Origin of the sequence: Paenibacillus ottowii, from assembly GCF_006874425.1 — a bacterium.
In the GTDB taxonomy this organism is placed as follows: domain Bacteria; phylum Bacillota; class Bacilli; order Paenibacillales; family Paenibacillaceae; genus Paenibacillus; species Paenibacillus ottowii.
In genome coordinates this window covers 1-57,671 of record NZ_VIJZ01000012.1, presented here as the reverse complement: position 1 = coordinate 57,671, position 57,671 = coordinate 1, and the positions used below count along the sequence as shown (strand labels likewise).

Annotated in this window: 41 protein-coding genes and 1 pseudogene (1 of these 42 running past the window's edge); 15 read left to right on the top strand and 27 right to left on the bottom strand. The window is 45.6% G+C overall.

Features of this window, described 5'->3' with window-relative positions:
• Both FKV70_RS22530 and FKV70_RS22525 read right to left on the bottom strand, forming a co-directional pair.
• Positions 1-1,272: the 5' portion of a HAMP domain-containing sensor histidine kinase gene (locus FKV70_RS22530; RefSeq protein WP_142614606.1), read on the bottom strand. Its footprint begins 135 nt before the window's first position; 1,272 of the gene's 1,407 nt are visible here — the first part of the coding sequence; it begins with the start codon at positions 1,270-1,272; its stop codon lies off the left edge, out of view.
• Positions 1,272-1,940, bottom strand: coding sequence for a response regulator transcription factor (locus FKV70_RS22525; RefSeq protein ID WP_063210727.1), 669 nt, complete (start codon positions 1,938-1,940; stop codon positions 1,272-1,274). Before FKV70_RS22525 ends, FKV70_RS22530 begins: the two co-directional genes overlap by 1 nt.
• A gap of 201 nt (positions 1,941-2,141) precedes the next feature.
• Between FKV70_RS22525 and FKV70_RS22520 the strand changes: the two genes are divergently transcribed.
• Both FKV70_RS22520 and FKV70_RS22515 read left to right on the top strand, forming a co-directional pair.
• The gene (locus FKV70_RS22520; protein ID WP_244310819.1) at positions 2,142-3,065 is read left to right on the top strand and encodes an alkaline phosphatase family protein; all 924 of its coding nucleotides are present in this window, start codon (positions 2,142-2,144) and stop codon (positions 3,063-3,065) included.
• A 27-nt stretch (positions 3,066-3,092) separates the two neighbouring features.
• A complete protein-coding gene (locus tag FKV70_RS22515; RefSeq protein ID WP_142614604.1) occupies positions 3,093-3,857 on the top strand; it encodes a spermidine synthase in 765 nt (254 codons plus the stop codon).
• Here FKV70_RS22515 and FKV70_RS22510 read toward each other — a convergent pair.
• The 4 genes from FKV70_RS22510 to FKV70_RS22495 form a co-directional block, all read right to left on the bottom strand.
• A complete protein-coding gene (locus tag FKV70_RS22510) occupies positions 3,854-5,599 on the bottom strand; it encodes a proline--tRNA ligase (protein WP_142614603.1) in 1,746 nt (581 codons plus the stop codon). The two genes, FKV70_RS22515 and FKV70_RS22510, sit on opposite strands and share 4 nt — an antisense overlap.
• A gap of 334 nt (positions 5,600-5,933) precedes the next feature.
• Entirely contained in the window at positions 5,934-6,620 is a 687-nt protein-coding gene (locus tag FKV70_RS22505) for a P-loop NTPase family protein (RefSeq protein WP_142614602.1), read from the bottom strand.
• Positions 6,621-6,717: 97 nt separating this feature from the next.
• Positions 6,718-7,761, bottom strand: coding sequence for a carbohydrate kinase family protein (locus FKV70_RS22500; RefSeq protein WP_142614601.1), 1,044 nt, complete (start codon positions 7,759-7,761; stop codon positions 6,718-6,720).
• Between the two features lie 231 nt (positions 7,762-7,992).
• Positions 7,993-9,282 (bottom strand): glycoside hydrolase family 27 protein, encoded by a 1,290-nt coding sequence (locus tag FKV70_RS22495; protein WP_142614600.1) that lies wholly within the window; start codon positions 9,280-9,282, stop codon positions 7,993-7,995.
• Between the two features lie 208 nt (positions 9,283-9,490).
• Here FKV70_RS22495 and trhO point away from each other — a divergent pair, with 208 nt between their 5' ends.
• Both trhO and FKV70_RS22485 read left to right on the top strand, forming a co-directional pair.
• The gene (gene trhO / locus FKV70_RS22490; RefSeq protein WP_142614599.1) at positions 9,491-10,384 is read left to right on the top strand and encodes an oxygen-dependent tRNA uridine(34) hydroxylase TrhO; all 894 of its coding nucleotides are present in this window, start codon (positions 9,491-9,493) and stop codon (positions 10,382-10,384) included.
• Positions 10,385-10,591: 207 nt separating this feature from the next.
• Positions 10,592-11,518, top strand: a complete 927-nt coding sequence (locus tag FKV70_RS22485; protein ID WP_142614598.1) for an AEC family transporter — start codon at positions 10,592-10,594, stop codon at positions 11,516-11,518.
• 73 nt (positions 11,519-11,591) lie between these two features.
• Here the strand turns inward: FKV70_RS22485 and FKV70_RS22480 are convergent, their stop codons facing one another.
• The 3 genes from FKV70_RS22480 to FKV70_RS22470 are packed head-to-tail and all read right to left on the bottom strand — an operon-like array spanning position 11,592 to position 16,795.
• Positions 11,592-11,816 (bottom strand): hypothetical protein, encoded by a 225-nt coding sequence (locus FKV70_RS22480; protein WP_142614597.1) that lies wholly within the window; start codon positions 11,814-11,816, stop codon positions 11,592-11,594.
• A 13-nt stretch (positions 11,817-11,829) separates the two neighbouring features.
• Positions 11,830-12,090, bottom strand: a complete 261-nt coding sequence (locus FKV70_RS22475; protein ID WP_231116862.1) for a DUF5132 domain-containing protein — start codon at positions 12,088-12,090, stop codon at positions 11,830-11,832.
• A 40-nt stretch (positions 12,091-12,130) separates the two neighbouring features.
• Positions 12,131-16,795: a cation-translocating P-type ATPase gene (locus FKV70_RS22470; RefSeq protein ID WP_425280378.1), complete on the bottom strand. Its 4,665-nt coding sequence runs from the start codon at positions 16,793-16,795 to the stop codon at positions 12,131-12,133.
• A gap of 157 nt (positions 16,796-16,952) precedes the next feature.
• Between FKV70_RS22470 and FKV70_RS22465 the strand changes: the two genes are divergently transcribed.
• From FKV70_RS22465 to ppk1, 3 genes are all read left to right on the top strand, one after another.
• Positions 16,953-17,168 (top strand): hypothetical protein, encoded by a 216-nt coding sequence (locus FKV70_RS22465; RefSeq protein ID WP_063210707.1) that lies wholly within the window; start codon positions 16,953-16,955, stop codon positions 17,166-17,168.
• 89 nt (positions 17,169-17,257) lie between these two features.
• Entirely contained in the window at positions 17,258-17,653 is a 396-nt protein-coding gene (locus tag FKV70_RS22460) for a hypothetical protein (protein ID WP_142614595.1), read from the top strand.
• Between the two features lie 199 nt (positions 17,654-17,852).
• A complete protein-coding gene (ppk1, locus tag FKV70_RS22455) occupies positions 17,853-19,976 on the top strand; it encodes a polyphosphate kinase 1 (protein ID WP_142614594.1) in 2,124 nt (707 codons plus the stop codon).
• Here the strand turns inward: ppk1 and ytfJ are convergent.
• From ytfJ to FKV70_RS22430, 5 genes are all read right to left on the bottom strand, one after another.
• Positions 19,970-20,374, bottom strand: coding sequence for a GerW family sporulation protein (gene ytfJ, locus FKV70_RS22450; RefSeq protein WP_142614593.1), 405 nt, complete (start codon positions 20,372-20,374; stop codon positions 19,970-19,972). The genes ppk1 and ytfJ overlap by 7 nt on opposite strands.
• Before the next feature lie 75 nt (positions 20,375-20,449).
• Positions 20,450-21,229 (bottom strand): ABC transporter ATP-binding protein, encoded by a 780-nt coding sequence (locus FKV70_RS22445; RefSeq protein WP_142614592.1) that lies wholly within the window; start codon positions 21,227-21,229, stop codon positions 20,450-20,452.
• Positions 21,230-21,483: 254 nt separating this feature from the next.
• Positions 21,484-22,509, bottom strand: coding sequence for a cupin domain-containing protein (locus tag FKV70_RS22440; protein WP_142614591.1), 1,026 nt, complete (start codon positions 22,507-22,509; stop codon positions 21,484-21,486).
• 89 nt (positions 22,510-22,598) lie between these two features.
• The gene (locus FKV70_RS22435; RefSeq protein ID WP_063210697.1) at positions 22,599-23,306 is read right to left on the bottom strand and encodes a YetF domain-containing protein; all 708 of its coding nucleotides are present in this window, start codon (positions 23,304-23,306) and stop codon (positions 22,599-22,601) included.
• A 191-nt stretch (positions 23,307-23,497) separates the two neighbouring features.
• Complete coding sequence (locus tag FKV70_RS22430; protein WP_064797058.1) at positions 23,498-24,388, bottom strand: YheC/YheD family protein; 891 nt, start codon at positions 24,386-24,388, stop codon at positions 23,498-23,500.
• 208 nt (positions 24,389-24,596) lie between these two features.
• Here FKV70_RS22430 and FKV70_RS22425 point away from each other — a divergent pair, with 208 nt between their 5' ends.
• Together FKV70_RS22425 and FKV70_RS22420 are read left to right on the top strand one after the other, a co-directional pair.
• Positions 24,597-25,418: a DUF6492 family protein gene (locus FKV70_RS22425; RefSeq protein ID WP_142614590.1), complete on the top strand. Its 822-nt coding sequence runs from the start codon at positions 24,597-24,599 to the stop codon at positions 25,416-25,418.
• Between the two features lie 86 nt (positions 25,419-25,504).
• Positions 25,505-26,848: a sugar phosphate nucleotidyltransferase gene (locus FKV70_RS22420; protein ID WP_142614589.1), complete on the top strand. Its 1,344-nt coding sequence runs from the start codon at positions 25,505-25,507 to the stop codon at positions 26,846-26,848.
• A gap of 113 nt (positions 26,849-26,961) precedes the next feature.
• Here FKV70_RS22420 and FKV70_RS22415 read toward each other — a convergent pair.
• Positions 26,962-27,686: pseudogene (locus tag FKV70_RS22415) on the bottom strand (succinylglutamate desuccinylase/aspartoacylase family protein).
• A 5-nt stretch (positions 27,687-27,691) separates the two neighbouring features.
• Positions 27,692-28,726, bottom strand: coding sequence for a glycosyltransferase family 4 protein (locus tag FKV70_RS22410; RefSeq protein ID WP_063210687.1), 1,035 nt, complete (start codon positions 28,724-28,726; stop codon positions 27,692-27,694).
• Between the two features lie 351 nt (positions 28,727-29,077).
• Between FKV70_RS22410 and FKV70_RS22405 the strand changes: the two genes are divergently transcribed.
• The gene (locus tag FKV70_RS22405) at positions 29,078-29,551 is read left to right on the top strand and encodes a C40 family peptidase (RefSeq protein ID WP_064797060.1); all 474 of its coding nucleotides are present in this window, start codon (positions 29,078-29,080) and stop codon (positions 29,549-29,551) included.
• Positions 29,552-29,628: 77 nt separating this feature from the next.
• Here the strand turns inward: FKV70_RS22405 and FKV70_RS22400 are convergent, their stop codons facing one another.
• Both FKV70_RS22400 and FKV70_RS22395 read right to left on the bottom strand, forming a co-directional pair.
• Complete coding sequence (locus tag FKV70_RS22400) at positions 29,629-31,005, bottom strand: sensor histidine kinase (RefSeq protein WP_142614587.1); 1,377 nt, start codon at positions 31,003-31,005, stop codon at positions 29,629-29,631.
• A complete protein-coding gene (locus tag FKV70_RS22395) occupies positions 31,002-31,715 on the bottom strand; it encodes a response regulator transcription factor (protein ID WP_142614585.1) in 714 nt (237 codons plus the stop codon). Before FKV70_RS22395 ends, FKV70_RS22400 begins: the two co-directional genes overlap by 4 nt.
• A gap of 147 nt (positions 31,716-31,862) precedes the next feature.
• On the opposite strand from FKV70_RS22395, the gene FKV70_RS22390 reads away from it, so the two are divergent.
• Positions 31,863-32,513, top strand: coding sequence for an undecaprenyl-diphosphatase (locus FKV70_RS22390; RefSeq protein ID WP_063210678.1), 651 nt, complete (start codon positions 31,863-31,865; stop codon positions 32,511-32,513).
• A gap of 37 nt (positions 32,514-32,550) precedes the next feature.
• On the opposite strand, the gene FKV70_RS22385 is transcribed toward FKV70_RS22390, so the two are convergent.
• The 3 genes from FKV70_RS22385 to FKV70_RS22375 form a co-directional block, all read right to left on the bottom strand.
• Positions 32,551-33,222, bottom strand: coding sequence for a phosphatase PAP2 family protein (locus FKV70_RS22385; RefSeq protein ID WP_142614583.1), 672 nt, complete (start codon positions 33,220-33,222; stop codon positions 32,551-32,553).
• A gap of 257 nt (positions 33,223-33,479) precedes the next feature.
• Complete coding sequence (gene yidC, locus FKV70_RS22380) at positions 33,480-34,313, bottom strand: membrane protein insertase YidC (RefSeq protein WP_142614582.1); 834 nt, start codon at positions 34,311-34,313, stop codon at positions 33,480-33,482.
• On the bottom strand, positions 34,279-34,608 hold the full coding sequence (locus FKV70_RS22375; protein WP_231887424.1) for a hypothetical protein: 330 nt from the start codon (positions 34,606-34,608) through the stop codon (positions 34,279-34,281). The genes yidC and FKV70_RS22375 overlap by 35 nt, the downstream gene beginning before the upstream one ends.
• Before the next feature lie 175 nt (positions 34,609-34,783).
• Here FKV70_RS22375 and FKV70_RS22370 point away from each other — a divergent pair, with 175 nt between their 5' ends.
• The gene (locus tag FKV70_RS22370) at positions 34,784-36,142 is read left to right on the top strand and encodes a PQQ-binding-like beta-propeller repeat protein (protein ID WP_142614580.1); all 1,359 of its coding nucleotides are present in this window, start codon (positions 34,784-34,786) and stop codon (positions 36,140-36,142) included.
• 42 nt (positions 36,143-36,184) lie between these two features.
• Here the strand turns inward: FKV70_RS22370 and nadA are convergent, their stop codons facing one another.
• Positions 36,185-37,291 (bottom strand): quinolinate synthase NadA, encoded by a 1,107-nt coding sequence (nadA, locus tag FKV70_RS22365; RefSeq protein WP_142614578.1) that lies wholly within the window; start codon positions 37,289-37,291, stop codon positions 36,185-36,187.
• Between the two features lie 155 nt (positions 37,292-37,446).
• On the opposite strand from nadA, the gene FKV70_RS22360 reads away from it, so the two are divergent.
• Entirely contained in the window at positions 37,447-38,601 is a 1,155-nt protein-coding gene (locus FKV70_RS22360; RefSeq protein WP_142614576.1) for an IscS subfamily cysteine desulfurase, read from the top strand.
• On the top strand, positions 38,598-39,137 hold the full coding sequence (locus tag FKV70_RS22355; RefSeq protein WP_142614574.1) for a transcription repressor NadR: 540 nt from the start codon (positions 38,598-38,600) through the stop codon (positions 39,135-39,137). The genes FKV70_RS22360 and FKV70_RS22355 overlap by 4 nt, the downstream gene beginning before the upstream one ends.
• A gap of 137 nt (positions 39,138-39,274) precedes the next feature.
• On the opposite strand, the gene greA is transcribed toward FKV70_RS22355, so the two are convergent.
• Positions 39,275-39,754, bottom strand: coding sequence for a transcription elongation factor GreA (gene greA / locus FKV70_RS22350; protein WP_142614572.1), 480 nt, complete (start codon positions 39,752-39,754; stop codon positions 39,275-39,277).
• Positions 39,755-40,126: 372 nt separating this feature from the next.
• Between greA and FKV70_RS22345 the strand changes: the two genes are divergently transcribed.
• Positions 40,127-40,477, top strand: coding sequence for a hypothetical protein (locus FKV70_RS22345; RefSeq protein WP_063210660.1), 351 nt, complete (start codon positions 40,127-40,129; stop codon positions 40,475-40,477).
• A 224-nt stretch (positions 40,478-40,701) separates the two neighbouring features.
• Here the strand turns inward: FKV70_RS22345 and FKV70_RS22340 are convergent, their stop codons facing one another.
• The 4 genes from FKV70_RS22340 to FKV70_RS22325 form a co-directional block, all read right to left on the bottom strand.
• Positions 40,702-43,746: a chitinase N-terminal domain-containing protein gene (locus FKV70_RS22340; RefSeq protein WP_142614569.1), complete on the bottom strand. Its 3,045-nt coding sequence runs from the start codon at positions 43,744-43,746 to the stop codon at positions 40,702-40,704.
• 101 nt (positions 43,747-43,847) lie between these two features.
• A complete protein-coding gene (locus FKV70_RS22335; protein WP_142614567.1) occupies positions 43,848-45,749 on the bottom strand; it encodes a serine hydrolase domain-containing protein in 1,902 nt (633 codons plus the stop codon).
• Between the two features lie 265 nt (positions 45,750-46,014).
• Positions 46,015-57,246, bottom strand: a complete 11,232-nt coding sequence (locus tag FKV70_RS22330) for a non-ribosomal peptide synthetase (protein WP_244310814.1) — start codon at positions 57,244-57,246, stop codon at positions 46,015-46,017.
• Between the two features lie 173 nt (positions 57,247-57,419).
• Positions 57,420-57,671 (bottom strand): condensation domain-containing protein (locus tag FKV70_RS22325; RefSeq protein WP_244310813.1); only part of this gene is annotated, 252 nt, incomplete at its 5' end.

Genomic DNA, 57,671 nt, shown 5'->3' with positions numbered 1-57,671 from the left:
GCGACTTCTTGCCTTATCCACTCGATAAAACCGGTCGAATAAATAAGGCAGGTCCTCTGCAGGAATCCCGATCCCGTAATCCGTGATATGAATAAGAACCTCGTTTTGTTCCAGCGTTCCGGTTACAAGGAATTCTTTTGAGGATCCAGAATATTTAACGGCGTTATCCAGCACGATCAGCAATAACTGTTCCAGATGCTGCGGCGTGATACGAACCTGTACTTGTTCGAGGAGCGTTGATTCCCACCGAAATATCATATCAGGATGCAGCATATTAAAATTGGTGAGCGTATATTGAATGGTATGACTGATATCTATCGCTGGCACATCCTGTTCCAAATTTGGGGACTCAGCTCGCGTCAACTCCAGAAGATCGTTTACAATACCCTTCAATCGCTCAAGCTCCTGTACAGAAACACGAAGCGACTCGTCCAATATGGCCGGATCGTGCTTGCCCCAACGGTTCAATAAGGAGATATGACCTTCAATAATCGAAATGGGGGTGCGCAATTCATGGGAAGCATCCTCAACAAACTGTTTTTGTTGAAGGAAAGAACGCTCCAACTGATCGATCAACTCATTAAATACTTTCCCCAGATTCGACAGCTCGTCATTATTATCAGATACTTGCACACGTTCCTCATGCAACCCTTTTTTGCGAATTCTGATCATCGTATCCGTCATGGACTGAATGGGCCGCATCAATTGGCGTGAAAGAAAAATCCCTCCCAAAGCGCTTAATATAATCGCTCCTATACCGCCTGCAATCATGACACCTTTTATTTTGTTACTAATCTTGTCTATATTCTCCATGTTGTTTATAATTTCAATGGTTCCAGTAAAGTGATCTGAATTCAACGGACTTCGCATAATCAAGACCTGATCCTCCAGATGCCAGGCAGTCATAATCTGGGTGCTACGTACTGTTTGCGGCAAGAACCAATCCTCAGGCAGCTCGTTGCTAACGCTGAGCAGTGGAACTCCTTGCTGATTCAAAATACGGATCATTTGATGCCGATCATTCAAATTCTCAACAAAACGTCGACTGTTCACGATTTCTTGAGCAGACAAGTGTTTTTCCTGCAAAAGGGTTTGGAGTTCGTTCATGCTTTTGCGGATACTCACTTTTCCCTCACTGACCATCCACTGGTTAATCGTAAAATATTGGACACCATTGTACAAAACAAACAAAATACATAACAGCAACGAAGACCATACTGCCAATTTCCAACGGATGGGTAATCGGGAAAATAGGGATCTTAACGTTGCCATTATCGAATCACATACCCTAATCCGCGTAATGTCTGTATAAAGCTTGGTTCTCCAGGCTTGTCTATTTTGCTACGCAAGTAACGAATATACACATCGACGACATTCGTTTCAACCTCCGAATCATAGCCCCATATAAGCTCCAGCAATCTCTCCCGAGTCATGACACGTCCGATGTTATGCATCAATATGGATAGCAGATCAAATTCACGCTTTGTCAATTCAATAATCTGTTGGTCTTTGGTCAAAATACGCGCCTCGCTATCCAGCACCAGTCCGTTGTAAGTAATTTGCCTGGAATCTTCAACGAATCCACTGCGCCGGAGCAAAGAACGCATTCGGGCCAGAAGTTCCTCAATAGCAAAAGGCTTTGGGATATAATCATCGGCTCCACTGTCCAGTCCCATCACTTTATCCATCACACCGTCCCTTGCGGTTAGCATTATGATCGGGGTTTGTTTTGTTTTGCGAATCCGACGACACACTTCAATTCCATTGATGCCTGGTAACATTAAATCCAGCAGAATGATGTCCCATTCCTCGCTTAACGCAGACTCCAGACCTTTCCTCCCATCATACTCGACAGTCACCTCGTAAGATTCATGTTTTAGTTCAAGCTCAATGAAACGAGCCAAGTTTTTCTCGTCCTCAATCAGAAGTATCCTTTTCATAGCTTTCCTTTCCAGGCGCAGGAGCGTCTTTTTCTAACGCTTGATATAGAAATCAGTTTACTAGATGTACATTAAAAAATAATGATCTTTTCAATTTATTTTTCTCACGATATTTTAATGTGTCCTGTGTAAGCTAGATCATGACTCTATGAACATGGGTCTGTTAGCCATTCAGCATGAAAGAAGGTTGTATTCTTGAAAATGAAATCACTGATAACCGCACTCACTCTATCGGCAGCTTTCTGTATATTGTCTCACGTCGGCTGGTTTACTGTCCGCTCTGATGCTAAGGCCGTTCAATCCACAGCCTGGGCTGGCTCCTCTGTAAAAGTTAAAGCATCTCAGCCCGGTGCTGTTAAATCCCCGCAACGTATTGACCATATCGTCATTGTGGTAGAAGAAAATCACTCGTCGAAAAAAATCTCAGGCAATCCCTCTGCCCCATTTATAAACAACTTGATGAAAAAAGGTGTCAATCTGATGAATCATTATGCAATTGAGCATCCAAGTCAACCGAACTACCTGGATCTATTTTCAGGTTCTAATCAGGGCGTCCACAATGATTTGACTCCAAATAAAATGAACACCAGCAATCTGGCTTTGCAACTTATACAGCATGGATATACGTTTGGGGGTTATTCGGAGGGGCTGCCTCGAACCGGATTTACCGGTCCATATGATTTGAAAACCCTGTATGCGCGTAAACATAACCCGTGGGTGAATTTCAACAATCTGCCTGCTTCAATCAATATGCCTATGACCAGCTTTCCACAAAACTTCAATCAGTTGCCGACGGTCTCTTTTGTCATTCCCAATCTGAACCACGATATGCACGACGGCACGATTCGAGAAGCAGATCAATGGCTGCAGGCCCACTTATCCTCTTATGCTCGTTGGGCACCGCAGCATAACAGCCTTTTGGTTTTAACATGGGATGAAGATGATATGAGCAGCAAAAACAAAATTCCGACTGTAATCATAGGCGCTCGTTTGAAAAATGGCCCCTATAATGAGAAAAGCAATCATTTTTCTATGCTGCGCATGGTTGAACAATTATACGGATTGGATTTGCTCGGCAAGAGCAGAACGGCCCCGCCGCTTAATATATGGACATCAGGCTCCTAAATGTCTAATATGAGGGTGAAGTCTGACTTGAAGGAGCTTAATCACTTGGATGTCTTACATAAAAAGTTGAGCAATAACCATGAAATCACGGTGTATGAAACCACGGAGCTGTATGGTGAAAAGGGATTGTTTCGCGTGATGCAATTTTCAAATGCAGCTATCCAAGGTGCGATGGATTTGAATCATCCGCAACGTATTCTGTTCGAATATCCCAGAGCAATCATCCATCTCATGGAGCTGAACGACCCGTCATTTGAAGACGTGTTTGTTATCGGGCATGGTATAGGTACAATTGCCAGTCATTTTGCAGATAAACGCTTTAAGATTGCCGAGCTGGATGCACAAGTAGTAGAATTCAGCCGAACATTCTTTGGATACGAACAGGACAATGTAGTTATTGGTGATGGACGCTGCATTCTGGAGAAGGAGGGTCCGGATGCTTATGACTCTATTATTTTGGACGCCTTCACAGAGCAGGGGACGCCTTTGCATTTAGTATCCCTGGAATTTTTCAAGATGGCTAAAGAAAAGCTGGATTCCGAAGGATCGCTAATTATGAATTTAATGGGCAAAAGTGAACACGATCATCTGATCCATGCCATTCACACAACGTTGCGTGAAGAATTCACCTATGTCACAGCGTTCTCCCTACCCTCGGAAGGCATTGCCGACATCCAAAATATCATTATGATAGGTCGAGACAAGCCTATTCGTTTTCAGACACGTCAGATGGCTGACTTCCATCAGATTACACTTGAAGAAGGTCATATTCTGCGAGATGCAGACGCCTAGTGTTGAATGAGACTCATTAATCGTCTCTCTATATCATGGATATGGATCAACTCTTTGTGGCTGCTTCTTCGCTCTACAAACTCTACTTTACCGTGTTGTGCATCTTTACCCACGACGATCCGTACGGGAATACCTACTAAATCCGAATCTTTAAATTTAACTCCTGGGCGTTCCTCACGTTCATCTAGCAGTACCTCTACACCGCGATCCTGCAGTTGGCTATACAATTCCTCAGCTATGTTCATTTGAAGCTCGTCTTTCACAGAAATCGGAATGATGTGAACCTGAAACGGCGCCAACGCATGCGGCCATATGATTCCGTTCTGGTCATGATTTTGCTCTACAATGGCGGATAGGATTCGGGAAACACCAATACCATAACAGCCCATAATCATCGTTTGATCAGTTCCGGACACATCCAGAAAAGTCGCCCCCAGCTTCTCACTGTACTTGGTGCCCAGTTTAAATACGTGTCCAATTTCAATTCCTTGGTGAAATTCCAAATTTCCTTCGTCACATCGAGGACACTTATCCCCTTCTATGACATTGCGCAAGTCAGCCACATGCCGAAGGTCCAGATCGCGCCTTGGATTCACATGCTGATAATGGTAATCCTGCTCGTTCGCGCCTGCGAGGCCGCTAGACATGTGGACAACGGCGTAATCCACCCACACTGGGATTGTCAATCCGTATGGACCTATGAACCCGGGTGGGGTTCCAGTCACCTTTGTGACGGTATCTGCACTTGCTATTTCGAATTTTTCACTACCTAAAATTTGTTTAACTTTTAGTTCGTTGACCTCATGATCTCCCCTGACAACTACCGCAATCGGCTGATCGTCAGCCATATAAATCAGTGTTTTGATGATTTCCTTCGGCTCTACGTGAAGCGTTTCAACCAGTTGATCTATGGTGCGCAGACCTGGAGTATACAGTTTTTCCATTTTATCCGTAGTGATAGAAGGATGGCTATCAAGTTCATTTTCATTGGAGACAGAAGATGTGCCTATGCTTCCCGTTGACCTTGGTTCCGCCTTTTCAAGATTGGCAGCATAATCACAGCAGGTACATGCCACAATCGTATCCTCTCCAATATCAGCCAGCGCCATAAATTCATGGGTTTCACCCTCACCACCAATAGCACCTGCATCTGCTTCGACTGCGCGGAAATTCAGACTGCAACGACCAAAAATACGTTGATAGGCCTGAAACATCGTCCAATAAGTGTGATCTAGTCCTTCCCAATTGGCATCAAACGAATAGGCATCCTTCATCAAAAATTCTCTGCTGCGAAGCAGTCCAAACCGCGGACGTCGTTCATCCCGAAATTTGGTTTGAATTTGGTACAGCATTACAGGCAATTTTCGATAGGAATTCACTTCATTGCGTATTAAAGACGTTATGACCTCTTCATGTGTGGGCCCCAATGCGAACTCCCGACCATGTCGATCTTGCAGACGCATCAGCTCAGGACCGTACACATCGTATCTGCCAGATTCTTGCCATAGCTCCGTTGGTTGCAACACAGGCATCAGTAGCTCGCTAGCCCCCGCACGATCCATCTCATCTCGTACAATTTGTTCCACTTTTCTGAGCACCCGTCTGCCCAGTGGCATATAGGTGTACATTCCGGCCGCCAATTGGCGGATAAATCCTGCCCGCAGCATAAGCTGATGGCTAATCACTTCGGCCTCTGCAGGTGCTTCACGCAAGGTTGTCAGTAATAATTGGCTTTGGCGCATGTGTGGCTTCCTCCTTGTAAGAACGATATTTTTGTATGCAAAAAAGACACATCCGTCAGGGACGAATGTGTCGTGGTACCACCCTTCATTTGACCGTAACCATACATGGGACGGTCCTTCTTGAGATAACGGCGTCTAGCCGGTAACGGTTTATCTTACACACCCGCTACAGCTCGCAAGGCAGGGAAACGTTCATTCGCGTCGAGAAACCTTTCAGCCCATGGGTTTCTTCTCTGTACAGCGGGTCATTGAACCTTTGATCCTTGGTCTACACTATTCCTATATATTACAATTTTCACCACTTTACACGAAACGCAGCTTCGAGTCAAGGAGATCATTGTCTATCCGAACTCGTCCAGGGACATGAACGATATTTAGATTTTAGGATAATCAAATTCCGTTTCTCACCATATTGCAAAATAAGCGGCCAGATTTTAGGGCGGACACGTCTGCGAAAACGCAGAACAAAACGGATAAACCGAGGAGAAATGTCCCAAATACGAACGGATTCCTGCCCAACTCCTATGGGTAGTTCTTTAGAAAATAAAAAACGATTAAGCGAACGTATGATAACACCTGATATCGCCTCAATCGTGCTGACATCCATCACGATGATTGTATCGGAACGCTGAAGTCGCTCGGCAAAATAACGCTCATGATAATTCCCTTCGATAATCCATTCTTCCCTTTGCAGGACTTCACCCAGTTGTTTATGAAAATGTTCATCTGTGCTCCGCTTCCACTCCGGTCCCCAATACAAATCATCTAACGAAATATACGGCAAATGAGTCCACATCGATAGGCGTCTGGCCAAACAAGTCTTGCCGCTCCCCGGTGAACCGATTACAATAATCCGCTTAGCATGCTGCACAGCTAGAAGCTTGTCACTTGGTCCCGCACGTAAGGTCCATATGAGATGGATCAGCCGGTATAGTAACCCTACTGCCAAAGCCCCTCCCTTTAAAAGCATATAAAGAAGGAGCAGCGGCAAAAAAACAATAGCGTATTTCACACTGTCCATCAGACACCCTGCTCCTTTTATAAATTCAATAACTGAAACCACCGCGTCTATGAAGCTCCAAATCCACGCTGTTGTGGGTTAGTGTTCTCTTCTTTATTTATGTATTTTTCTTTTTAAAATACACGCCCTTAAAAAACACAAAATTTTGCGAATGTGTGCCATACAGCTCCTGGAATCTAGAATGAAGTTTATTTATAGAAATGGTGTCTGAGACTGTCCGGTCTGTTTGTATGGTTAAGTCGACACAACTGATTCCAAACTGGCACACTTGCTCCATAGGATAACCTTGGGTAATCCCGTAAATCATCCCGGCAATAAAGGCGTCGTCCGCGCCTGTGACATCAATGACCTGTTGAACTGAAGGAATCGGGACTTGTCCATGAGTTCCATTCTGAGAAGCAAATAATACATGCCTAGTGCCGCAGATGAAAATGACATTTTGAATCCCTAGCTTGTGAAAAATTCGGGCTGCATCCAATATATGCTGGTCATCTTTAAGCTCAAGTCCCAAATAAGCTTCCGCCTCATCTGGTTTACATACCAGCCATTCCACCCCATGCAAGTTTCGGGGAAGCTTTCTCATCTTGGAAGCTGACACCGAAGAAACGACAAGCGGAACCTGATGCTCCAGACAGACCTGTATGGTGGCCGCTATTACGTTCATAGAAAAATTAGTGTCCAGCAGAACGAGTCGGGATGAGGCGATTAAAGGAATATTTTCAAAAATTACTGAAGGACGAATCTGGTCATAAATTTCCATTTCTGCTGTCGCTACAATCATTTCACCATGCTCGTTCATCAAGGCTGTATAGACTCCGGTTGATGATTCGTCTTGAACTTGAAGAGGTAACACCTGCATATAACGGCTGGACTGTTCAATGATAAATTCGCCTTCAGCATCGTCCCCAACGGCGGTCAGCAAGCTGACCCGTCGGCTCAATCTCCCTAAATTTTCAGCCACATTCCGTGCAACCCCACCACAAGATTGTAGACTAGTGCTGCTCGGGTTAGAAGTGTAAAGCTGAAATGTACCTTTAATCATGATCTTACGATCCAGATTGGCCCCTCCGATACACAGTATCTGTTCACTAGAGGGCCAAGGCTCGTCCTGTTCATTTTTGTGAATTTTTTTTAGTTTCATCATTCGACTCCTTTCTCGAGTCATTTCGCTAAAATGATTTAAATTTGTGCAGAAATAGGTACTCTATAAACCTAACATGTTTTATATGTCAAATTCCCGAGAATCATGTCGAGTCCGTTAAAATATCATAAAGTTACACATACAAAAAATCACCTTATCGTAAAAATACCCTCCACTTTACGATAAGGTGACTGAATCTAAACATGCAGCTTTGATCGTTCCTAGCATCTGTTATTTTATAATAAATAGAGCAGCTCCATGGGGGGGTAAATCTGCAGACAGTTCCTGCGCTAATACACCTAGATCCACCTGATTCCATAGGTCTCTGGCACTTACCTGTCCTTCCATTCCAAGATCCTTTAAGGATACACGAACGGTGGAAGCTTCATCGCCAGCATTAAATAAAGCCGCATATACGTGACCTTCCTCGTTGTGAGAAGTCCAAACGATATGTTCATCCTTTCTATAGACCTGACGTGCATCCACACCGTTGCGATGAACATCGAGCACTTCTGTGTTCGACAGCAATGAAAGTGTCCATGCATCATTATCCCGCAGTTCTCCCCCGAACATCAGTGGAGACCGGAAAATGCTCCATAAGGTCATCATCGTCAACTGCTCATCCTTCGTAAAGCGTGCCCACCGATCATGGCTGCCGGAATCTACTGAATCTACCGAACGGATACCCAGATGACCGAGCGGCAACATGTCGCAATCCGGCCAGTGACCTGGGCCCACATGCTCCGCCCATTTCTCACAACGTTCAAACATACCGTGCAGTAAAGGCCATACATCCCAAAAATCATCAGTCATGCGCCACATATTAGCATTTGCCATTAAATCAGCCGCATGTTCCAACGGTGCAGGTCCAGGTGATAGGCTTAACACCATCGGGCGCCCACATTGGTCGATGGCTCGTCTAATCAACTCAATTTCTGCCAAATGAATACCATAGAGACGTGATGCAGCAATGTCATCTACTTTGACAAAATCGACACCCCATTCCGCATACAGGTTAAACAATGAATTATAATATTCCTGTGCGCCTTCTTTGGTTGCATCTACCCCATACATATCTGTGTTCCAAGGACAGATAGAGTTAGGATGTGCAATTTGTCTGGCCGTCGCTGTAGTTCCTAAAATTGGAGTATCCTGATGAACCGCCTGTCTAGCAATACCTCTCATAATATGTATCCCAAATTTCAATCCCAAGCTATGAACATATTCTGCAAGAGCATGGAATCCACGCCCATCTGCAGCCGAAGGGAACCGATTCACCGCTGGAATCAGTCGTGAAAATGAATCCATTTCTAATGGAACAAATGGTCGATACTGTGAAGATACAGCTCCCGGTTCATACCACTGAATATCTACCACGACATATTCCCACCCATACTCCTTGAGGTGCTCCGCCATGTATTGGGCATTTCCCCTTACTTCCTCTTCCTTTACCGCTGCGCCGTAGCAATCCCAGCTATTCCACCCCATAGGTGGTGTATGCGCTGTCAAATGATGTTTCATTGAATCCATCCTTTCATCTGCTAAACCTCCAACCTGTTACTGCAAACTCATCCTCACCACAACATTATTATAATGTAAACCCTTACTTTTGTCCGTATCATCTTTTCTATTTCCACTTTTTATACATTTATGTTGACTAACTTAAAGAATGTGGTACATTTAAACATGCTGTTAAAAAACTTTGACTTGAATCAGAGGGTGATTTTACATGTGTGAACATGCTTATCGAATTTTGTTATTTTACAAATATGTCAATATTGAAGATCCGGCTACCTTTACGGCAGAGCATCTGGCTTACTGCAAGGAGTTGGGCGTCAAGGGAAGAATCTTGATTGCTGGGGAAGGTATCAATGGAACACTGTCCGGCACAGTAGAGCAAACGGAGCAATATATCCGTGATTTGCGCGCCAATCCGAAATTCCACGATATCGTTATTAAAATAGATGAGTCTGACGGTCATGCGTTCAAGAAAATATTTGTACGCCATCGTCAAGAGCTGGTTACGCTGCGTCATGAGGACGAGCTGGACCCTAATGTAATTAGCGGCAAGCGTCTGTCACCAAAAGAGTTTTATGAACAGCTTCAAGATGAAGATGTGGTAGTTTTGGACGGACGTAACGATTACGAATATGACATCGGTCATTTCCGCGGAGCTATTCGTCCCGAAGTTGAATCGTTCCGTGAATTCCCACAATGGATTCGTGATCATATGACTGAGTTCAAGGATAAAAAAATCCTGACCTACTGTACCGGAGGTATTCGTTGCGAGAAGCTGTCTGGTCTGCTGATTAAAGAAGGCTTTAACGATGTAGCTCAGTTGGATGGCGGCATCGTCACCTACAGCAAAGACCCGGAAGTACAAGGACGTTTGTTTGACGGTAAATGCTATGTGTTTGACGAGCGGATTTCGGTCCGGATCAACCATACAGATGAAGACGTTATTGTTGGTCAATGCTACCACTGTGAAACACCAAACGATCATTATATTAACTGCCCGGTATGCAATCTCCAGCATATTGTGTGTCCAGATTGCGAAGAACAACATCAACATTATTGCTCTGACGATTGTCGTACCAAAGCGAAAACCATGGCTTCTGCATAAACCCACAGCATACTCGGGTTCATATGAAAGGGATGTCCTTACTCGCCGTTTAACATGGCAGTGGACATCCCTTTTATTATCCTGGGAATAAGGGGCTCAAGATTTATAGTTTATACCTATAACCTTGATTGTTTATCCGTCTTGGACGGGCTTGAAAGCAGCATCTTATAATGAACCATGTTATTACAGAAAGGATGGATGGAATTCATGGTTCAGATCGTACTTTCAACTCTATTATCCGTTATCGTTCCGCTGTCCATTCCGGTGATTGCTGGATTTTTACTCGGCAAATTCATGAGATTGGAAACAAAGCCACTCTCGACTTTGTACTTATATTTTTTAAGTCCTGCGATGATTTTGGACACGCTGCTCAAGGCTCAGCTTTCCTGGCATGACGTGGCACAGACAGCCGCTTTTTCATTGCTAAACCTGCTGCTGTTGTGGGGTATTGCACAGCTAGCGGGGAAAATCTTCAGGCTGAGCGCCCCGGAAACGGCTGGACTTACTTTAGTCTCCACTCTGACCAATAGTGCAAACTATGGTTTGCCGCTTATTTTACTTGCTTTTGGACAGCTTGGCCTGGATAAAGCCTCCGTATATGTCGTCACCCAGATAATTATGGTCAATACCATAGGTGTTTACTTTGCAGCTCGCTCTGAATTTTCCGTTCAAAGTGCCGTAAAGTCTGTATTTTCTCTCCCTGCGATCTATGCAGCTCTTCTCGCACTGGGACTTCGAGCACTAGATTGGCATCTGCCCTCTGGCATTCAATCAGGCGTCTCGATGATTGCAGCCGCCTATTCTCCAGTCGTGCTGGCGATTCTTGGTACCCAGATGGCTTATGTAAAAATATTCAGGCTGGAGCCATCTATTAAAAAAGCCAGCTACGTAGGACTGACAATCCGGCTTTTGCTTTCTCCGCTTGCCGCTTGTCTTGCCATGCTCATATTGGGAATTTCAGGTTTATTGTTCTCCGTTCTCTTTATTCTGGCTTCGATGCCAGTGGCTGTGAATGCTGTCATTTTAGCCGAAAAATTCAATGCATCGCCTAAATTGGTCTCCACCTGCATCTTGTGGAGTACGCTTGCCTCATTCTTACTTTTGCCCATTCTGATTATGCTGGTAGCAGGTTAGTTAAAAAGAATCTCTACCGTGTAGGGAATCTTCAGTATGCAGCCTGTTGTCGACTACAGGCCGCATACAATTGTCAGCGTATTCGCGGAAAACTGATCCAGCTCAGTAGATTTAGCCTTGATTTTTTTCCCTTTTCCCGGATTTGTCCCATAAATTCCCCAAGAAATCGTTCCCACTTTAAACCTATTTCTTTTTTTGCGCCATCATTCTCCAGCACACATCTCACGCTTTGGTTTAGGGCCAATTCCAAGTGTGCTAAAGCTTCACGCAAGTGATTATCTATATTTTGCTCGCTCATCTATCCATTCTCCTCATTCCTGGGTATCGTCTAGCAAGGCAATTTCTTGGTCCAATTGCTTTTTCATTCTTTCAAATTTGGCTTCGGCAATGATATCTTCCACTTCCTCACGCGCTAATTGAAGGTATGATTTACCTCGATTGAGCAAGCTGGTTCCGCCCTGCATCCCAGCTTCAGCTATGGGGCGGAATGTGGTTTTAGCAATGGGAAGCAATGCGGAGGCCGCAATGGCAAGCGCAGTACCGATAACAATTTTTTCAAAGTTAGTTTGCACGATCGTAATCCTCCTGGTAATAAAGTATTACTGCGGCTGATTAAGCCGCAGCATTGATGTGGTTTGCAGTAAAGTCTACACTTGTCTGCTTGTTTGAAATCAAAGCCAAAATCGGTTTGGATAAAAGAGATACCGAGCCGGCAACACCAAGGATGGGAAGCCAATAGTGGAGTGGCAGACGTGCGGTATGGAAGAACCCTGTTAATGGCGGTATATATATGGCTCCTAGTAGAGCCAGCCAGGAAACGCAAAGAGCCCCGATTAAAAAGCGATCTTTTGTCCAATCGCGTACCGTTTCTTCAGACCCCTCCTGCCGCCACGAGAAAGTTTGTATTAATTGCCCCGCAACCAAAGTTGCAAAAGCAACGCTTTGAGCCACAGGCACAGGCGCACCAACTGCAAGGCTTGCAGCAAATAATCCAAGGGAACCTAATCCCAGCAAAACTCCTCTCGTAATCACTTTCTGGTACAGGTCTTTGTCGATGATATCCGTTCGTTTCTGCTGTTTTGTTTTCTGACCTGGATTTACAGCGAGTACCATTGCTGGCAAAGCATCGGTCAGCAAATTCATCAGCAGAATTTGAATCGGAACCAAAGGTATCGGCAATCCGACCATCACGGCGACGCTGGTGACAATAATCTCTGCCAGATTTCCGGTTAATAGACAGCCGAGTGCTTTACGGATGTTGCCGATGATCGTTCGGCCTTCTTTAACCCCTTCCAGAATTGTGCCGAAATGATCTTCCGTCAATACCATATCCGCCGTTTCCTTCGTTACTTCTGTTCCTGTTCTCCCCATTGCAATTCCCACATTGGCTTGCTTAATAGCAGGCGTATCATTGACGCCATCCCCAGTCATAGCGACAATTTGTCCGCTTTTTTGCAGAGCTGTTACAATACGAAGCTTGTGTTCTGGAGTAACTCTGGCAAATATGGATATTCGATCCACAATTTGGAGTAACTCTTCGTCCGACAAACGGTCCAGCTCATGCCCTGTTACAACACTCTGCGCATCACTGTTAATTCCAAGTTGCTTCGCGATGGCAATGGCGGTAATCGGGTGATCGCCTGTAATCATCACAGGTTTTAGCCCAAGCGCAAAAGCCTCCTGAATATTTTGCTCTACTTCAGCTTTGGGTGGGTCCATCATGCCGGTCATACCGACGTAAATTAAATCGTGCTCATCGTCAATGGAGTCGTTGTCGATGTTCTCATCCAGAGGCCGATATGCAAAAGCGAGCACACGAAGTGCTGCTTCTGAAAACTTTTCATTTTGCTGTATAATGTGCAGCTTCTGTTCTTCGGATAGAGGCAATACTTCGCCATTCTTTTGATATCGATTGCAATGACGGAGAATGGTTTCCACGGCTCCTTTGGAAAAGAGATAACACTCCTGTTCCGTTTGTTCATCCTTGCAAACCACGCTCATTTTTGCGGTCTTAGAATCAAATGGAATTTCATACCCGCGATGCCAATGGGCCATGTCGTTAAGCCACAGTCCATTTTTGCCTGCGAGCGTCAATAGCGCGCCCTCAGTTGGGTCCCCTTTGGTTATCCATTGCCCCTCCTGCTGCTCAAGCTTGCTGTTATTGCATAACAAACAGATTTGCAGCAAACGGGTCAAATCAGGATGGGCTGATGGGGGTTCACAACTTTTCACATTTTTGAGTTCTGCTGCTGCAGCAGCGTCGATCGCAAGCTCCTCCAATGCTCCTGTCGGTTCGTATCCATCTCCTGTTACATTCCATGCGCGATCCGCGGTAGAAAGCACTTTTACCGTCATTTCATTTTTGGTTAACGTGCCTGTCTTGTCTGTGCAAATCACCGTAGTCCTTCCTAATGTTTCTAATGAGGAAAGTTTTCGGATCAGCGCGTTTTTCTTCGCCATGCGAAAGATGCCTGCACTGAGAGCAATCGTGATGGTAACCGGAAGCCCTTCAGGGATGGCCGAAGCCGCCAGTGTAATCGAAGTCGAAATCATTTGTGGAAAAGGAATGCCCCGAAGCATACCAATTGCGAAGACAATTCCTCCCACAATGAGAGCGCCTTTCACAAATTTCTTACTAATTGACGTTACTTTTTCCTGTAAAGGGGTTACTTCTTTTTCCTGATCCTTTAAAAGCGACATTAAATGCCCCATCTCGGTATTCATACCGGTTTGCACAACAATACCCGTTCCCTTGCCCCCGCACACATCGGTTCCCATAAAGAGCATGTTCGTTCTTTCGGCTAAAGCACAATCTTCGGAGAGAGAGGCTTCATCCTTTTCAACGGGAACTGACTCCCCTGTCAGGGTTGACTCATTGACTCGCATGTTCCACGAGTTGATCAACCGGATATCAGCTGGAACGCGGTCCCCTGCTTCCAGGGAAACGATATCGCCGGGCACCAATTCGACAGCGTTAAGCTCTACATACTGGCCTTGTCTAAGGACTTTGCATACTGGGGGTTGAAACTGATTCAGCTTGTCCACAACCTTTTCCGCTTTGCGTTCCTGAATCGTGCCAATTGCAGCATTCGCGAGCAGGATTGTCCCCATTGCAAGTCCATCAAACAATCCACCTGTAAGAAAGGCAAGTGCACTTGTGCCGAGAAGGATTAGCGTTGTGAACTCCTTGAATTGACCCAAATATGCAATAAGCCAGGGAGTAGGTTGTTTACTCTCAAGCTGATTTGGACCATATTGGCTTCGTGTAGAAAGAACCTGATCTGAGGTTAATCCACTTTGCAGATTTGTTCGAAACTTCGTGATGATCTGTTCGTTAGGTAGTTGATGCCAGGTCAAAGCTTCAGAAGTGACCGCAGCCTCGTCCTTATACGTAACTTCGGTTGAAGATAGAAAGGCTTCGCTCCTATTTTTGGTTCTGGATATAAACACGAGCGACAAAGCATCTCCGATCAAACTGACCACCGGGGCACTGATCATGCCTAATGTTGCAAATGCAGATCCTACTACATTCCATTTTTTGGCGATCGAAGCATGCTCATTTATAATTTGCTCTGTTTTCTCGGCATACAGGGCACTTTCCTCAATATGTTGCAGCTCATCAATGGAAATCGTCTGGACTCCGGCTTCTTTATAAAACTCATTAAGCGGATTTTGCTCGAGACCTGAGACAAATAAAGTCTCTTCACCCTGCTGCTTTAGCGCAGCGATCCGTTCAATCACTTCGCCATGTTCAAAAGCTAACCAGCTTGTATCCATACGGTATTGGGAAAGCTCGTCAGCACTAAAGTCAAGGCTGTTATGCAACAGTCCAAGCCTCCAGCCTTTTTCACTTAATGGAAAGGCCATAGAACCGTATGCGTTGACCTTTGCTTGCCGATGTCTGGCAATTAACCCAAGGCATTCGCCTTTTCCATTCCCTTGGCTTCCAACCAAAAGGACGTCGCATTCATTTCTTGCCAGCCTCTTGCATTTAAGCTCATAAGGGCTGCAATCTATGCCGTGTTCTTCCATATATTTATAGCTACCCAGGATAACCTGTCTATCATTGACTTTTCCCTTTATTCCCTCAGGCTCTTCTTCCACATGGAAGGCAGTACGGATCGTTCGGTGAGTTCGCTGTGCCTTGATGAACACCTCGTCTTTCCATGGATGCTCTGTTTTTTCCATTAATGAGGCTGCCAAACATAACACTTTATCCTCATTTTCCTCCTTCTCCGCCATGCATTGAATTTCTTCACTATCTGAACGGTTAAACAGGAGTGACGAATCCTCGAATAAGATCGTTTTTGTTCGAGCGAGTTGGGATAACGAACCTTTTTCCGGAACTACGTATTTTCTTTCTTCTGAAACGAGCTCGGCCTGTTTCCAGGCGTATTGGGCTGGTACGGTCATCACGCGCGGATTTGCAGCCAGAAGCACAGCGATTGCACGAAGTGGATTCCGGGTAACGGCCCAAGTCAGCCCGGCTGCAATGCAGCCTAACTTACCTGCCTTATGGCTATATGCTTGAATTTCCGGTGACATGGAAGTTTCTTGCTGTCCATTGAGCACAGACTGACTTCGTTTCCAGTTCACATATTGCAAAAGGCTGAGTCCAGCAAGCGCTACAAAATTTTCGCGCAAAAGCGCAAGAGCGAGAGCGCTTGTACCCAAAACGAGATCCGAGTTTATTTTTTTCTTATCCGAATAGGTTTGAATCCCCCGTTTGAGAAAAGGGTAGCCGGTTACGATAGATACAAATGCTGATAAATAGAACGGCGCTGGGCTTCTTGCCAAGGCTGAACGTCCGAAACATATCTGCTTGATTCCCAATGCGGCTAAACCGGTCATGGAAATAGCTAAGGCAAACGGGATTTTTTCTTTTGTCTCATTCGTGTTGCTCTTAGGTGTCACAGAGGGAATCGGCAAATCAAAAGAAATACCTGATTCTGCCTGGGCAGCGGCAGCTTCCCTCTGTGCCTCTTTCGCCCCGGTATCCTCGTTCCGCACACATGGGAGCGCCGTGGGCGAGCAAATCCGATTTTCTATTTCGCGGAGTATATGGAAAATGTGACGCTCAGAAATCAGCTTTACATCATAAAGGAGCAACACTTTGCCAGTCACTGCACAGGGCTCCGCTCTATGTATTCCATTACAGGCGGACAGACTGTGGGTTAAAATCTCTGCGGCTGATTTACTTCCCTTCAAGCCATAAATTTCAACCCGTATCCTTCCTGGAAGGACATGAAGAAACCTGTTTTTATTTCGTAGCGGCACTATGGTTAACCTCCCTTTTCCATATTCAAAAATCAACTTCACTTATGATTTACAATAGCTAGCAAAATATGCATTTTGTTTTCTGAATGTAATCTGGTATAAAAATTTCACATAATGGAATTATTTTATTAACAACTTATTTTAAGGAGAGGATATTATGGCTAAATCACCGCTTGGTATTATTTTTGCTGCTACAGCGTTAGTATTTGCTGTGTCCCCTGAAGCCCGGAAAGCTGCACGCCAACTTGCTGTTAAAGGAGCAGGAATTGTGCTTGAGCTCGCGGACCAAGTCAAAGACCGTACTAGAGAGCTACCATCCGCAGAAGCGACAATTAAGGAGGAAAACGATTCAGAACATCATTTACTGCCGTAACAATTGGAAAATGTTCAATAATTTAAAAAACACAGAGTGGGGAATTATTAATCTGCAGTAACAAAACATCAAACAAAGGAGGGACCAGCATGCTTCAGGGCAATTCATTATGGGGTGGTCTTATCTCAGGAGGTATAAGCCAAGTGCAGGATACCATTAGCTTGACGAAAGGACAAATGGACAATAAAGAATTTATGGTGCATACGTCGGGGAATTTAACCGGAGCACTCGGCGTTATGGCTGGTATTGAGTATGGGGCTATCCTTGGAACTTCGCTGCTGCCAGGAGTAGGGACAGTTCTGGGGTCCATTGTGGGTGGGTTGTTAGGGAACAATGTGGGTCATAGAGTCGGAATGCAAGCAGGCAGTGCGCTTGTTAATAGCCGTATGGTCAGTAACCTGACACAATCCGCAGCGAAAAATACAGAATCAGCACCAGCCCAGGTTGTCGATGTAATGCAGCCGGCCACATCTGCGAATAAGTAAATTTTCTCCAATACTCGCTAACTTGGTTTAGCGAGTTTTCCCCATTTTAGCAACAAGAGGAGGCGGCTAATAATCATGCACAAAAACGATGAGAATATTCCCGACACGATCACGATTCGTCTTGGTGCCACATGGCAATTGTTTCAAAAACTACGGTATTTATTATTTAGAAAAAAAGCATAAGCAGGAGGCGTGCTTCTTGAATTATATTAACCGTGAAATAAGCTGGCTTCAATTTAACAGACGTGTTCTTGAGGAAGCACAGGACGAAAGCACCCCGCTGCTGGAGCGAACAAAGTTCTTATCGATTGTCTCCACCAATCTGGACGAGTTTGTCAGTGTTAGGGTCGCAGGACTTATGGATAAAATTAGAGCGGGTAATACAGAGATCGATTTCACTGGTTTTACCCCGCAACAGTTACAAAATAAAGTAATCATCATGATTGAGCAATTAGTAGCCGATCAGTATGTCACCTATGCACGTATTATACAGTTGTTAAATGAAGATGGACTTGTTTTTACTGCTTATGGCGAGCTAACTCCTGAACAGAGGAGAGAAATGGAAGCCTATTATCTTGAAAAAGTATTTCCCGTGCTCACTCCTCTAGCTATCGATAAAAGCCGCCCCTTTCCTCTGATTCGTTCGAAAAGCGTTTATTTGGCCGTTGCCCTGAAGCCGCATTCCGATGCAGCAGGCAAGGAAGCTTATATTGCTCTGGTTGAAATTCCGTCCAATTTGCCTAGGTATATTGAGGTTCCGTCTCGATTGGATCAAGAGCGTCGACAGTTTATTTTGCTTGAGGATTTGATTAAGCAGCATATTCACACTTTGTTTACAACGTATACACCTCTTACTTTCCATACGTTCCGTTTAACTCGCAATGCTGACCTTGATTTAAACGAGGAAGAAGCCGAGGATATTCTTGATGAAGTGGAAAAAGTATTGCGCGCAAGGAAATGGGGTACTCCGGTCCGTTTGGAAATAGAAAATGGATTTGATCCATTTGCGCTGGAATTACTGGAAAAAGAACTGGAACTCGAAAGCCATTTCTTAATTACGCATGAAGGCCCCATTGACTTAAGCTACTTCATGTCATTCGCTAGTTCGATCGAGGGTTATGAGCATCTCAAGTATTCGAAATTTGATCCTCTTTATCCGTGGGAATTCATAAAGACGGACGATTTTTTTTCAATGCTGCGAAAAAAAGATGTTCTCTTATTTCATCCGTATGAATCGTTTGGCGCTGTTAACGATTTTGTCGAGCAAGCTGCTGCCGATCCATCTGTTATGGCTATAAAAATGACCCTATATCGCGTAAACGGTAATTCAAGAATTATCCGATCTTTGAATCGAGCGGCCGAAGCAGGAAAGCAGGTTACCGTAGTCGTCGAATTGAAAGCACGGTTTGATGAAGCCAAAAATATTGAATGGGCAAAGGAACTGGAGAAATCAGGGTGCCATGTCGTTTACGGTCTGTCCGGGCTGAAAATTCATGCCAAAATGATATTGGTCGTACGTAAAGAAGCAGATTCTCTTAGACGTTACATTCATGTGGCGACCGGAAATTATAATGAAGTATCAGCGCAAGTATTTACAGATATCGGACTTTTTTCTTCCCATCCGGAGATCGGCGAAGATGTCTCCAATTTATTTAACAAAATCACTGGATTTTCCGCCCCAAATCAGTGGCATTACCTCAGCGTAGCTCCGGTGCATCTGAAGCAGCGGTTATTGGGCTATATTCAATGCGAAGTGGAAAATGCCCTAAGGGGTAAACCTGCAAGGATTATAGCCAAAATGAACTCGCTATCAAACAAACAGTTGGTCGACGAGCTATACGCTGCATCCCAGGCAGGCGTCCGAATTGATCTGATCGTTCGCGGCATCTGCTGTTTGCGTCCAGGAATTCCTGGACTGAGCGACAATATTACCGTTCGCAGCATTGTCGGCCGATTTTTGGAACATTCCCGAATTTTTTATTTTGAAAATGCGGGGATACCCCAAGTGTGGCTCTCCAGTGCAGACTGGATGACCAGAAATATGGACAAGCGGATTGAATTGATGTGTCCGTTACTGAATGAAGAACACCGATCTTTCGTTATTCAATATTTATTGCTGCTGCTAAGTGATAATATTAAAGCCCGGCAGTTGCTTTCCGATGGACAATATATCATGGCGCATAATGAGCAGCCCCCCTGCCATAGCCAGTCAGAGGTCAAAAATCTTATAGTAAGGAAAAACAACTCCTTTCCTGTACAAAGCGACGGCATCATCCCGTTGACAGCCTTAGCAAACACAAACGGGTCAGACCTGATTCAATGACTATTACCATCTCCTGTATGATATCGCTTAATAAGATTGTCCAATTGATCCAATAGATGTGGCGCTATGTCCAAAATCCTATCGTATACCGTAAGGGAGTTATTCAGGTAGATCGTTTGAACGCCCATTTTTCCAACAATGATAATGGCGAGAGGGGTTACGGACGCACCTCCACCCATACCTCCTCCAAACGACGGCATCACCTTTACGGTTTCCTGATTGTGATTATCCAGATCTCTTCCTCCTGCCGCAAAGCCATAGCTTACTTTACAGACCGGTATGACCATAGTGCCATCGGACACGACAACTGGCTCTCCAATGGTCGTATTGACATTCACCATATCCTTTAGATTATCCTTCACCGTTTGAAAAAAAGATTGTAATGGATGCTCTGACACTCCATTCACCTCTCTACAATGTTTCTCTTCTATCATTGTAGTCAGGATTGGAAAAGAATAAACCGCATTGACGCTCTATACCATAGAAAGCCATGCACGATCCTGTCTCCATTCTACTTGCACCGGTGTTTCAAAAAAGCCACTCAGTGTTTCACTGCTCAGAATGTCTGCTGTTTTACCTTTAGCAAAAACTGTCCCACGGCGAATCAAAATGGTATGCGTGTACATCGGTAAAATTTCTTCAATATGATGTGTAACATACAATAAATTGGGCGAATCCGGCGACTCGGAAAGCTGTTGAATACTGGTTAGTAAGGATTCCCGGGAAAAAAAGTCCAGACCATTACATGCCTCATCCAAAATCAACAGCTTGGGCGAGGCCATTAACGCGCGGGCAATGAGCACTTTTTGCTTTTCTCCCTGTGAGCATCCCTTATACAACCGATCCACAAGATGAGCACAGCCTAGTTGGGTCATAAGCTGAATGGCCTGTTCATAATCTGTATCCGTCGTCTGATCGTAAAGTCCAATGGATGCAAATTTGCCGCTAATGACAACATCCTGCGTACGCTGGCTCCCATTAATTCTTTCCTGTAAAGAGGAACTGACCCAACCGATAGATTTGCGCAGCTCCCTCAGATCAACATCCCCAAAGGGATGACCTAATACGCTGACACTACCTGTGGTTGGCCATATGTAACCATTAATCATATTGAGCATTGTTGTTTTGCCTGATCCATTCAAGCCAAGCACAGCCCAGTGCTCTCTCTCAGCTACCTGCCAATTGATTTGATCCAGGATGGTGCGGTTATCTCTCTTCCAGCTTACATTGTTAAGTTCAATAACAGAAATCATGGCTGTACATCCCCTCTATTCATCGTATCATCAGATGTTTATAAACATAATAAACCATCATTTTTTCACACGTTAATCTTCACTTTCGTATAAGAATAGCACAGGGTTGCAGGTTGTTCAATTTTAAATTCACTAAATTGCTTTATTGCTTTCTTCAAAAGTATAGAATCAAATTCAATAGCCCGCATATGCCACCTAGGAATAAGGTAATATATGCGGGCTTACTAGATACTTTATGATTTAAGGTTTAAAATTTAAGATTTTGGAGCAATGAAGACCGATTTATGAGGCAGTTTATCCGCTATTTCTCTAGGAAGGTTCAGATTCGTTGCCAATACATCCACAGGGTTGCCAGCCATCCACTCACTCAAATCAATGGCCTCGTAATGACCACTGTTAAAACCAATCAAAATACGGCATACGTCCGGTCCGGTATTTTGAATATAATGTCCTGCTCCCATAGGTACATACCCTACGTCTCCGGCTTCAAACTGCTCTGTCACTGCATTTCCTTCGGCCAGGAACACAGTCATTTCTGCTTTACCGTCTAAATAATATTGCCATTCATCCGCATTGGGATGCCAGTGCATTTCTCGCAATCCACCGGGTTCCAGTTCAATCACAGATCCTGCCATCGTCGAAGAAATAGGAAAATCTTCTACTGTAACGGTCCGCTGAGTTCCTCCACCCGGTGCCAATCTGGGCTGTTTGGCCATTAAAGGATAGCGGTGTTTAGTAATCAGATCGGAAGAAGTGCGGGGATATGCATCATGAGATCTCGTAGAAGGAACAGGTCCTTTGGCAAAATAGGCTTCCTTCTTTGGCAAAAGAGCCAGCTCGTCGGCTGCGAGTCCGAGATTCTGCATGACAACATCCGTGGGAGTCTGAGCGATAAAATCAGTAATGCTGAACGTATGGTCCTCCGAAAAATCACCATTATCGAAAATCAGGATAAAATGACATTCTCCAGGTCCAAGACCTTGAATGGAGTGACCATAACCACGCGGAAAATACCATACATCACCGGGGTTAAAAATATCGACATAGGAATTACCGTCTGGATGGATAACAGTTGTCCGACAGGAGCCGCTAATCACATAGGCCCATTCAGCTGCATTGGCATGCCAGTGAAGTTCGCGCATTCCACCAGGCTCTAGACGCATAGAAACCCCTGCTATTCCTTCTGATACAGGAAAATCGTGGACTGAAGCCCCTCGCGTGATACCTCCTGGTCCGGTTCTGGGTTCCTTTTTCTCCAAAGCATACTTAAATGATTTCATCGCGATTCCTCCTTAAAATCATTCCATATGTCTATGTTTTCTCATCTACCATCATCTATTATATACCTTTAATGTCAAACAAATCAAATTCATTCTTTATCGATAGGAGATTCAATTTGATCCTTATATTCATCAAAATATACATTCCCATCAGTACTGATTACGGCATAATTGATTTCTTTAAGAGAGAGTCCCTTCTTTTTTATCTGTGATTGTAGCCATTCTGTTGTGAGGTTATTCTGTTGTAAATTCGCTTCAATGATATCCCCGTCCATGATCAGTTCAATGGGAAAAGCCTGCTCAGACTGACTTTTCAAATGCAAATCCTTTTTGATTACAGGCATACAATCCGGCTTTGGTAAGACAGAAATACTTCCATTCAGCTCAAGTACGGCATACTGAACATCTTGAATATTAAAAAAATTTTTCCCCCTCAGTTCCTGGTTCAATGTATCTAGCGTAACCTTAAGCTTTCTCATATTGCCCTCCATAATTTTCCCTTCCTGAATTAACACGGTTGGTTTTCCCGAGAACCAACTTCGCAGCTTCTGGTTTTTCATAGCTAAAACCATCAGCAAGTAGGCAATTCCAGTAAAAGTAAGCATGGAGGTTAGTAAAATTCTTATACTTATGGTGTTATTAAAGGCAAGATTCGCAGTAATGGACCCTAATGTAATGACAGCCACAAAATCATGGTAGGTCATTTGTGCAATTGTCGGTTTCCCCAAAAGACGTGCTAGAAACATCATTAGTACAAATGCGGATATTGACCTTAACATCGTTTCCCATAATTCCATATACCAAGCCCTCATTTCTAATTATTTTCAACTAGTTTTTCCAATTTCATTTTTTTGATTACAAACATATCGATAGGTCAATAACAGCGACATAAAACAGGAAAACCGAGTATGTAAAAAAGGATGAATTTTGAAGATATTCATCCTTTTATTTCACTAGTTCAGCTTCAATCTTAAACGCGATTCCTCGCTCATGAACTTTTCACTTTTTTTTGAGTTTTTAATGTTATTTTCATTTTTATTTTATTTTCAATCTTATTTTTATTTTCATCTTTATCTTTATTTTTAACGCTATTCTTCTTTTCCTTGCTTGGGACTGCAACTTTCCTTTTCTCATTCGCCAGTCGCCAATAGCTTATTACTTTTCGGTACATTGACTTATCTGTCAGTTGGTTGAAAATATATGGATCAGGCTTCGTGTTCACCTCAATAATCCATGGGGTAAAGCTACGATCCAGTCCAATGTCCACACCAATTTGCCGGAAATTCGGATATGTTTTTTGTAGTTGCGTAGCAATGGTAATCCCCAGTTCATTGAGCTTTTTGATCAGCTCAGCCTGCTTACTTTGCGGCAAATGTGATTTCAGTAGCTGCTCTATGGCCATCGGCTTACCACCACTATGATAGTTGGTCACGATTTTACGAGGATGACCCAGCCGTCCAATAATCCCGGTAGCTTCCCATGGCCCTTTTGCATTACGCTGCACCATGACCCGGATATCAAAATAACGATTTTGATGGCGCAATAAATGGATTCCCTTTTGAATAAGATAACTTTTTTTTCCAGTGTGTTTCGATAGGCTGGTAATTAGTGCATCCAATTGTTTGAATTCCAGACGCTTTTCCTCATACTGGTAAGCAAAACGTTGGCCTGCCTCCTTTTCAACTTTCATCACACCTTTACCAAAGGTACCTAGATCAGGCTTTACATAGACCATGCCATACTTCTCCAACATTGATTTCACATTTGCTTTGCTGTATTTACGGGTTTCAGGTATAAAACGCTTGATGCCTCCGTGCTGGAGCAACAATTTGGTTTTATTCCATTTGCTGCGTATCGCCTGCGCTTGTGAAGAATTCACTTGCCCCTCTCCTCTCTACTTTCAGGGTAGAACGCACCTGTTAAAAGCTCAATCTATCGTATGCGCCAACTCCCCATTCGTAGCTCCATTCGCCCTCTCCTACATAAGAATTAGACGACTGCCCTTGCCCGGTCGAAAGTGCCTGTCCATGCATACAATAAGGTGAGGCACCAGTAGCGTATATTTGCACGTACAGGGAGTGAATAACATGTCTGCGCAATCCGTTGGGCCACAGAAGAGTTCCCTCACAATCGATGTGCTAATCCCCGCAATTGAAAAAGATTTGGCTACACTTCCACTAGTTATTGACAGTCTGCGTCGTCACGTGCAGCACCGAATTGCAACCATTTATATCATTTCACCGCAAAGCACTAAACTTCGCCGTCTATGTGCCAACAAGAAGTGTACATTTGTAGATGAAAAAACAGTGCTGCCCATCACTAAAAAGCATATTCGTTATGGAACAACACGTTGGGACCGCTCAGGCTGGCTGTATCAGCAATTGCTCAAAATGAATGGCGACAAAATCAGTAAATCGTCTTTTTTTCTCGTTATAGACGCGGACACCATTTTGATTCGTCCACATACGTTCCGTAAAGATGGAAAAACAATTTTTTACTACCGCAATTGGAGTCAACCTGAGTATTTCCGCACTTATCGTAAGCTGATGGGCGCTAAAGCTCCCTCACCAAAGTCCTTTGTCACTCACTATATGCTTTTTGAAAAAACACGGCTCGCCCAGCTCAAACAAGTTATAGAGGCTAAGCACGGGAAACCTTGGTACAACGCCATTATCCAAAGTATTGACCGGACAAAACAGTTTGGATTTTCCGAATATGAGACGTATGCCAACTATCTATACAGCAATGAGCCCTCTCGGATGATTTTGCGCAAATCATTGAATAAAGCGCTTCATAGTCGTGCTTCTTCGCTATCGCAAAAACAATTGGATGTCTTCGCCCAAAGCCACCGCTCCTTATCTTTTCATCAACGCAAAGTGTACCAGCTAGCTGCAAAAACAAAGATTTAATCTTCATTGAAATAGTTCTCAAAAATAGAAAATCTCGCAATTGCTGATGCCATCCAAATGGATCTGCATTGAAGGAGGAAACGTCAGTGCGCATCGTATTATTATGCGGTGGGGCCGGAAAACGGCTGTGGCCATTATCCAACGAGATTCGGTCAAAGCTGTTTCTCCGGTTGTTGCCCGCTCCTGACGGGCAGCAGGAATCTATGCTCGGTCGGGTGTATCGTCAGCTTACCTTAGCCGGGCTGGATTCCTCTGCCCTGCTTCTGGCTCATCGAAGCCAGGTAAATCTAGCCTCTCGCCATACAGAAGGTCGTCTGCCTGTTCTTGGCGAGCCTGCCAAACGAGGAACCTTCACCGCTGCTGCACTCGCTGCTGCTTATTTTCACACGAGAGGCATGGGGTTGGATGAAGTTCTCTGCATTGCTCCAGCAGATATGTTTGCAGGCGACGACTTCTTCGACAGGATAAGAGCGCTCTCTAGTCTATTGCTGGAGAGCGGAGCCGATCTGGCTATGCTTGGGACAAGACCTACCCATGCCTCTGACCAATATGGCTATGTCGTTCCAGGTCAGCAAATAAGGAAAGAAGGGAGATCGGCTTATGCACATGTTGCACGCTTCACAGAAAAGCCGGATCTCTCTGGCGCGCAGCAGCTTATTAACCAAGGCGCGCTCTGGAATTGCGGAATTTACGCTTTTACGTTACGGTATATGCTGTCTTGTATGGAACAAAGCCAATTGCCGCTGAACGATAAAGAACTGTGCGCAATGTATGATAGCCTTCCGGTTCGTAGTTTCGATGAGGAGGTTGCGGAGCGTACTGAACGGGCCGTTGTCCTGCCTTACGAGGGCGAATGGCACGATATCGGCAACTGGCAGACCTTAACAGAGCAGTTAGGAAGCCAAGTAATCGGACGAGGTCAAATCAGTGGCGAGACTCATGGCACACACATCGTCAATGAATTGCCCTATCCGCTTCATGTCATTGGCGTAGAGGGAATTATTGCTGCTGCAAGCCCTGACGGCATTCTCATTGCATCCAAAAACCATGCCCATGCGATCAAGGAGCAGCTAGGCAAACTCCAACTTCACCCCATGCATGGCGAAACCTCTTGGGGAAGTTACCGGGTGCTGGACGAATTTGATCACCGAAGTCCGCATGACATATTAGCTCTACGACTGACAGTGTTACCGGATCATCGCTTGAATGGACGTATTCACGGCAGCGGACTTAAAGTATGGATGATCGTATCTGGTCGGGGAGAGGTTATGTTGAATGGAGAACGCTTTGCTGCCGCTAGCGGCTCTGTGTTCAGCATTCCAGTCGATACGCATCACACGCTCTGTGCTGATCTGGATTCAAAACTTGAACTGATCGAGGTACGCTTGGGTAACAGTTTGGTGAGCGCCTTCTATAGATCCGAGTCCTGACAACACAGAGCTACACCTTCTTTCCACAAAAATCGCACATAAAAAAAATCGCTTTTGAGAAAGGTGAGTACAATCCTTTGCTCATAAAGCGATTTTTTTTGTAATATTACACCTCATAAGGAAACCGTTCTAACCTTGCCAGATAAATAAACCTTGTTGGCCTCAACTATCCCGGCCTCTCTTAAAAAGTGCTGTACGATCTTCATCTGATAGTGTATACGTACTTTCTGGGGCAGGCTCCACCCTGTTTCCACAGTAACTGCACGTACCCCTAAAATACGGGATGCAGCGGTGCGGGAGGAACCTGGGAGCTCATGCAACCGTAAATTAAAATGTTGGTTTTTTACCTTGATCGAGCGATTCATTCGCTTCATAATCCGGCGCATCGTAGGAATTATCGGATTGCCCTTATTGGAGATAAGCGTTTGACCAAGTACCTTGGCATCTTTTTGTGATAATCCATTCGCCTCATGCAAGTCGAGATACCATTCGGGGTGATGCTTTTGTGTTAATTTGAATAGAGCAGCGGAAAGCGGTTGTGTTGCCGCCTGCTTTTTCTGGCGCGGAAAGGTCCGATTAAGATCAGGTTTTCCTCTGATCCGCTTGCGGTAAGCCACTTGGTTCACTATCGGCACAATAATAAGCTTGCCATGGCTGAATTTCAGTTTTTGCTCATTCAAAAGCTTTACCAGCTTCTCCGCAGCGCGTATACTTGCTATTTCATTACCATGTATGCTGCAACCACCATCGCACACGGACCTTTCTGTCCCGCTGTGGCTACATAATAAGGAGTCGCCCAAGAGGAGCCTTTTCCAAGCATATATCGTATGACCTGCATTCCCCTCACCTCCGTACAGACTTTCGTTGCCCCCTCTTCTGCTCTCGCCGGCGGATGATCTCACGGTATAGTCTCAAGTAGTTGCTGGTCATCTGTTTGTTGGTAAATCTTTGGTTAACATATAATCGAAGCTGCGCAGGTGACGGATAATTTTTTCGGTGTGCCTTTCGTGCCATTTCGCCGACTGATTTGCAAATCAACTGTGGAAAGCCTGACAGTACCTCAGAAACGGAGCCATTTTTTAATGCCAGTACCGGTGTTCCACAAGCCATAGCCTCTACCATTACGAGTCCGAACGGCTCTTCCCACAGTGATGGAAACAGCAGGCACTCTGCATGTTTCAGCAGCTTCTGTTTCCGATCCCCCCCTACTGACCCCACATAGCGTATATTCGGATTACGCTGAATTCGTGTCTGAATCTCTCGGCGAAAAAATACAGGGGCTTTGATAGGACCCGCAATAAGCAGTTTTTTTCCTGTTCGCTCTGCAACCTGAATGGCCTGCAATACACCTTTATCTGGTATGATTCTGCCCATGAACAGCAAATAGCCGCGCTTCTCACTGCTGAACTCATATTCATGCGTATTGATGCCGTTATAGATATAAAATCCCTTGCCTCCGCCCATTAGTTGACGTGCTCGTTTACTAACATATACTGGGTTTTTACCGTGTCTTTTTACTGGGAGATGAACGGTGCATACTGATGGGCACGGCAACTTCCTGCGCCCCATTGCAGAGCGGAACGTATGGTCATGAATGATATCAGTGCCTGACGGCATATGCTGAAGTACATATTGGGGGATCTGACTATGTGTCAAACCCTTGGGATAAGTAATCAATTGCGCGCTGCTCCTGCTCCCACGAGCGGCAAAAAGAGATACATGATGCCCTCTTCTCACTAATTCCTCTGTTAATTCATGCACGATCTTTTCCGTCCCGCCCTTGATGGAAGGTACAGGCTGTGCATTGGGATAGTTGGATATGACTTGCACTATAGTTAGAGGCCGGTTATCGAGTGCTCTGCTCGGCTTTGAAGCCATACGAATTCCCCTTCCTGACCGAAAATACGGTGATCTTTACGATGTCAACGGGAATCTAGCATATTCCCGTACAAGTTATACGTTGTAGTATATAGGTATGTATGTTTTGTATGATTGCTTGTGCCAATCGTCTGCAAGTCGGTTTTTGTCATACGGACCTAGCTATAAAAACAAACTTATATAGCTTGTCAAGACAAAGTTAAGTAGAAAATTCTCATCGTTTTCTAATAAAGCAGGGCAAAACGTTGGGGTAACAGGTTTGTAACCATGTGTGGTAAATTCCGGATTTTTTATTTGTGTTATTGTCATCTCAGGACATCAACACAATACGAATAACGGAGGAAATTATATATGAAAACTACTTCTAAAAAATTGTGGATGGGTATTTGCTTTACGATGACTTTGGCACTGAGCGCTGGGAGCTTCGTCGTTGGACCAGAAACTATTCATGCTGCTTCGGCAAGTAAAGGTGATCAGATTATTTCAACAGGCTCCCAGTTTATGGGCGTACGTTATGAACATGGAGCTCCAGCAGGCAGTACAAGCTCTTTTGATTGCTCTTCGTTCACTCAGTATGTTTTTGCACAAAATGGAATTCATCTTCCACGTTCGTCCAAACAGCAGTCAACTGTAGGCACTTATGTACCGCGTAGTCAGCTTAGAAAAGGCGATTTGGTCTTTTTCTATGCTCCAATTCATCATGTAGCCATTTACATGGGAGACGGGAAAATTTTGCACACGTTTGGTCAAGGCGGCGTTACGGTTACAGATCTGAATTCAAGATGGTGGAGTTCCCACTACACAGAAGCACGTCGTGTCCTTTAGGAACATTTCAAACTACAATCTGCTGAAAGCTTAACTTACGAATAACAATAAAAGGCTGTTCCCCTGAGTAGATATATCTACTGGTGGGGCAGCCTTTCCTGTTGTTTCTGAGGCAGCGTGACGATGACCTCCGTTCCTTCACCTTCTACGCTCTCCATTCGGATCGTACCCTGATGAGCATCTGTTATTGCCTTGGCAATCGGCAATCCCAGCCCAGTTCCTCCGGTTTTACGATGTCTGGAGCTGTCTACCCTATAAAATCGTTCAAAAACTCGCTTGATTTCGCCCTCAGGTATACCAATTCCGTAATCTTTAACTCGGAGGAGAACATCTTTTTCATTTGAAGATATCCAGATTTCGATTTTCTCTGAGCTATACTTTAACGCGTTATCCAGCAGGATGACTAGTAACTGCTTCATTTTTGCAAGATTGGCATCCAGCCAAATCTCCTTCTCTTCTGTAAAAATAGAAATTTGGCGGTCATGAACAGGCTTGAGATGTGCTACTACCTGTTGACAACAACCGATCAGTTCTACCCGTTCATACGGTTCGGAATCTTTGTGCTGTGAGGAGGCCAATGTCAGCAATTGCTGCGTCATCGTACGCATTCGCTGAGTTTCTTCATAGATTGATTCAATCGATTCCTTACGGATCTCCTCGTCATGCGTCCCCCACCGCCGCAGCATGTTGGCATAGCCCTCAATAATCATCAATGTCGTATTCAGTTCATGTGAGGCATCGGAAACAAACTGCTGCTGACTCTGGAAACTTTCCTCCAACCTTTCCATCATTCGGTTAAAAGTAGTGGTCATCTGAGACAACTCATCTTGATTGTGACCGCCGACAGGAATTTTTTTGAACTTCAAACTTCTCTCGATTTCCTGCATCGTCTGAATACTACTGGAAATTGGCAGCAATATCGCATTCGCCAAAATCGTGCTACCTACCAGACTGAGCAACATAGCTCCAACAGTCGAGGTGATCAGAATTGTATTTAAAATATCGAGATTGGTTTCCAGCGCATCCCACTTTTCTACGATCTCCAGTGTCCCTTTTTGATTACCTTCCGGAGAAAGCACTGGAAGATGGATGATCAGAATTTTATGATTCTGCACTTCCGTCAGTTGAGAGCTCTGAGAAAGGTTAAAACGTATATCGTTCAGTTTGAAACGGGATTGGCGGCTTACTTCATACAGAAGATGAGATTGCTTATCAAATACCCTCAGAATCGTATCACTGGAAAGTTCATCTTTCAGTTGGGGGCCCCATGCATTTTTCAAAATCATCGTGGGTCCTGTTTCGGTAATAATTTCAGTCCACTTCGTTTGCAGCACTTCTCTTTCATTGCGAGTAGCAATTTTGACAAATAATAGATGGACTGTGACGTCAACAAATAGAAGAATCGTCATCACTAAAATGGAGCTCAGCAGGGTAATTTTGGTCCGCAGCTTCAATGCTCTTCCTCCCGGATACAGTACCCAACGCCACGCACGGTTTTAATCAATTTCTTTTTGTACCCATGATCAATTTTTTTACGAACATACCGGATATAAACATCTACTACATTCGTATCACCGACAAAATCAAACCCCCATACGTCCTGAATCAATTGATCCCGATGCAATACTTGATTTTTATGCTCCATCAGATATTGAAGCAGATCAAATTCTTTGGGCGTAAGTTCGATGTGTTTTCCTTCCCTCACCACAAAGCGGGTCTTGCGTTCCAACACCAAGCTATCGACTTGAAGTATGGACTGCTGCTTGTCTTCTTTGGGTAAAGCGGTAGCTACTGGCTCCAATTGGTGTCTCATACTGGCTCGCATCCGTGCTAATAACTCCTCAATTTCAAAAGGCTTGGTAATGTAATCGTTGGCGCCTCCATCTAGACCTGATACTTTATCAGGAGTTGTGTTACGTGCAGTGACCATGATTACTGGGGTATGATTATCCACCGTTCGAATCTGCTTCAGCACCTCAACTCCGTTCATCTCCGGCAGCATCACATCCAGGATAATAATATCCCATCTATGGGCTAATGCTTTTTCCAGTCCTTCTTTTCCCGTCTGTGCAATTTCAACCGCATATCCTTCGTGAGACAACTCCAACTGAAGCAATCTGGATATCTTCTCTTCATCATCAATGACCAGCACCGACTTTTTCATCACAAAACCACCTATTTTCTATAGAAAAAACTAATAAACAACGCACATGCCATTCATTTTTTATTTGATTTTAAGCTTTTATCCGTATCGTCGCTCTATAATATAACTTTGTAATTCAATTTTTTGAGGTTAAGGAGTAATTTATTCATGTTAATTAATGTAGACTTTGCCTTGTTTCACTGGATCAATGAATTGGCTAATCACCTCGCCTTTTTGAATGGGACTATGCGTTTCTTGGCGCAATATGCACCGTATCTATTCGGAGTAGCTTTACTGGTGTACTGGTTCACCTTTAAAACACCACATCGGATGATGGTTTTAGAAGCCGTTATCACGGTTTGTATCGGTTTTATAATTAGTTGGGGACTTGGACACTTGTTTTACAGAGATCGGCCTTTTGTCGGGCACACGGTCATTCAGCTTATTCATCATGATCCCAATGCTTCGTTTCCGAGCAACCATGCACTTGGAGCTTTTGCTCTCGCAGCAATTCTATGGCTTCATCATCAAAAATATCGTGTCCTCTGGATGGTCTTGGCTGTGCTTATTGCAATATCCCGTGTATGGACCGGGGTTCACTATCCTTCAGATATTTTGGCAGGAGCGCTCATTGGGGCAGGCTGCGCAGTTGGTGTTCATAAATTCATTCGCAGTCGGAAGCTTCCAGGCATCTTCATGCAAGCGGCTATTATTTTTTATGAACAATGGGAGCAGAAGCTGGGGCTTAAGCCTGTGGCACAGACGAAAACTAAGATGGACAAACCCACTTCCTCTGTCCAAATAAAAAGCAGACGCTAATGCATCTGCTTTTTTAACTTCACATCTATGCCGCTCATTAGGCTGTCGATTTGGTACGAATTGATAATTTTCGTTCTTCATAACGCTGATAGAACCAAATGCAGGCCGCCATCCAGCAACCACTCATGAAATAGCCCCCCACAACATCACTCGGATAATGCACGTCCAAATAGATACGGCTTATCCCGATCGCCAAAATGAGCAGACTACTAAGCACAACAAGAAGGATACGACCTCTCCTGGAAGGGACATGCTTCCACAATAAAAACGTCAGCGCCGCATACATACTAAAAGCTGTCATGGAATGTCCGCTTGGAAAGCTATATCCATTAGCTTCAATAATGCGGTGGATTTCAGGTCTCGCACGTCGAAATAGCATTTTTAGTACCGTATTCAGCAGCACCGATCCCAGCACCGCAACCGCTAAAAAAAGCAATTCTCGGCGGTGTCCCAATACGCTATAAAGGACGAACATGGCAATTAAAATGATAATCACCACTGGAATCCCGCTGCCGATTATGGTGAAACATTTCATAAGAAGTGTCATAGCAGGCGACTCCAACTGTTCAATAGCTGTAATAATCCTGTAGTCAAAATGCCGTACTTGCTGGTCGCTGACCCATAATGCGATTAAGCCAAAACCGAGGGCACATATTATACATGTAAGCAGCGCCAGGGAAATCGGCAATTTCGTAGGTAATTGCTTCATTGTTTAGAGGTCCTCCATCATCTTCATCCCATAATCAAACAAAATGCAGCATTCATATCGTCCATGTATTTACTTTACCCACTTTTCTAGTATCATTTCAGAAAAGATTAGCCTTTAGATTAAAGCATGGTGCCTCTGATGCAAAAATAGCATAAAAAAAGACACCACCCAAGCACTTATAGGCTCGAAATGGCATCTAGTCATTACACGTGAATACTGCAGACGCAATTCTATATCAAACAAATCGCATTTTCCTGTTAGGTTGGCGTAACTTCGCTGAGTTTAATCTTATTCTCTGCTTCCTCGATTGGATACCGTTTGCGAAACCACAGCGATTGAAGCAGCAAAAAGGTGCCGCTTACGGTCCAGTATAAAGGCATAGCCGCAGGAGCATTAAAGGAAAAGACCGCCATCATTATCGGTGAAAGATAACCCATGATAGCCAATTGCTTGCGCTGGTCAGCCGTCATCTGGAACTGAGAAAGCTTGGACTGCGCCAAGTATACAATTGCAACGATAATGGCCAAAATCCAGTCCGGCTGTCCGAGCCGAAACCAGAGGAAAGAGTGAGAGGCCAGCTCTGGCGTGAGCCTGATCGCAGTATACATACCGCTTAAAATCGGAAGCTGAATCAGAATAGGCAGACAACCGATATTGAGCGGATTGAATTGATGCTCTTTGTATAACGCCATCATTTCCTGCTGCATACTCTGCTGGCTGGCGGCGTCTTTCTTATTTTCATACTTCTTCTTAATTCGGTCTAAGTCAGGCTGCATAGCGCTCATCTTGCGCTTCATTCCCTGCTGGGCACGTGTTTGGCGCATCATCAGCGGTAGTAAAGCCAGACGGACAATGAATGTTAAAGTCATGATCGCCAGACCAAAGCTTCCACCAAACCATTGTGCCAAATGCTGAATGAGCCAAGAAAGCGGAAATACTACATAATGATTAAAAAAACCAGGTGTCTGCGCATTAATCTCCGCGGCATTCGCACCACAACCAGACAGCAGCATGACCAGCGCCAAGGCTGCGATTAAACCCAATATCCGTTCTTGTTTACCCCAAAAAGTGAATCCCTTGAATCGTTTCATATGTTCCTCCTCGTTGATTGACTGTGCCATCATTCAACAAGGGAGAACAATCGGAAGCATCTTCATCCGGCGCTTCCTTCCGCCGAATGTGACGTGCTAGCCGGACAGGCATGTCCTGTCCGCGGGCAGACATCGGCATCAGCGGAGAAGCATGCGAGCGGACGGGCCCGCCTTCGACCCAGCATTCGTCTATGCTGCCATGCAAATGTGCAAGATACGTATACGTCACTGTACACAGCAAGCCAATCGTAAGTAAATAGGGGAGCAAGTCCTGAAGCTCAAACAAGGGATTCACCTCCTTCGGTATGTTGCTACAATTATAGCACGAAACCGGACAATCGACTAATCTTTAATTAGAGATAGAGATCACACTAACCTTACATGAAACTTTTGGATTTATTTACAGTCTAATCAAAGGAAATATTCTGTAAAGCTTACTCCCCTATTAACTATTAAAGGAGCCAGCGCGTATGAGAAAAACGGCAATTAATACATTATGTACAGGATTAGCAATAATCAGCCTCGGTCTACCCCTGATCAGCAGTGGATTCGCTCAAAAAGTAAGTGCAGAGCAATCTGCGGTTACCATGAGCAGCGGAGCTTATAGCACTGCGATCCAGGCACCTGTGATCAAGCCTACCTGGTCTTTTCCTGTTATCCCAACTGATAGTGCCCCATATTCAGAGCAAACAGTTGCAGTAGCAGTAAACAATAAGGTGTTCGCAATTGATTCTAACCACAGACTGGTTGCTCTTGAGGCCAGCTCAGGACGAAAATTGTGGCAGTATGGTGATCAGCTTACCCCTGTTTTAATCCAGAGCAATGGCATCATTTATGGGATGACACAGAGCGGCGCCATCTATGCCGTAACAACATCAGGCAAGAAAGCTTGGACCACTCCGTTAGGATATACAAAGGCAGATCATATTCATCGAATTGGCTCTACAGTATACATTACACAATCGGAGCATACCGCTGCCGTTGATGCTGCTAGCGGCAAACTCAAATGGAAGATTAGTGAGGAAAAGGACTTGTACCACGGTCTGGACAAACTCATGGAAACCGATGGCGTCCTCATCCGCAATTACAACGTACAGGGCAGCCTGACCTTTGAGCAGATCAATGCATATGACGCCAAAACTGGCAAAAAGCTCTGGGACAACTTCAGAACTTCCTTTCCACTAGCGGTCAAAGACGGGGTTGTATACTCCGTTACCAACACGTTTATGATGGAGGATGATGACCCGGTTAACCATAAAGTTACGATCGCACAATACGACCTCAAGACAGGTAAATCTAAAGGAGATCGACAGTATCGCTGGACGGAGCCTAAAAATAAAGACGGTGATTACCAATCTGGCGGTGTATCTGGTACTGCTTTCTTGTACGGCAAAGATCTATATATCTTTCAGGGAAAGATACTAGCTTCCTATGACTTCTGGAACTACAAGCCAGACAGCAAGCCTGCCCACAAGTGGTCACAAGAAAGCTATGGACACCTCTCTTCTTTATCTGCTATCCATGAAGGTCGCATTTTCTACGAAGATTATAGTTCCAACAGACTAACTGCCATGAAGCTGTCTACAGGTCAATTCATTCAATTCGATGGGGATAATCCGACGGTTCAAGCTGACGTAATTGGCAAAGGAGTCTATATCGGGCAATCGGATGGCGTTTTTCATGGCTATGACTTAATGACCTTAAAACCCGTGTTTACTGTGAACACCGGCTCACGTTCCTTCGGTCCAACGCTCAAATCCGGCGGGATGATATTTATTCAAAGTGGGAGCCGTCTGCTTGGCGTCAAGCTCCCTGCTTCCTTAAAATAGAAGTATTCACTAGAAAGTACGCTCTTACGATACGTTAAAAACTTAACGAATAGCAAGCATACGATTCAGTGCCTGTACAGCGTCCTGTCTGATCTGAGCATCCACACGAATGACCCCCACAGGCTCTCCCCGATCAATCTGCTCCATTGCCCACAGCAAATGGGGGAGATCGATCCGGTTCATGGTCAGACAAGGACACATATCAGGGTTGAGCGATTCAATTTGCTGTTCAGGATACTGCTGCTTGATTCGTTGCACGAGATTCATCTCCGTACCGACCGCCCATCGGGTTCCTGGCTCTGCCGCACGGATCGTATCGATGATGAACTTGGTAGAACCCGCGCAATCTGCAAGCTGCACAACCTCATAAGAGCATTCGGGGTGAACGATAACCCGGATATTCTTATCGCGTTCACGGACGTTCCGAATATGATCTATCGTAAATTTTTCATGAACTGAACAATGCCCTTTCCATAAAATGATTTTTATGGTTTCTGGGTTTTGTTCAGTCTCCAACTGATCGGTCATGGGATTCCATACAGCCATTTCATCCAGCGGGATTCCAAGATCATAGGCTGTATTGCGTCCCAGATGCTGATCCGGCAAAAATAAAATACGTTCCTTTTGCTTCAGTGCCCAATCCAGCACCTGCTTGGCATTCGAAGAGGTCACAGTAGCGCCGCCATGCCGCCCTACAAAGGCTTTGATCTCTGCGGTGGAATTTACATACGTTAATGGAATGATCGTATCACCTACCAACTCCTGCAAATGCTTCCATGCTCGTTCCGTCTGCTCCATGTTCGCCATATCAGCCATCGAGCAGCCTGCGCGCATATCTGGCAGAACAACGGTTTGCCGATCGGTAGTCAGCATATCCGCTGTCTCCGCCATAAAATGAACCCCGCAAAACACAATGAACTCCGCTTCCTGATTTTTTGCAGCCATTTGAGCGAGCTGTAAAGAATCGCCTGTGATATCAGCAAATTGGATAACCTCATCCTTCTGATAGTGATGGCCTGGAATAAGCAGCTTTGAGCCCCATTTTTGTTTCAGTTCAGCTACACGTTGCTCCATGTCAGCAAACGACAGTGTTTTATAATGCTCTGGCATAAGTCCACGATTTCCTTGTAAAACGTCTAGCATAGACATTCAAATCCCTCCATATCCTTGCGGCTGACTGTCCTTTTCCCACGAATAGATAACCGCATATGTTTACATGTGTCTTGACACCTATATTTACACATGCCTACAATAATCTCAAGAGTTTTTGGAATGGAATTAATTTTAAGCAGGGAGGATTGGCTGTGATTTACCTGGACTATGCCGCTTCTACACCCATGTGTGACGAAGCTTTGCATATATATAGCGTGTTGAATAAGGAAATGTTCGGAAATGCCAGCAGCCTCCATGATGCAGGCGGTCAGGCAGCCTACACACTAGATTATAGCAGGCAACGAATGGCAAATATGATTGGCGGGCAACCGGAAGGCATCTATTTTACAACAGGAGGAACAGAATCCAATATGTTGATCGTGCAATCGATCCTGAACGGGTTGCCGCAGCACAAAAAGCATTGGATTATGAGCGCTTTGGAACATCACTCGATGTACAATCTTGCCACAAAGTTAGAACAACAGGGCTATGAACTGACCATTGTGCAACCAGATCAGGAAGGACGAATAACTCGTGAAGTTCTTATCCCCCATCTTAGAGACAACACCGGGCTTGTATCGGTACAACACGCCAACTCAGAAACAGGTCTGATTCAGGATCTTGCCGCCTTGTCTCCTCTGCTTCACGAACGCGGTATTATGCTGCATAGTGATGCGGTACAAACATTCGGAAATGTGCACATTGATGTAGAAGCCATGGGAGTGGATGCACTCTCTATATCAAGCCATAAAGTGTATGGCCCCAAGGGTGTCGGTGCTGCATATCTCAAACCTGGAACGCCATGGCGTCCAGTGTATCCCGATACACTGCATGAAAACGGATTTCGTCCTGGAACGGTTAATGTTCCTGGAATCGCAGCCTTTGTCGCGGCGGCAGAAATGATGACCGAACAGATGGAGATGCATCTGGAGCGATACGCTACCCTGCGAAAATACTTTATTGCGAAAATTCAGGAGAGATCCATTCCGTTACGTTGGGTCGTACAGGAAAGCGAGAAAAAAGCTGTGCTTCATCATATTGTGGGATGTTTTTTTGACGGTTACGAGGGACAATATGTTATGCTGGAATGTAATCGCAGCGGTGTCTGTATATCTACTGGTAGCGCATGTGCCGCCGGACATCACGAGCCTTCGCCTGCCTTACAGGCGCTTGGAGCATCCGGTCGTGAAGCCTTACAGTTTATCCGTATTTCTTTCGGCAGGACAACCACCATCGAGGAATTAAATGTACTGGTAGATATTTTGACAGACCTGAAGCATCGACAAGAAAGGAGCTTATCCCGTTGACTGAATCTTTAAAACGGTCAGGTACGGATCGCCGAGAACAGCTATTATTGTGGCTCAAAAACGAATCGCCGTTGACCGGGAGCGAACTGGCACGCAGGTCCTCCGTTTCAAGACAAGTAATTGTACAAGATATTTCCCTGTTAAAAGCAAGCCAGGAACCCATCCTTGCAACAAGTCAAGGATACATTTATATGGAGCCTGCGGCTCATGCCGCTCCTTCAGCCTCTCGTATTATTGTGTGTAAACACGGACCTGAACAAGCAGAAGAAGAATTAAAACTGATTGTGGACCACGGTGTCAGTGTGCAGGATGTCATCGTTGAGCATCCAGTATATGGAGATTTGACTGCTCCAATACGGGTCGGAACTCGCAAAGAAGTGGACGATTTTATACGTAAGATCAGTTCCACCCAAGCCACTTATCTGTCCCAACTGACTGGAGGCATCCACCTGCATACCTTGAATGCCTCGGATGAAGATAAAATCAATGATGCCTGCGCTGCACTGGAGCAAGCTGGCTTCCTGATGACTGATTAATCTAAGTACGAAAGTACGATAGCAAAGCCAAGAAATCCGTCCAGTGTGTGGAGTGCAAATGCATTCCATACAGACGGTTTTGCAAATAGCTAGAAATGAAAAATCCCGGCCCCCTTATAAAGGGAATCGGGAATGGACTAGGTAAGCTTAATTTCCAGCAGCTCATATTTGATTACAGCCATGGGGGCATCAACATGAATGATACTACCCACTTTTTGCCCCAAAAGTGCCTTGCCTAAAGGGCTCTCATAGGAAATTTTGTTATCCAGAACATCTGCCTCAGCAGGACTTACAACTTTGTATTCCATCTTCTCCGAAAATTCGATGTCATTCAGAATAACTGTAGATCCGATCCCGACTGTTTCAAGATCGAGATTACTTTGATCTACAATCCGAGCTTTGGTCAACATTTTTTCCAAGACCATGATCCGTGTTTCCATAAACGCTTGATCGTCCTTGGCTGAATGATATTCACTATTTTCCTTTAGATCTCCATAGCTGATGGCTAATTTGAGGCGTTCGGCTAGCTCCTTGCGTTTTACCGTCTTCAGTTCCTTCAGCTCTTCCTCTAACTTGGCTAATCCCTCTTTAGTTAACAATACTTCTTCATTCGACATAGTCTTATTTCAACTCCTATTTCAGCACTTTGCATCATTCAAGTTCAACACTCGAATATACATTATCTAAACGAGCTAAACCGTTAGGGTCCATCTTTTGCTGATTGGATAATGCTCCTAGAGTTGATGCACAGTGCTCATTTAGCTTGCTTTATTGTAGTTTACTCTAAATTGGACCAACATGCGAAAAGAAATTCAGAAAATTAGCAGTCAGCTACCTTCGAGCATAGTTTCCACATGGTAACCAAAGCTTTATTGTTCGCATATCGTATGATCATAACGTAATTTTAATGAGCACGTGCAGTGCCGCTGCCCTTGTCCCATATCTCATGAAAACCAGACAGGAGCAGTGTATGGCGGGAGGAAGATTCAATGGCTTCCTTAGGAAAGAATGGCAATGGGAACGGGAATCGTAAATCCAAATCCCCTCCCAACGGTCAAAAGAAAAATGGATTAAACAGTAATTCAGCTATCTTTTCCGCACTTCAAGGAAAAAATGTGGAGGTCCTAGTCGCAGCCCTCCTACTAACAGGAAAACTAAACGTCGATTCTGTGACTTTATACAGACAAGCAACTTTATTTTTAGGACTCACAGGAAAATACAAAACATTAGCATCTGCCCCTACCAATGTCGATAATATGGTGAAATTTTTAAATGATAACGGAAATATGACATTGGATCAGGTGATACAAGCCTTTTCCCAGAAAGTAAATAATAAATAATTAACAGAAAGCGAAAGGAGACATTTGTGTTGAGTGAGTTTGATGGAGAATATTTTGCAGAGGTAATCATTATTGTGATTCTAGTCACTCTGTTCTTCTATGGCTCCTCAGAAATAGAGGGACTTTCCGCTTCGCCTACTCAAACCTAAAATGATAATTCCCAACAAAAAAGCACCTATCGGCTCTCGCGAGCTCAATAGATGCTCTTATTTTTTAACGGCCTATCATTTCGAATTACGCTCCTTCACTTCTACACTTATGGTTTGACTGGAAACTTCTCCGGCAGCATTGACTAGCTCGGCCCGATACTCATACGTACCTGGCTTTTGGTTTTGAATGTTGGTCACAGCACTTTGGGCCTGCGGGCTTTGGCTCGACAGTTTTTGCGTGTCGATCAGCTTACCATCTTCATACAGGTTGTACTTGGTTGCATTTGTCCCCCACCACATATTCATTGTCAGGGTATAGGTGCCGTCACCGTCCCAATTGTCATGAGACAACACCGGAATGCCTGGAGAAGCATCCGTTACTTCAACAGTTAACGGGTCGCTGACCGTTTTCCCGGAAGCGTTGATCAGCTCGGCTGTATACGTGTAGGTGCCGTTGCCCTTGCCTGTAACAGAAATGACTGCATGTTGTGCTCCAGGGGAAGCTCTTTGCAACGATTGGGTTGCGATCAGCTTGTCATCTTCATACAGCTTGAGTTCATCACCGTTCGTACCCCACCACAGATTCATGGTAATGTTGTAATCGCCGTCCTTCAGTCCGGTATCCTGACCATTGTCATGAGACAGCACAGGTTTACCCGGCACTTCACCTGTAGCGGTTTTCTCGACTCTAACGGTTACAGCATTGGATACGACCGTTTTACCGTCCAAGGTGACGCTGGCTGTAATCTCAGCGCTCCCCTCTTTTATGGCCCGAAGTTCTCCATACGTATCCAGCGTAACGGATTCATGACTGCTGATATACTGAACAGATGCATGACTTAGATCGGCTTGACTGCCATCTGTCAGCGTACCCTTGAGATGTGTGGCTGCTGTATCCCCAACGTTAAAGGTTGTTTGATCCAGCAAAAGCTCTACCTCTTGCAGAGCAGCACCATTCTGAGTTGAAAAGTCATCGAGCCCGCGCGGCTTTAACTGATAACTCCCTTTGAAAATTGATGAAATCCCCTTCAGCTTCACTTGCTGCCCTTCTTGATATGGAAAAGATGTGCGTGTTAAGCCTGTTCGTGCATCGATTCGCACATGATGGCTAACCTCACCCGCAACTGCATCAAATTCAAACGAACCTGCAGGTGTTGCATCTATCACATTACGGATCATTGCAGCAGGAAGCTCAACCAGTTGTCCTTGGTTCGCATCACTCAACTCGGTGACTTGCACAGCTTGCGGAAGTTGTCCTTCACCCGTTTTTTCAACGGTCACTGGATCGGTCAACTCCAGTTCACTGTTATACAGCGCTAAGCTCGCTGTAATCTTTACTCGATCACCTTGGTGAAAGCCGCTTTGATTTTGATATACATAAATACCGCCACTTTCGTCCTGCATGTAAAAGGCTTGGCCGCCGAATGCCCCTGGTTCTGTCGTCACAACTCCCTCTAAGGTCACAACTTCACCAGCCGGAAGACTTCGTGCTTCTGCGACACGGATACGAGCTGGAATCGTATTTCCTTCATCGGGCAATGGTTGGGCTGGGACATCTGCCAGCACGACGGACTGGGTCAGCAGGTTGCTGCCGTTTTGTCTCAACCTAAGATTAGCTGAACCACTGGTACCCGGCTTAACCCGCACCGTCAAGTCCTTATAGGCATGCCCCTTGCTATCGGATTCCAGACTAAAAGTTCCGCTATAACCGTAGGAGGTTGGCCAGCTTCCATCCGGATTTTGAATCTGGGCTACCTGATTACCGCCCGCCACATAAATCCCTGTGCTGAATCCACTAATCGTGCTACCCGAAGCCAGTTGGTCAGCAACTATGCGAATTTGAAAAGGCTGGGCATTCGGCAGTTGCTCCTGACGAACGATGCTGTACACTGGCTGTGCACTGGCTGTAGGTCCGCCATAGGAACCGGCCTTGAATGTTTGCGAATCCCACCATTTGTAACCGGCAGCAGGAGCAGACCAAGGCTCGGCTTGCGGTTCCGTGGAAGCCTGTGGTTCTTCAAAAGGTAATAACGCCGTCGGCTGATCAAGCTGTAAGTTTTTTATATCCGATAGGCTGGTATACTCCTCCTTCTTGGACAACCAGTCTACCATATTGACCAGTAACACGGCGTCATCCTGCTCCTTAAAGCCGTCATACGTTGTCTTCTTGGTTCCTGTCTCTTCACGCAAGTATTTTGGCGTTGCGTCTTCAACAGGAGATGAATCCCCAATGAAAGCAGCTTTGCCTAGACCGACTTTGGCTACAGCAGCATAAGGTCCTTCCGTTATACCTCCTCCGTTATAGACGCCCTGATCAACTGCATTCCCCCAAGCCTGATTGGTTTTAGGCAGATATACGATCCCCTTGGCTTTGGTCGGGTCAACAATCGCCAATGTTGATCCTGCGTGCATCGCCACATTACTCACACCCGTTGTAATGCCAAACGCCTGTGCAGGCTCAACAATCTGGTTAGCCGTGATATCGCCTAATGCATTGTAGCGAAAACGTATACCAAACTGACTGCCTAGCCAATCTGAGCTAACTACGCCCTGCATCGTTGCCGAGCCTTTTTCCTCTTCACTCATTCCCTTTGCAGGGTCTTCCCATGCACCACGACGGTACCCGTTGATACTTTCTGATCCATCCCAGCGATTCTTGTTGCGGTCGGCGTTATAATGATCTCCAATGAAAAAAATGCTATTGCCTGCTTTAACATACTGTTCCATTGCTGCTTGTTCGCTTTGTTTAAAAGGAATATTAGGCTCTGCTGTCACAAATACATCATAATTCTTTAAGTCATTATAAGTAATGGGTGTAGATTGGCGAAGTTCATGAACATCGTAGCCATTGATGGCAAGGGCTTGTCCGAAATCTGAGAATCCACCATCAATCACCCAATCTGCTGCGCCAGCCGTCTGTCCATGTGTATTATCGAACAACACTTTTTTACCAGCATTCTCATTGACCACTTTGGCTGCAATATAAGGGGCTGGGTCAGCTGGACCTTCTGCATGGGCCGGTTGCACACTGCCCACAACACCAGTATACAACGATAAAGTGAAAACCATAGCAGTTGCGTATTTGAAGCTGCGGGATGTAAGACGATGAAAGATTCCCATTCTATTCCTCCTGTTTATTGGTTTAAGGCCCCTCTTAGAGGGGCACTAAATATAAATGTTAGCATTCATTTATGTTCGGACATGCGATGGTTTGTAAATCTTTAGGAATAATGGAATGGGAGGAAGTTCCAATAAAAGAGATAGGCCGTATGCAGCAATGTGAGTACCGCAAAAAGGATTTTTCCAGCAGCCCGGGCTCTTGTTTCCCCGGTAATCAGCTTTGTGCTATTCACGATCAATACCCACACAGCAAGGAGTGCTGAAAGGAGCGGCAGCATGCAAATTCCCCAAACATACCAGGCGGGATAGCCATACACCATCTGATTGTTGCCATAGACGACCTGGACGCCGAGAAAAATCGTATTTAGTAACGCGATGTATGCCAGATTGGATGAAATGTGATTATTCGTTTTACGGATAGCTCTAAGCACATACCTTATGATCCAAATCAGTAGGGTTGTGATAAAAAATAAGGATGCGGCAGCATAGCTGACGAGCAGCGTCCAGGTACGGTGCCAAAGTGTTGTCTGCCTCATGGTCTTACTATCTGGGGCAATCATCATCCACGTACCCTTATCCTGATATAGCAAAACTTTGAGCTGGCCCCCCCTCTCCACAAAGAGTCCATCACCTGCTGCTTGAAAAACTTTGTCTGTTGTTTCATTCTGATTTGGGTATTTTCCTTTAACAATTAACGTATGGTCATCTTGAATTCGAACGGTGTATTTAATACCTCCCAGTATCCGAATCCATTTTCCCCATCCATGAACAGGCGTAGTATCTACCTGATATACGCCCTCGATGTCCGGCGAAAGCTTCACTTGCGCGGCAGAATGAGCCATTGACTGAGAAGTGGCATGCGGTTTTGCGGGAAGCATTTGGGCTATCGCGTCAATGACTTTACCATGTAGCAGGGTATCTGTGTCGGCTGAATTGATGGTCACAAAAATACCGATCTTTTGGGACGGAATCAGTACCATTTCGGAAATAAAATCATCAATTTCCCCGGTAGCCCACAACATGGGTAACCCCGTCTTCAGTTGACCGCGGAAAAATCCATAGCCCAAGCCATCCAGGCGGGCATCTGCTGTAAATTGCTGTGCATGCATCATTTTTACCGTTTGCGGCTGGAGCACCGTTTTGTCCTCATACTCTCCTTGGTTTAAATGAGTAATCAGATAATGGGAAAAATCGTTGGGGGTGACGTTCAATGCTCCTGCTCCCGGCAGATTGATATACGATAAGGGTTGTTTTACATAAGCTCCATGCTTCCAATGATACGATTGGGCCAGTTCCGGATGATTTAACGGCAACTCCAGTGTCGCGCTGCGCATATTCATGGGCTGGAATAGATGTGTACGGAGGTAATCATTCAGTCCCTGACCGGTTACTTGCTCCACGATATTACCGATCAGACCGAAGGCGACATTACTGTATTCATACTGAACTCCAGGTTTACGAATAGGTGGCTGATTTTTAAAATACGTGCTGAGATACTGCTCTGTAGGTAAAACGCCTGCCCGAGTCGATCTGTTAATGTCGTATATCGCTTCATCTAATCCCGCAGTATGTGTCAGAAGCTGATGCAGATTAAAGGGATGATTTTGGTATTGCGAAGCTTTGTAGCTGTGGAGATAGCGGTTTACGTCTTCATTCAAATCAAGCTTGTTCTGCTCGACCAACTGCATCGTTGCGCTTGCACTAAATGATTTGGTTAGCGAACCCACACGAACAATAGTCTTCGCCGGGTCGAATACCCTTTTCCGCTCCAGGTCTGCATATCCATACCCTTTACTAAAAAGAATGTGGTCTTCCTGGGTCACAACCACGGCAGCTCCCGGAATATGCAAATTTTCTAATTCTGTACTCATGATATCGTCCACTGCTTTTTCCACTGAATGAGGTGTTATACTGTCTGCTGCCCATGCCGAAGCAATGAACAGATTCCAGAGAAACAACACTGCTAAAAATGTGGATAGGTAGCAAATGCCTCTATTCTTCATATTCAAGTTCTCTCCTTACGTATGAGTTTGATTTGATAATTTGAACCGTGCGGTGATTGCATAGCGAGCAGATCTTTATACCCCGAATGGGAGCCATCAGCAAGGCGCTATGGAATCATCGCACTTCCCATCTCGGGAGTGCACATGATAAAGCGAATCCTGATCGAATCGCGTAAGCAGAAGGCTTCTTACCTGTTCGATCAGGATTCATGGGTTACAGATAAAATTAGTAATGCCAGTTGGTTAAATCATCGACCGGCAATTTTCAAGAATTATGATGGGCCAAACCTTGTGTCATGTCCTTGTTCATGTTCTGAGTTATCTTTTGTAATGTGGCACGGATACTTTTTACATTTTCTTCGATAAATCCGGGTTCCAGCAGTTCATAATGATTCCCAATCAAGCTATGTTCTTCATAGCTTCCTTGTGTAGCATCTTTCCATAAAAGTTTATTATCTCCTGTACCTTTCACCGTTTCCGATCCAGCAGCGACAAAGCCATGAATATTCGCCTGGACGCTTTCTGTGTTCACAAGCTGGTTGCCATACACCGCATAAGCGATCATTTTACGCTGGTACGTTTCATTCAACAGCTCACGATAGGATTCGGGAACCTGTTCCAGCATGGCATGAATTTCCCGCTCTGTTTCTTCGTTTGTGAAAGGCAGGGCTTCTGCCCTTTTGACCGAATCGAGCATTAAAATATCGGATACAGTATGACCTTGGCGCTCCAGTGTGTCGGCAACCTTATGCGCCAGATTACCACCTATGGAATAACCAAGCAGCACATACGGACCTTGCGCCTGCGTGCTGATGATTAAATCAACATATCGTGCCAACATGGCCTGCTCGTCTGCAACATCATCTACGAATTCTAATCCATACACGACGGCGTCTTGGTCCAGCTGCTTTGCAAGCTCTGCGAACGACAGCCCATATCCAAGCATAGGCGGAAAACAGAAGATGGAGACCGGACCGTGTTCATTTAACCGAATGATTGGACTATCCGCCTTATATTCCAGATCAGACTTCAGTAATACCAGCCCCTGCTCTTCTATAGTCGGATACTCCAGAACACTGCGGATGGGAAGCTCGATGTCTGTGGCAAGGTAAATTTTGCGTATAAGCTCCAGTACCTTCAAGGAATGCCCACCTAACATGAAAAAGTCATCGTGGATACCCACTTGCGGGATTTCGAGCACTTCCTGCCAAATGGCTGCCAGCAACTGCTCCACATCGGTTCGCGGTGCGACATATTCTGTACCTGCTCTTAGTGCTGTGTCTGGCGCAGGCAACGCCTTACGGTTAATCTTGCCATTGGCAGTCAGTGGAATACGATCCATCTGTACGAATACGGATGGAATCATATAGCTCGGTAGACTGCCCGACAACACTGTTCGAATCTCACGGACGGTCAACTGGTCGTCAGCAGTGAAGTAAGCACATAATTGCTGCTGACCTGCTCCATCCTGCAAAGCGATAACAACGCTGTCCCGTACGGATGGTACACTTGCCAGCCGTGCCTCTACTTCCCCCAGTTCAATCCGGTAACCCCGGATTTTCACTTGATGATCAATCCTGCCCAGATATTCAATGTTGCCGTCCGGCATCCATCTTGCCAAATCGCCGGTGCGATACATCCGTTCGTATCCGGCTTCACCACCAGAGAACGGATCCTTCACAAATTTCTCGGCCGTCAGCTCTGGACGGTTCAGATACCCACGGGCTACGCCGACACCGCCGATGCATAGTTCCCCTGCAACCCCAATCGGCTGCAATTGCTCCATGCCTTCCTTCACGATGTACAGACGGATGTTTTGAATCGGTTTTCCGATTGGAATCACTGCATATTCCTCTGATGGCTCGCAATCGAAGTACGACACGTCCACCGTTGCTTCGGTCGGACCATACAGGTTGACCAGCTTCGCTCCGGCCAGGCTCGACACGAGCCGCTGGAACCTCGCTACATGCTGTGGCGGCAACGCTTCGCCGCTGGCAAAGACATGACTTAACGTTGCCAGTTTCGCTTGCATCACTTCCCGTGGCTGCTGCTCCACATACTCCAGGAATGCATGCAGCATGGCCGGTACAAAGTGCATCGTGGTCACACTATCGCGGGCAATCGTATCAACGATGTCTTCGGGGTTCTTTTCCCCGCCCACGGACAACAGGCTTACCTTCGAGCCGACCATCGACCACCAGAACAGCTCCCACACCGACACGTCGAAGGTGAAGGCAGTCTTTTGCAGGATGGTATCTTCCGCACTCAAGCCGTAGCGGTCATGCATCCACAAAATCCGGTTCAGCACGGAATGGTGCTCTACCATCACGCCCTTCGGTTTTCCCGTCGAACCGGAGGTATAGATGACGTACGCAACATGGTGCGGTCCGGCCAGTGGCTCCAAATTCGAGCTATCTTCGTCGTAGATATCCTCGCGATCCAGCACCAGCACCTGACCGTCGAAACTCACCGAGGCTTGCTCCGCTAAATGCGATTGCGTTAGCACCAGCTTCGCGCCCGAATCCTCCAGCATAAAGCAGATGCGGTCGGCCGGAAATTCCGGATCAATCGGCACATAGGCTCCGCCTGCCTTGAGGATCGCATAGATGCCTATGATCATGTCCAGCGAGCGATATACCAGAATCCCTACCGACTGATCTGGTTTAACCCCCTTCGCGCGCAAGGTGCGTGCAAGACGATTGGCTCGCTTGTTCAATTCACGGTAAGTTAAAGATTCATTACCCCAAACGACGGCAATCTGATCAGGCGTGCGTTCCACCTGCTCCTCAAACCGTTTTTGGATCGTCTGATTGCAGGGATATGCTAGGGCTGTGTCATTAAACTCCCCAATAATTTGTTGCCTTTCCGACGATGTAACCAATTCCAGATCTTCAACACAAATATTCGGGTTAAGCAAAACTTGCTCCAGCAGATGTACAAAATGTCCATGCAGACGCTCAATATCTGCTTGATCAAAGCTAACCGAATTATACATAAACCGAACTTTTATACCTTCTCCCGGCATAACGACGATGCTCAAATCATAGTTAGTCTGCTCTGTAGCCATCACGTTTGAAACCGAGAATAACTCCTGCCCGTCACTTCCCATTTCCTCAATCTGCTCATCCACCGGATAATTTTCAAACACCATAATATGGTTAATTAAATTCTGTTTCTGATCGGTCAAAGCCTGAATTTCAAACAGCGGATACGTATCATACGCATGAGATGCCAGCGCTTGCTCCTGCATTTTCTTCATAACCTCTGCAAAAGATTCTCCTGCTTCACTACGGATGCGAACAGGAATGGTATTAATGAACAATCCGATAATATGCTCGACTCCGATAATCTCCGATGGACGGCCTGAGACGACACTGCCAAATATAACATCACTGTGATTGTTATACTTTTGCAGCAAAACCCCCCATGCAGTTTGTAACAATGTGTTCATGGTCACCTGATACCGCTTGGCCGTCTCCTCCACCTGAAGGGCCAGCTCAGGTTCCCAATCCGTCATCCAATCACTGGCCATATAGCCTTCACTCTTGCGCCCGGATTTTACAGCTGGCAGTGCTGTTTGCTGTTCATACCCGGACAAATAGCTGCTCCAGTAGTCGACTGCCGTCTTGCGATCCTGTGCTTCCAGCCATTCAATAAAGCGGCTGTACGGAACTGCTGGTGCCAGTTCTGGAGCTCTGCCCTCCCGAAGTGCTGCATAGCCCTCGAACACTTCTTTGTTCACAAGGGACAGACACCAGCCGTCCATCACGATATGATGGAAGCTCCACACAAAATGGTAACTGTCTTCCCCGGTGCGTAAAATCGCTACACGTAGCAGGACATCCCGACGCAGATCAAAGCCCCGTGCTTTATCCTTCAATTTGAAGTTCTTCAGCCAGATATCCCTTTGATCGCTATCCAGTTCTCGTAAATCTTCGTAATAGAAGCCGCAATCCCGGTTTCGATATACCACCTGCAATGGCTCCGTATCCCGTCCAAAATAAAAGTGTGTACGCAGCGCCTCATGTCGACGAACCAAAATATTCAGGCTTTCTGCAAAAGCCTTGATGTCCAGCTGACCTTGCATGTCATAAGAAACCTGCTCAAAATACGCGTCATTGGCAGCTGCTTGACTGTCGAGCTGGCTGTGGAACAGCATTCCTTTTTGCATTGGGGTCAGTGTATATACATTGTCGATCTCACCCGCAGCGCCCATCTCAGATAACAGGCTGTCCAAGCCCTCGATACTCATTCCTTTATATGAAATATCACTTGGAGTCAGCTCTGTATGTTCCTTATGGATACAGTGATTCAAGATCTCGCGCAGGCTCGATTCCAGTAATTTCGCCAATCGCTCGATCGTCTCTGCTCGATAACAGGTTCGGCTATAGCTAATCGTCAGCCCCAACTGGCCTCCCGAAATCATGCCGCCAAAATCCAGCGTATAGGTCCGAGCCATAGTTGGGCTAAGTGGCATGCCCCCACTGTATGGAGATGACTGCAGGTCATTTCCCTTCATATCCTGATCAAATTGTCCCAAATAGTTAAAACTGATTTCAGGATCTGCTTCAAACAGGGCTGGCGATGCTTCCGCTAAATATTTCAATACACCGTATCCGATCCCTTTTTGCGGGATACTGCGAAGTCCTTCCTTCACATGTTTAATCCGCTGCGAAAGAGCCGTTTCTTCTGGCATATCGAGTAAAACAGGATATTGGCTCGTAAACCACCCTATCGTCCGGGTAATGTCCACCTCTGGAAGAATAGTTTCACGTCCATGTCCCTCTAGATTAATCAGGAAACGATCATTTCCGCTCCATGCTTGTAATGCCATTCCTACCGCCGTCAGCAACAGATCATTAATTTCTGTACGGTAGGCACGATTGGCCTGCTTGAGCAGTTGCTCTGTCTCTGCATTTGTCCATAAAGCAGTAACCGACTCACTATCGCCAATCAATGGCTTATTATGCTCGTTATGTCCGTAATCCTGTGGCAAAGGAGCCAGTTCCGCTTGTGCAAGCTCCTCCCAATACGCCCGCTCACGTTCCATGACCGGACTGTTGGCATAAGCGTACAGCTTCTCGGCCCACGTTTGGAACGAATCCGTCTTGTGAGGTAACTGAATTACCTGTTCACCCTTGGAGGCTTGCTCATATGCTGTCGCCAAATCCTCAAATAAGATGCGCCAGGATACTCCATCTACCACCAAATGATGAATCGCAACCAGCAGATGATCTCCATCCGGGCAACGGAACAGGCCGAGCCTCATTAATGGCCCTTCGCTCAGAGAAATACCAGATTGAATTTCATTGCATTTAGCCTCAATTACCCGCTCCAAATCCCCTTCATTGACATCGCTGTTTCTATAGTCAAAGCACTTCAAGTGGTACGGTTCACCTTCATCTACACCTCGGTTCCTTGCTGTATATCCGTTCTCCGACGACTGGAAAATCATACGCAACGCATCATGATGCGTTGTAATCTGATAGAGCGCCTGCCGAAGCGCCTGTTCATCATAGCCTTCCCGCCGATAGAGCATGACCGATTGGTTGAAATAGTGTGGTTCACCCGTTGGCTGTTCAAAGAACCAGCGCTGAATCGGTGTAAGCACAACATTTCCGGTAACCTCGCCCTGCTCGGCTACTCGGTTAACTGGCTGAATATAAGTACTTAAATCTGCAATTGTCGGGTATTTAAACAAGTCCTTCATTTCCAGCTTGTATCCAGCCTGAAACAAGCGAGACGACACTTGAATGGCCTTAATGGAGTCACCACCCAAATGAAAAAAGTTATCTTTTATCCCAACCTTCTGAATGCCCAGAATGGCTCCCCAAGCCGCAGCCAGTGCTTGTTGAACATCTGTTTCAGGTGCCACATAATCCATGCCTGTATCGAGATTATTTTCAGGCATAGGCAGTGCCCGACGGTCTACTTTGCCATTCAGCGTCAAGGGCAGTCTGGATAGCTGCACAAAGTAGGAAGGTACCATATAGTTCGGCAGATCCTGCGATAAAGCGTTACGTAAATCGCTAGCGCTTAATTCGCTATCTGTTACAAAATATGCACACAGCTGTTTTTGCCCGTGGTCATCCTGCCGCACGATAACAACCGATTCCTTCACACCTGCAATCGTGGACAAACGGGTTTCAACTTCACCCAGTTCGATGCGGTAGCCGCGAATTTTGACCTGCTCATCCATTCTTCCCTTATATTCCAGTACGCCGTCAGCACGCCAACGCACCAAATCTCCTGTACGATAGCAATATTCTCCAGGCCGGAATGGATTTTCAATAAACTTTTGTGCCGTAAGCTCAGGCCGATTCAGATACCCGAGTGCCACGCCATCGCCACCAACGAGCAGCTCGCCCCATGCTCCAATAGGCTGCAGTTTTAACAAGCGATTGACCACATAAACGGTCGAATGATCAATCGGACGCCCAATGGGAACAGACTGGGTTTGCGGTTCAGGAATGTCGTAGGTGGTGGAAAAGGTCGTGTTTTCCGTCGGTCCATAAGCATTGATCAACCGAAGGTGCGGGTGCTCTTTCAGCACGCGGTTGATGTGTGGCACAGACAACACGTCACCACCCACGAGCAATTCCTTCAGAGATGCAAACACTCCAATGTCTTGCTGCGAATGCTGATTGAATAAGGCCGAGGTTATAAACATGGTGCTAATACGATACTTGTCAATCGCCTGCTTAAACTTGGCAGCATCCAAAATAGTGTCATGATTTACGATATATAGTTGACCGCCATTCAACAGCGTTCCCCAAATTTCAAAGGTGGAGGCATCAAATACAACTGCCCCCATTTGCAGCATACGTGTATTTTCGTCAAGCGTGGCAAAGCTATTGTTCTTCACCAACCGTACGACATTACGGTGATTGACCATAACCCCCTTCGGTTTGCCTGTCGTACCAGAGGTGTATATGACATGTGAAAGATCTAAGGCAGATGCCCCAGTTGAAATAGAAACTGACTCATCGATATGAGTATATTCTTCAAATTCACTACTCCATAGGTGTGCGTCACTCAAGTCGATGACTGGAATACCTGGTTCAAAGGGAACCTGCTCTCGTCGCTGTGACAATAACAGCCTGGCACCGGAATCCTCCAGTAAATAACGAATACGCTCCTCTGGATAATCGGGGTCAATCGGGACGTATGCCCCTCCCGCTTTCAAAATTGCCAGCATCCCTACGACCATTTCAATGGAACGCTCAGCCACGATCCCTACTCGCTGTATCTGAGTCTCAGACCCGCGCCGTATCCCATGGGAAGCAAGTATGCGTGCGAGACGGTCGGAACGCTCATTCAGCTCGCGATAAGTGAGCTGTGTGTCCGCAAGAGTGATCGCTAGTCGATCCGGCGATTGTTCAACCTGTTCCTCGAACAGCACATGCAGCAATTGATCCCGTGGATACGGGGAGTCTGCTGCAGTGTTAAATTGCTCTAAAAGCTGTTCTTTTTCTTGGACCGTAACCATTTCTATAGCCGCAAGCGCGATATCGGGCTGTTCTATCACCACATTGATCAGCTGTTGTAAATGTAAAGCCAAACGTTCGATGGTTTCCCGTTTGTACAGCCGGGTTCCGTATTGAAGACCGCAAGCAATTTGTTCCTCATTCTCCTGCGTGAACAGACTCAAATCAAATTTGGCTGTCGTTTGTTCATTCGGATAGGGTGCCAATTGCAGCCCTGCCAGTTGCTGCTCTTTTTGCTCCAGGTTTTGCAAAGCAAACATGATATCAAATAACGGATTGCGGCTTAAATCTCGATCCACACCCAGCTTTTCTACCAGTTCTTCAAACGGATAATCCTGATGTTCAAAAGCCTTTAACGCGTGTTCCTTGACCTCCAGCACATAATCGCGGAATGTTTTCCCGCCTTCCGGATAATTGCGGATTGCTAGTGTATTGACGAACATACCGATCAGATTGCCTAGATCAGCATGGGGCCGCCCCGCAATTGGCGAACCGACAATAATATCCTCCTGCCCGCTATAGTGACTAAGTAAAGCCGTATAAGCAGCCAACAGCACCATATATAATGTCGACTCCGTCTGTAACGCAATCCTTTTTAATCCTTCGCTTTGACGTTGATTGAGCGTAAATTCCAGTACATCCCCTTCAAAGCTTCTCACCGCCGGACGTGGATAATCGGTTGGAATATCCAGCACGGGCAGTTCTCCTGCGAAGGTATTAAGCCAGTAGTTTTCCTGTTCCTGATAACGTTCACTTTGTTGCTGTTCCCGCTGCCAAGCAGCGTAGTCCTTATACTGAATACGCAGTGACGGAAGCGTATCTCCTTCATATAAGCGGATGAAATCCTGAATTAATACATTTATAGAGGTACCGTCCGAAATGATGTGATGCATATCCAGTAATAAAATATGATGCTCTGGATCTGTTTCTATCAAACCAACTCGGAATAACGGAGCCTGCCCAAGATCGAACGGCTGGACAAAGTTACGTACCAACTCATCCGTCTCCTTTTGGGTAGCTCCGTGAGCATAAGTTAACTCCATGTGAAAAGGAACCTCGTTATGTACTCGCTGAACAGGTTCACCATTCATGGTCTCAAAGCTTGTGCGCAATGTTTCATGGCGGTCAATAAGCTGATGGAACGCATTATCCAGTGCCTTATGATCAAGTGAACCCGTCAGTGTCAGAGCGCCAGGTATGTTATAGCTAATTCCCGATCCATCAAGCTGATTGAGAATATACATCCGTTTTTGGGCCGAAGATACCGCATAAAATGGCTTATTTTCCGAAACAGGGATGGATTCATAGGTTGTTTGCTCCAGTACTTCAATGACCTGCGCAAGCTGTTCGATGGTTGGGTGCTGGAATAGGTCCTTTAGCTGCACATTTTTACGCAATTGCTTATGGATAAGCGATATGACATGGGTCGCACGCAGGGAATGTCCTCCTGCTTCAAAAAAGTTATCCTTAATGCCAATGCGCTCAAGCTCCAGCACATCTTTCCAGATGCTGATTAGTTGTGCTTGTAATTGATTTTGAGGAGGTACATATTCTGCGCCTGAGCTTATGCCTCCCTCCGGTTGCGGCAACGCCCGGCGATCCACCTTGCCATTAGGCGTCAAGGGCAATTGTTCCAGCTGCACAAAATACGATGGCACCATATAACCTGGTAGCTCCCGGCTCAAAGCGCTGCGAAGCTCACTTAACTGTACATCCGCATGGGTTATCACATAAGCGCAAAGCTGCTTTTGTCCCTGCTCATCCTCCCGTGCAATTACAACTGCTTCTCGAACGGCCTCCAGCTTCAACAGCTGCGTTTCCACCTCGCCCAATTCAATCCGATAGCCCCGGATTTTCACTTGTGCGTCGATCCGTCCCTTGTATTCCAGCGTCCCGTCCGCATTCCAACGCACTAGGTCCCCTGTTCGATAGCAGCGTTCGCCGTTACGGAACGGGCTGTCGATAAACTTTTCGCTCGTCAGGTCCGGGCGGTTGCAGTATCCGCGAGCCACCCCGTCACCGCCAACGAGCAGTTCTCCCCATGCTCCAATCGGCTGAAGCTGCATCGAATGGTCCACGACATATGCTGTTGAGTTATGAATCGGTCTCCCAATCGGAATGGATTCGGATTGCACACTAGTGATCGCATGTGTAGTGGAAAAGGTCGTATTTTCTGTGGGACCATAGCCATTAATAATCCGCAGGTTTGGATGAGCCTTCAGTACCCGGTTAATATGCAGCACGGACAATACATCGCCACCGACCAACAATTCCCGTATTCCCTCGAACAGTTCCAAATCCTGCTGGGAAAGCTGATTAAAGAGCGGCGCGGTCAGCCACATCGTGGTTATGCCATGATTACGGACAGCTTCCTTAAGTCTAGCTGCATCCAAAATCACATCCTGACTTACCAGCACTAGCTGTCCACCGTTCAATAGCGCCCCCCAAATTTCGAAAGTGGACGCGTCAAAGACAACAGACCCGGTCTGCAAAATGCGCGTGTCAGCATCCAAGTGTGCATAGTTTGTATTTTTCACCAAACGCACGACATTGCGATGCTCCACCATAACGCCCTTGGGCTGGCCTGTTGTACCTGAAGTGTACATAATATAAGCCAAACGATCAGCTGCGTAAACTTGATGTATTGGTTCAGCTTGTTCGGATTGCGTAGCTTCTGTTTGCACGGTTTCTGGTTGTGTGGTTGAAGTAGAAGCCAGTTCGGAACGGGCGGAAATAGAGTAAAACGGATTTAGACAGTCCACGTATGCCATATCAGCCAGATCCGTATTTGTCCCATGATCATTCGGCAGAATTGGATCGTAACGATCAGTATCATCCGTTCCATAAATTGCAGCATCACTTAAATCAAGCACCATTCCTTTAAACTCAGTGGGCCGATGTTCTATTTTCTGCACAAGTAGTATTTCGGCACCGGAATCCTCCAGCAAATAGCGCACGCGTTCGTCCGGGTATTCGGAATCAATCGGAACATACACCCCGCCCGCTTTAAGAATTGCGAGCATACCTACGATCATCTCTATCGAGCGTTCAGCTACAATGCCGACCGTCTGCTCGGTGCGAATTCCCTGCTTAAGTAAAGAATGAGCCAGTCGGTTAGCCTTTTCATTTAATTCTCCATAGGTCAGGCTATCTTGTCCGGACACTACTGCCACCTGCTGAGGTGTCTGCTTCGCCTGCATCTCGAACAATTCATGAATGGACGTATGACTCGGATAATCTACAACTGTATCGTTGAAAGTATGAACCAACTGCTCTACTTCTTGCTCTGACAGCACTTGTGCTGTGCAAATCTCCAACTCTGGCTGATGCAAAACAACGTTGTACAGCCGTAATAGTTGCTCAACAAAGCGTTTAATCGTCATCTGGTCATAACGGTCGCTGCTGTATGTCACATTCAGGGAAACCGCTGCATTTTCCCATTGAAATTGAAAATCCAATTCAGATTGCACATGGTTCAGAAAATCAGAAGTGTGAATGTTTTGCAGGGATGCCGTGGTGTGAATAAGAGGCTTATCGTTCTCGTTACGCGGAATTTCAAGTCCCTCGGTATAGTTCCAAAAAGGGATATTTTGGTGTTCAATTGCTTCGCTGACAGAGGTTTTGATTTGAGACAGCAAGGTTTTGAAGGTTGTTGATGAATCTAGCGTATTTTTTAATAGAAGCAGATGGTTGATCGGCTTGGCAGCACCGTTGCCAGACTTGGCTACTGGAATGCCCAGCAGCACACATTCCTCACCTGCGTATTTATGCAATAAGCTTTCTACTCCAGCAAGCAGGACCATAAAAACAGCCCATGGAGCCCCACCTGTTATAGATGATATTCTTTTGGAAATTTCTAATGGAAATGTAAACGTGTGCGTATGACAGTTAGAATTCGTTGCAGTTGTATCCCTGGACAGACGATTGGTATATGGCAAACAGATGATATGATCCTCAGATTCCAGCTTATGACTCCAGTAATTTTTTTCCTTCTCAAATAAGGCTTTCAATGACATCCCTCCTGCTTCATGGGGTTTGTACCCCGGTTGGAATGGTGCGTTGCTACGTAAATGAGCATTATGTCGGAAAAATAGTACTTTGCAGGCAAGGGCAGTCGGACAAGCCGCCGCCCCTGCACATGCAAAGAAAAATAAGTCAAATCATTCATTTTTAGAAAACTGATTTAGAAAACAAAGTCAATGGAATCTGGCGAGAAGCCTTCCGGTTGCTCGCTCGAATTCACCTGAATATCGCTTAATAGCAAATCCGGATTGGCTCCAACCTGTGACAGGATCGCTATCAAATCTCCGGTTAATCGTTCAATCGCATCGGCGCCAAACAGCTTCGTGCAATATTCAAAGGAACCCTTGATCTGCCCGTCTTCATCACTCATGGACAAGGTCAAATCGAATTTGGAGGTTCTGTGTTCCTGAAC

Coding starts and splice junctions, on each gene's coding strand:
- FKV70_RS22525 (WP_063210727.1), bottom strand. CDS start 1,940: ATGAAAAGGATACTTCTGATTGAGGACGAGAAAAACTTGGCTCGTTTC.
- FKV70_RS22520 (WP_244310819.1), top strand. CDS start 2,142: ATGAAATCACTGATAACCGCACTCACTCTATCGGCAGCTTTCTGTATA.
- FKV70_RS22510 (WP_142614603.1), bottom strand. CDS start 5,599: ATGCGCCAAAGCCAATTATTACTGACAACCTTGCGTGAAGCACCTGCA.
- FKV70_RS22505 (WP_142614602.1), bottom strand. CDS start 6,620: ATGGACAGTGTGAAATACGCTATTGTTTTTTTGCCGCTGCTCCTTCTT.
- FKV70_RS22500 (WP_142614601.1), bottom strand. CDS start 7,761: ATGAAACTAAAAAAAATTCACAAAAATGAACAGGACGAGCCTTGGCCC.
- FKV70_RS22495 (WP_142614600.1), bottom strand. CDS start 9,282: ATGAAACATCATTTGACAGCGCATACACCACCTATGGGGTGGAATAGC.
- trhO (WP_142614599.1), top strand. CDS start 9,491: ATGTGTGAACATGCTTATCGAATTTTGTTATTTTACAAATATGTCAAT.
- FKV70_RS22485 (WP_142614598.1), top strand. CDS start 10,592: ATGGTTCAGATCGTACTTTCAACTCTATTATCCGTTATCGTTCCGCTG.
- FKV70_RS22480 (WP_142614597.1), bottom strand. CDS start 11,816: ATGAGCGAGCAAAATATAGATAATCACTTGCGTGAAGCTTTAGCACAC.
- FKV70_RS22465 (WP_063210707.1), top strand. CDS start 16,953: ATGGCTAAATCACCGCTTGGTATTATTTTTGCTGCTACAGCGTTAGTA.
- FKV70_RS22460 (WP_142614595.1), top strand. CDS start 17,258: ATGCTTCAGGGCAATTCATTATGGGGTGGTCTTATCTCAGGAGGTATA.
- FKV70_RS22445 (WP_142614592.1), bottom strand. CDS start 21,229: ATGATTTCTGTTATTGAACTTAACAATGTAAGCTGGAAGAGAGATAAC.
- FKV70_RS22440 (WP_142614591.1), bottom strand. CDS start 22,509: ATGAAATCATTTAAGTATGCTTTGGAGAAAAAGGAACCCAGAACCGGA.
- FKV70_RS22435 (WP_063210697.1), bottom strand. CDS start 23,306: ATGGAATTATGGGAAACGATGTTAAGGTCAATATCCGCATTTGTACTA.
- FKV70_RS22425 (WP_142614590.1), top strand. CDS start 24,597: ATGTCTGCGCAATCCGTTGGGCCACAGAAGAGTTCCCTCACAATCGAT.
- FKV70_RS22410 (WP_063210687.1), bottom strand. CDS start 28,726: ATGGCTTCAAAGCCGAGCAGAGCACTCGATAACCGGCCTCTAACTATA.
- FKV70_RS22405 (WP_064797060.1), top strand. CDS start 29,078: ATGAAAACTACTTCTAAAAAATTGTGGATGGGTATTTGCTTTACGATG.
- FKV70_RS22395 (WP_142614585.1), bottom strand. CDS start 31,715: ATGAAAAAGTCGGTGCTGGTCATTGATGATGAAGAGAAGATATCCAGA.
- FKV70_RS22390 (WP_063210678.1), top strand. CDS start 31,863: ATGTTAATTAATGTAGACTTTGCCTTGTTTCACTGGATCAATGAATTG.
- FKV70_RS22385 (WP_142614583.1), bottom strand. CDS start 33,222: ATGAAGCAATTACCTACGAAATTGCCGATTTCCCTGGCGCTGCTTACA.
- yidC (WP_142614582.1), bottom strand. CDS start 34,313: ATGAAACGATTCAAGGGATTCACTTTTTGGGGTAAACAAGAACGGATA.
- FKV70_RS22370 (WP_142614580.1), top strand. CDS start 34,784: ATGAGAAAAACGGCAATTAATACATTATGTACAGGATTAGCAATAATC.
- nadA (WP_142614578.1), bottom strand. CDS start 37,291: ATGTCTATGCTAGACGTTTTACAAGGAAATCGTGGACTTATGCCAGAG.
- greA (WP_142614572.1), bottom strand. CDS start 39,754: ATGTCGAATGAAGAAGTATTGTTAACTAAAGAGGGATTAGCCAAGTTA.
- FKV70_RS22345 (WP_063210660.1), top strand. CDS start 40,127: ATGGCTTCCTTAGGAAAGAATGGCAATGGGAACGGGAATCGTAAATCC.
- FKV70_RS22340 (WP_142614569.1), bottom strand. CDS start 43,746: ATGGGAATCTTTCATCGTCTTACATCCCGCAGCTTCAAATACGCAACT.
- FKV70_RS22335 (WP_142614567.1), bottom strand. CDS start 45,749: ATGAAGAATAGAGGCATTTGCTACCTATCCACATTTTTAGCAGTGTTG.